We start from the raw sequence: 54,670 nt of genomic DNA on the forward strand, positions 1-54,670 counted from the left end.
CGGGGCTGGTCGATATGCGCGACGACATGGGAGTTGAAATCGCAATAGGGGCATTTGGCCTGGCAGAAAGGCCAATGCACATAAACGCCGAAACCGGGCTCATTGTCCGGCGCTATTTTAGCTACTTTGTTGTCACTTTTTGAAGCAGGCATCCACGAGCTGCCGGAATGCGTCGGCGCGATGGGACATGGCGTGTTTTTTCGCCGGGTCCATTTCGCCGAAAGTGATGTCATGCCCCTTGGGCACGAACATGGGGTCGTAACCGAAGCCCTTGTCGCCACGCGGCGGCCAGACGACCTCGCCGTCCACCCGGCCCTCGAAATACGCCACATGCCCGTCCGGCCAGGCGAGAGCCAGCCCGCAGACGAACCAGGCCGAGGTATCATGCGTGCCCGCTTCGAGGATCGACACGCGCAGCTTCTCCATGGCGAAGCCGAAATCCTTTTTCGGCCCCGCCCAGCGCGCGGAATAGATGCCCGGCGCGCCGTTCAGCACCCCCACGCAAAGGCCGGAATCATCGGCCAGCGCAGGAAGATTCGCGGCTTTCGCGGCGGCCAGCGCCTTCAGCTCGGCGTTTTCGCGGAAGGTCGTGCCGGTTTCCTCCGGCTCGGGCAGGTCCAGCTCGCCCGCCGAAACCGTTTCGATGCCGAAGGGTGCGAGCAAATCGGCGATTTCGCGGACCTTGCCCGGATTATGGCTGGCGACAACCAGCTTGCCATTTTGCTCGAATGCCCGCGTCATTTAAGCGATCGCCTTTTTCTGCGCCTCGACGAGATCGGCGATCGCGGTGCGGGCGAGGGTCAGGAGGGAGGTGAACTCCTCATCCGAGAAGGGCTCGCCTTCCGCCGTGCCCTGGATTTCGCAGATACCGCCCTTGCCCGTCATCACGAAATTCGCGTCGGTATCAGCGGTGGAATCCTCGGCATAATCCAGATCGACAACTGGGTTGCCGTTATAGATGCCACAGGAGATGGCCGCCACGTGATCCTTCAGCACAGGCGCGGAAATCATGTCGCGGGCCTTCATCCACTGGATGCACTGATGCAGGGCCACCCAGCCGCCGGTGATGGAGGCGGTGCGCGTGCCGCCATCGGCCTGGATCACGTCGCAATCGACCGTGATCTGGCGTTCGCCCAGCGAGCGCAGATCCACCACGGCGCGCAGCGAGCGCCCGATCAGGCGCTGGATTTCCAGCGTCCGGCCCGACTGCTTGCCGGCATTTGCCTCGCGGCGCATGCGCTCATGGGTGGAGCGGGGCAGCATGCCGTATTCCGCCGTCACCCAGCCTTCGCCGCGGCCCTTCAGCCAGGGCGGAATGCGCTCTTCAAGCGAGGCGGTGCACAGCACATGCGTGTCGCCGAAGCGTACCAGGCAGGAGCCCTCGGCGTGTTTGGCGATGCCGGGCTCGAAGCTCACAGCGCGCATTTCGTTCGGCGATCGGCCGGAAGGTCGCATGGGTCAGGTCCGTTTCTGTTGTCTTGTCCGCATTTTTCGTGTCGCTTACCTACAGGCTGGCGGAGCCAGCGTAAAGCGGAGCGGTCGCGGATTGACGGACAGACGAGCCGTTCCTAGATTCAGTCGGCAATTTCAATATCTTATGCTGCGTCGCGCCGTCTCTCATATCGTCCCTCGGAGTTTGCACATTCATGGTCGCCGTCAAGGATCTCAATGAACGCTCGCGCGAGATCCTTCGTCATATCGTCGAAGCGTATCTGGAGACCGGCGATCCGGTCGGCTCGCGCTTCCTGTCGCGCACCATACCCATGTCGCTGTCGGCGGCTTCGATCCGCAATGTGATGTCGGATCTGGAGACGCTGGGGCTCCTGTTCTCGCCGCATACCAGCGCCGGCCGCGTACCGACCGATATGGGCCTCAGGCTCTTTGTCGACGGGCTTCTGGAGGTCGGCGATCTCTCCGACGAGGAACGCAGTTCCATCGAGGCGCAGGTCGCGGGCACGGACCGCGATGTCGAAAACGTGCTGGACGAGGCGACGCGGCTTCTGTCCGGGCTTTCCAATGCGGCGGGGTTCGTCGTCGCGCCGACCCATGACGATGCGCTGAAGCATATCGAATTCGTGCCGATCGATGCGGAACGCGCGCTGGTCGTGATCGTCACGGAAGGCGGGGGCGTCGAAAACCGCGTGATCGAAATGCCCAAGGGGCTGACGCCCTCGGCGCTTTCGGAGGCGACGAATTATCTGAACGCCCATTTGCGGGGACGGACGCTGGAAGAATCCAAGGGCTTTCTCGCCCGCGAGGTGGAAAAGCAGCGGGCCGAACTCAATTCGCTGACCGCCAAGGTGATCGAGGCCGGACTGGCAACCTGGTCGGGCGGGCGGGCCTCCAATGACGACCCGCTGGCCAAATCGCTGATCGTGCGCGGGCGCTCGCATCTTCTGGAAGATCTGCACGCACTGGACGATCTGGAGCGCATTCGCCATCTCTTCGACGCACTGGAAAACAAGCGCGACCTTATCCAGCTTCTGGATCTCGCCGAATCCGCCGATGGCGTGCGCATCTTCATCGGCTCGGAGAACAAGCTTTTCTCCATGTCAGGTTCCTCACTGATCGTGAGCCCCTATATGGACGCCAATGAGCATGTGGTGGGCGTGCTGGGCGTGATCGGCCCGACACGGCTGAACTATGCGCGGGTCATTCCGATGGTGGACTACACCGCCAAGCTCATCGGTCGCCTCATCAAATAGCCCGTTTAGGCGTGGCGGGTTGACATATCCGCCCGCGCCGCGCACATGAGCCCATCAGGCCGCCATCCCTTTTTCGAACCGGAAAACCATGAGCGACGAAGAAAAAAAGACACAGGACGCCGACACCCCCGAAAACGCCGCGCCCGGCGATGCGAAGGCCGAACAGGCCGCCGCGGGCGATGGGGCGGAACAGGCCGCACCTGAAACCGATCTCGTCGGGGAACTGGAAGCGCAGGTCTCCGATCTCAAAGACCGCTTGCTGCGCGCGGCGGCCGAAATGGAAAACACCCGAAAGCGGACCGAGCGCGACAAGCAGGATGCGGTGAAATTCGCCGCCGCCAGCTTTGCCCGCGACATGCTGGAAGTGTCCGACAATCTGCGCCGGGCGCTCGCCGCGCTGAACGAGGACGACCGCTCGCAGGTGCCCGACAGCGTGAAGGCGATGATCGAGGGCGTGGAAATGACCGACCGTCAGCTCCTCACCACTTTCGAGCGCCATGGCGTGCGGGAAATCACACCGGGCGAGGGCGAAAAATTCGATCCCAACCTGCATGAAGCCATGTTCGAGGTGCCCGGCACCGGCCAGCCCGCGGGCACGGTGGTGCAGGTGATGTCGGCCGGTTACATGATCGGCGACCGGCTGCTGCGCGCGGCCCGTGTGGGCGTCGCCAAGGCGGAAGAGGGCGGCGGATCGGGCGGCCCCGGCGCCAATGTGGACACCTCTGCCTGACCGCAGGCTGGCATCTATCTGTTTTTTGGTCCCTACTACTTGACGTGCATAGCGTTCGACCTAATCTATAACACTGTTATTGGTCGAATGCGGGACCAAGATAGGGGAGGCGATCATGCTCATGCTCTGGGCGGCTGCGGCGTTTTTTCTGGGTATTCATCTCATCATCTCGGGCACGCCCCTGCGCGACCGGCTGGTCGGCGCCATGGGCGAGGGGCCCTATCGCGGATTCTTCTCGCTCCTCTCGCTGGCCGGCATCGTCTGGCTGTGCTGGTCCTACAATATGGCGCTGGAAGGACCGAACGAGCTTCACTGGGTGACGCCGGACGGGCTGAAGCATGCGGCGCCGCTTCTGATACTGCTCGCCTTCCTGATCGGGGTGATCGGCCTCACCACACCCAACCCGACCTCGGTCGGCGCGGAAGGGCTGATGGAAAATCCCGGCACGGTGAAGGGCATATTACGCATCACGCGGCACCCCTTTCTCTGGGCCGTCATCATCTGGGGGCTCACCCATATGGCGATGAACGGCGATGAGGCTTCCCTCATCTTCTTCGGCACCTTCACGTTGCTCGCAGCACTGGGCACACTTTCGATCGACGCCAAGCGCAAGCGGCTTTACGGCGAGAGCTGGAAGAGCTTCGTCGCAACAACGTCCAATCTTCCGTTTGGGGCGATCTTCGCCGGGCGCAACAAACTGGCCATCGGCGAACTTGGCTGGTGGCGAATCCTCGCCGCCCTGGTCGCTTTCGGCGCGCTGTTCTACGCCCATCTGTGGCTCTTCGACGTCACGCCGGTGCCGGGCTGGTATCCCTATTGAGGGGTGTCAGCTATCGCGCCTGAGGCCTGAGAGCTTACCGGGCTTATCGGCCGTCACCGTGAAGCGGGCGAGCGAGAGGGGTTGGTACTCTTTCTCACGCACGGTGGTCACGGCCATATAGGTCGCATCGGCCTTTTCCGCCGTCAGATCGAGCAGCACGAAGCCGTGATGTTCGACATTGGCGTATTTCACCTCCGGGCAATGCGAGACCATGGCCTTTTCCGCGATCCCCGGGATGCGCGGATCGTCGCCCAGATAGCGATAGCCCGATTGCGACGTGACGCTGGTCGTGGCGAATTCGACGGCGACGAGATCGCCCGCGTCGTCATGCAGGTCGCTTGCCCAGAAATTATGGCTGTCGCCGGCCAGCACGAGCAGGTTCGCTTCGGCCGCCTTCGCGCCTTCATAAAGCTTTTCGCGCGCCACCGGATAGCCATCCCAGGCGTCGAGATTGATGGGCAGGCCGAGCTTGGTGTTGTCCAGCCAGCGTTTCGTCCAGGGGCTTGAGGCGCTTGCCTTTTCCACGATGTCGGTGGGGAAGGCCCTGGTGAAGTCGGGTGCATCCATGCGCGCCATGACAATCTGATTGGCAAGGACTTGCCACTGGATGTCCCGGGCCCGGGCGTTTTTCAACTCGTTCGCGAGCCAGGCCTGCTGGGTCTCGCCCATCATGTGCCGGGCGGGATCGTTCAGCTTCTCCTTGCGAAAGCGCTCGGCATCCGGCTTGTAGGCGTAACCGTCCGGCAGTCCGCTTTCCTGCCACTCCGTCATGCGCGCATAGTCGAGGACCGGTGCGCCCGCCGCGTCATAGGGCGTTTTCACGCGTCGGATGTCCGCGCCCATCGCCGCTTCGCCTGTCACGACAACCGGATTGTCCGGATTGGAGAGGTCGAAGGCGGTTTCCTCATAGACCATGTCCTCGCTGTAGCTCAGCTCTTCGTCGCGGCCCGTGAGCCGCGTTTCGATGACATGGATCGAGGCGATTTTGCCGTATTCATAGGAGCGGTTGAGTGCATGGAAGGCCTTGCCGGGCGCGGGGTCGCGCATGGGCATCCATTCGAAATAGGCCTTCAACGCGGCATCGCGGCGCGTCTCCCATGTGCCTTCGGTGGCGGGATCATGATTGCCCGCGCCGCCGACCCAGCTGTTATTCGCCGTTTCGTGATCGTCCCAGACGGTGATGAAGGGGGCAGCGGCATGGGCGGCCTGCAGATCGGGATCGGACCGGTATTGCGCAAATCGCGTGCGGTAGTCAGCGAGCGTCAGCAGCTCATGCGGGGGCTCATGGGCCCGGCCGAGTTCCTTGCCGACATCCCCGCCATATCCGTCGACGCCATATTCGTAGATGTAATCGCCCAGATGCACGATGGCATCCAGGTTGTCTGTTGCGGCGATTTCCCGATAGACATGGTAATAGCCGAAGGAATAATGCGAGCAGGAGATCACCGCGAAGCGCGCGCGCTCCGTTTCCGCGGGAAGCGTTTTCGTGAGCCCGACAGGCGAAAGCGTGTCGCCCACCGCGAAGCGATAATAATAGACGCTGCCCGGCGTCAGGCCCGTGACATCGACCTTCACCGTATGATCGCGGGCCGCGCTCGCCTGCGTTTCGCCCTCGGCGACCGGTTTCGTGAAATCGGCGTCTTCCGCCACCATCCACCGAACGGGCAGGGGCGAGGTTTCGTTCGTGGTCACGCGCGTCCAGATGATGACGGCATCGCCTTTCGGGTCGCCGCTGGCCACGCCATGGCCGAAGGCGGCGTCGAATGTCTCTGATGCCTGTTTTTTCTCGTCGCAGCCGGCAAGACCGAGCCCGCCGACCGCGGTCAGGCCCAAAAGCGTCTGTCGTCTGGTAAAGCGATCCCAACTCATGCTCGATACCCCCAGGAACTGCCGATCAATCGCCACGACATGATCGTCAGCCTATCAAGCCATAATGTCGGTTTTTTTGCCGGTGCGAACGCGCATGAAAACCTGCCCGGAAAGACCGGAAAGGCGCATTCTCAGGGTTTCGTCACGCGGCGCAACGTGATGTTGAGACGTCCGCCGCCTTCCAGCAGCGAGGAGGAGCCGGGGATCGTCCGGTCCACGCCGTGGAAGCGCAGGCGGCTTTCGCCGCCCAGCAGCAGCACATCGCCGGAAGCCAATCTGAAACTCTTCGATTTGTCGCGGCGGGCGAATCCGCCCACCCGGAAGACGCATGTGTCGCCCAGCGACAGGGAAAGGACCGGGGCGTCCAGCGCCTCCTCGTCCCGGTCCTGATGGAGGCCCATCCGGGCTTTCGGCCCGCGATAGATGTTGAGAAGACAGGCCTCGGGCGGGGCGGGGTAGCCGGTCAGCTCGTCCCAGAGCGCCATCAGGCTCTCGGGTATGGCCGGCCAGAGGCGGCCCGTTTCCGGGTGGCGGGGCTCATAGCGATAGCCGGAGACGTCCGATACCCAGCCCAGACGCCCGAGATTTGTCTGGGTGATGGACCAGGGCTGGCCGGTGCGCGGCATGACCGGGCGATAGGGCGGCGCGGCGCGGACGGCTTCGCGCAATTCGGCAGCCAGGTGTTGCTGAGCCGCATCGTCCAGCGCGTGAGGAAAGAGCAGGAGCCCCGCCATGCCCGTATCCACGCCGCCGGGCCTTGCTTTCAGCGCCGTTTCCGCCGATGCAGGGGCTGTCATCATGCGTTTACCCGCTCATGCGACATGGCAGATCCCGGAACAGGCCGAAAAACCAGTGTGACCAAATTGCCGCATCACCGCTTGCGGCCCGTAGAACCCAATCCTATATACAGCGCAACCAGTTCCAACCCCTAAAGGACCCTTTGGGGGCCGGTCCGGGGCGGGTTGGCGGTTCGCCATCCCCCCTCGCAAAGCGCCCGCGCTGGTGACGTCTCTTCGGAGAAACGGACAGCATTCGGGGCTTGCCCGGCCTGCCACAGACAAGAGGACCAGAAGCACGATGGGAAAAGTAATCGGCATCGACCTTGGCACGACGAATTCGTGTGTCGCGGTCATGGAAGGCAATCAGGCCAAAGTCATCGAAAACAGCGAAGGCGCGCGGACGACACCGTCCATGGTCGCCTTTACGCAGGATGGCGAAAGGCTGGTTGGTCAGTCCGCCAAACGCCAGGCGGTGACCAACCCCACCAATACGCTCTTTGCGATCAAGCGCCTTATCGGTCGCGCCTATGACGACCCGACCACCCAGAAAGACAAGGAGATGGTGCCCTACAGCATCGTCCGCGCCGACAATGGCGACGCCTGGGTGGAAGCGCATGGCGAGAAATATTCCGCCTCGCAGATTTCCGCCTTCATCCTGCAGAAGATGAAGGAAACCGCGGAAGGCTATCTCGGCGAGAAGGTCGACCAGGCCGTCATCACCGTTCCGGCCTATTTCAACGACGCCCAGCGCCAGGCGACCAAGGACGCCGGCAAGATCGCAGGGCTTGAAGTTCTCCGCATCATCAACGAGCCGACCGCGGCCTCGCTTGCCTACGGCCTTGAGAAGAAGAGCGGCGAAACCATCGCCGTCTACGACCTTGGCGGCGGCACCTTCGATATTTCGATCCTCGAAATCGGCGACGGCGTGTTCGAGGTGAAGGCCACCAATGGCGACACCTTCCTCGGTGGCGAAGATTTCGACATGCTGCTGGTCGGTTATCTGGCCGATGAGTTCAAGAAGGAAAACGGGATCAACCTGCGCGAGGATAAACTCGCGCTTCAGCGCCTGAAAGAGGCGGCTGAAAAAGCGAAGATCGAGTTGTCCTCGTCCTCGCAGACGGAAGTGAACCTGCCCTTCATCACGGCGGACGCCTCCGGCCCGAAGCATCTCAACCTCAAGATCACGCGCTCCAAGCTGGAAGCGCTGGTGGACAAGCTCATCGAGCGCACGATCGAGCCCTGCAAGGCCGCGCTCAAGGATGCGGGCGTGAATGCCGGACAGATCGACGAAGTGGTGCTTGTCGGCGGTCAGACCCGCATGCCGAAGATCCGCGAAAAGGTGAAAGCCTTCTTCGGCAAGGAACCGAACATGTCGGTGAACCCGGACGAAGTGGTGGCGATGGGCGCCGCCATTCAGGCCGGTGTGCTGCAGGGCGACGTCAAGGACGTGCTGCTGCTCGACGTGACGCCGCTTTCGCTCGGCATCGAAACGCTGGGCGGCGTGTTCACCCGCCTTATCGACCGCAATACGACGATCCCGACCAAGAAGGCGCAGACCTTCTCCACGGCTGAAGACAATCAGTCGGCGGTGACGATCCGCGTCTTCCAAGGCGAACGCGAGATGGCGGCAGACAACAAGCTGCTCGGCCAGTTCGACCTTGTCGGCATTCCCTCCGCACCGCGCGGCGTGCCGCAGATCGAGGTCGCCTTCGACATCGACGCCAACGGCATCGTGAACGTGTCGGCCAAGGACAAGGCAACCGGCAAGGAGCAGACCATCCGCATCGAAGCGTCGGGCGGTCTGTCGGAAACCGACATCGAGCAGATGGTGAAGGACGCCGAATCCCACGCCGAGGAAGACAAGAAGCGGCGTGAGGAAGTCGAGACCCGCAACCACGCCGAAGCGCTTGTCCACTCCACCGAGAAGACGCTGGAGGAGAACAAGGACAAGATCGACGCCGAGGTGAAGTCGGAAGTGGAAGCCGCCGCCGAGGAGCTGAAGACGGCCCTCAAGGACGGGTCCGCCGACGACGTCAAGGCGAAGACGGAAGCCCTGACCCAGGTTTCGATGAAACTTGGCGAAGCGCTCTACAAGCAGCAGCAGGCTGATGCCGAGGCGAATGCCGCCGGTGGCGACGAGGCCGGCAGCTCGCAGGACGATGTCGTCGATGCCGACTTCGAGGAAGTCGAGGATGACGACAAGAAGGATGAGGGTAAGAACTCCTAAGGAGTTCCAACAAGTGGACGGGATGCGGTCTGCGCGTCCCGTCCGACTTCAACCGCTTCAGGGCCCAAGCTCAGCGCCCACCGGGTAATCCTTCATGTCCAAGCGCGACTATTACGAAATCCTCGGCGTGAACCGGAACGCCTCAGCCGACGAGCTGAAAAAGGCCTACCGGTCTCTCGCCAAGAAATATCACCCCGACCAGAATGCCGGCGATGCCGAGGCCGAGAACAAGTTCAAGGAATTGAACGAGGCCTATGACGTCTTGAAGGACGAGCAGTCCCGCGCGGCCTACGACCAGTTCGGGCATGCCGCGTTCGATGGCGGCATGGGCGGTCCCCGGGGCGGTCAGCAGGGCTTCCACGGCGATTTCGGCGCCTCCATGTCCGACATTTTCGACGATCTGTTCGGCGAATTCATGGGTGGACGGCGTGGCGGCGGCGGACGCGGGCGCGGCGGCGATGGCGGCCGGATGCGCGGTCACGACCTGCGCTACAATCTCGACATCACGCTGGAAGAAGCCTTCGACGGCAAAAAGGCGCAGATCCGTGTGCCGGGCTCCGTCACCTGCGAAGAGTGCCATGGCAGCGGCGCGGAGCCGGGGTCGAGCCCTGTTACCTGTCCGACCTGCCAGGGCGACGGGCGCGTACGCGCCAGCCAGGGCTTCTTTACGGTGGAACGCACCTGCCCGACCTGCCACGGCCGCGGCCAGACCATCGACAAGCCCTGCAAGGCCTGCAACGGCGCAGGCCGGATCGAGAAGGAACGCACGCTCTCGGTGAACATTCCGCAGGGCGTCGAAGACGGCACGCGCATCCGCCTGTCGGGCGAGGGCGAGGCCGGGCTGCGCGGCGGCCCGCCCGGCGATCTCTACATCTTCCTGTCGGTGCGCCCGCACACGCTGTTCCAGCGCGACGGGGCGGATCTGTTCTGCCGGGTGCCCATTTCCATCGCCACGGCGGCGCTGGGCGGCGAGATCGAAGTGCCGACGCTGGGCGGCAAGAAGGTGAAGGTCAAAGTGCCCGAGGGCGCCCAGACCGGCCGCCAGTTCCGCCTGCGCGGCAAGGGCATGCCCATCGTCAATACGCGCGATTTCGGCGACCTCTATATCCAGGCCACCGTCGAAACGCCGGTGAAACTCACCAAGAAGCAGAAAGAGCTTCTGAAGGAGTTCGAGGAAGCGTCCAGCGACGCCAACAATCCCGAAAGCACCGGCTTCTTCGCCAAGGTGAAGGATTTCTGGGACAGCTTCCAGAACTGACCGATCCGGTTCAGGATAAGAGGCCCCGCTTCGGCGGGGCCTTTTTCGTTCCGCCGCCTGCAGGGTAAGAACATGTCCGTCGAAACGCCTGCGATTGTACCCGAACTTGATGTGACCGATCTGGAGGCCTCGCTGAAGGTCTACACTGAAGTGTTCACCTTCAAGATCCTCTACTCTCGCCCCGAAGAACGCTTCGCCTATCTCGCCCTTGGCAAGGCCCATCTCATGCTTGAAGAGCTGACCGGGCCGGGTCGCAGCTTCCAAACCGCTGCGATGGAATTTCCGTTCGGACGGGGAATGAATCTCCAGATCGAGGTACCGGACGTTCGGGCGCTCTATGCGATGGTTCAGGCGTCCGATCTCGCCATCCATATTCCCCTAGAAGAACGCTGGTACCGGCAGGGAGACTACGAGGCCGGGAACCTTCAATTCGTCGTTGCGGATCCCGACGGCTACTTGCTGCGATTTTTCGATAATCTCGGCAAAAGACCCCGATGACATTGCACCGGAGCCAGCCATGACCGTCCTTGCCAGCGATTTCGACCGGATGAAAGCCGCCCGCCTCGCAGGCCTGCTTTATCTCGCGATCATCATACTCGGCATCTGGAGCGAGATGGTCGTCCGGGCCGCGCTCGTCGCGCCGGGCGATGCCGCAGCGACGGCGGCCGGGATCGCTGCGCATGAAGGACTTTTCCGTCTCAGCATTGCGGCGGACAGCGTCATGGCGCTCTGCGATGCGGCGCTGGCCGTACTCCTTTTTCTGCTGCTGCGTCCGGTGAACGCCACGGTGGCGCTCATGGCCATGGCGTTCCGCCTCATCCAGACGGCGATCCTCGGGGTCAATCTTCTCAACCTGCAAGCGACCCTTCTGGCCATCGGGGATGGCGAGAACGGCACCGAAACGGCCCGCCGCTCGCTCGAGCTGCACAGCCTCGGCTACGATCTCGGCCTCGTCTTTTTCGGCGTGAACTGCCTTCTCACCGGCTGGCTGCTTCTGCGCTCAGGCTGGCTGCACGGGGTTTTCGGCTATGGGCTGATGGCCGCCGGCGGGGTTTATCTCGCAGGCAGCTATCTGCGCATCCTCGCTCCGGCGCTGTCGAGCGGGTTCGCCCCGGCTTATGCAGTGCCGCTTGCGGCGGAACTCGGCTTTTGCCTGTGGCTTCTCGTCAAGGGGCTACCAACGAGACGCGCCGCCTGAGGCTGCCCGCAACTTGGCCCGACCCCTTCCGCCTGCTATATCCCCGGCAACTGAAAGGCATGAGGCATGACCCAGGACCTGAAGATAGCCGTGACCGGCGCCGCCGGACGCATGGGACGCACGATCCTTAAGGTCGTGCATGAGATGCCGGGCGTCGCCATCGGGGCCGGTATCGAGGCGGAAGGCTCGCCGCATCTGGGCGCCGATCTCGGCGAGCTGGCCGGTCTTGCCTATAAGCTGGACCTCACTGCCACCAGCGATGCCGCGGCCGCGATCGCCGATTGCGACGCCATCATCGATTTCACGCGCCCCGCGGCGAGTGTCGCCTTCGCGCAGGAAGCGGCGAAGACGGGCAAGGTACATGTGATCGCCACCACGGGCTTTACCGACGAGGACGAGGCGACAATCGCCGAGGCCGCCAAGGGCGCCGTCATCGTGAAGGCCGGCAATATGAGCCTCGGCGTCAACCTGCTCGCCGCGCTGGTGCGCCAGGCGGCGCGGTCGCTCGACCCCACATGGGATATCGAAATCGTCGAAATGCATCATCGCCACAAGGTGGATGCGCCGTCGGGCACGGCGCTGATGCTTGGCGAGGCGGCCGCGGACGGGCGCAACATCGCGCTCAAGGACAATTTCGAGAGCGGGCGCGACGGCATCACCGGCGAACGCAAGGAAGGCGCGATCGGTTTTGCCGCGCTCCGGGGCGGCTCGGTGGTCGGCGAACATCAGGCGATCTTTGCCGGCGCGCATGAGCGCCTCGTGCTCGGGCACATCGCGGAAGATCGCGGTATCTTCGCGCGCGGCGCCGTCAAGGCCGCGCAATGGGCACAAGGCCGCAAGCCCGGCCTTTACGACATGGCCGACGTACTCGGCATCGACTAACCAAGCGCTTCCCGAAAAGCGGGAACCGATTTTCGGACAAGAAGCGCGAAAATCAAAAACTCTGGCGCGCTTCAACGTTTTCGTTAAACGCACCAATTTCATCAGACCACAGAGCAAAGGAGCGACCCTTGGCCAACCTGCTTGTTCTCGTCCGCCACGGACAGAGTGACTGGAATAAGAAAAACCTTTTCACGGGCTGGCGCGATCCGGAGCTGACCGAGCAGGGCAAGGAAGAGGCCCGGGAAGCCGGCGAAGCGCTGAAAAAGGGCGGCTATCATTTCGACGTCGCCTACACTTCCGCGCTGACGCGCGCGCAGGAGACGAACCGCATCCTGCTGGAAGAACTCGGCCAGACCGACATCGAGATCGTGAAGGACCAAGCGCTGAACGAGCGCGACTATGGCGATCTTTCCGGCCTCAACAAGGACGACGCCCGCGAGAAATGGGGCGAGGAACAGGTCCATATCTGGCGCCGTTCCTTCGACGTGCCCCCGCCCGGCGGCGAAAGCCTGAAGATGACGGCGGAGCGCGTGCTGCCTTATTACGAGGCGAACATTCTGCCGCGCGTGCTGAAGGGCGAGAAGGTGCTGGTAGCCGCGCATGGCAATTCGCTTCGCGCGCTGGTCATGCAGCTCGACGGGCTCTCGGAAGACGAGATCACCAAGCTCAACATCGCGACCGGCGTGCCGATCGTCTATGAGCTGGACGACAACGGCAAAGTGCTCACGAAAAAGATGCTGATCGAGCGCGAGGCGCACTGAGCCTTCACTGCGTCAGCGGCGCGTGCTCCGACACATGTTCGGGCGCGCCCCGCCATTCATGCAGGGCCCGGGACAGCGCGTTGGCGAAGTCCCGGCGCTCGGGCACCGAAAGAAACGAGGCGACTTCCAGATCGCGGCCGTGGCTGCGCAGGCGGAGTTCGGTCGTCTCGTCGGGATTTTCCTTCAGATCGAGCCGCACCCAGTAAGGCTCGAAGCTATAGCCCTTCGCCCTCCCGTACTGGTCCACATGGCGCACGATCAGTTCGCTGTCACTGAGCTGGACGGTCTCATGCGCGCGGGCGGCGCGGTAGTTGGCGCGGAACGCCCACCAGACCAGCGCCACGTCGAGCCCGCAAAAGGGCGCAACGAGCCAGGCGCCTTTCAGCGCGAAAAGAAGACCGGCCAGAAAGTTTACCCCGACCACGATCCCCATGACGACGAGGAAGCCCTGCCGCCCCAGCGAACGATGGGGCGTGATGAGGGCGTTGAAATGCAGCCTCCCGTCCGCCGGCAAAGGCTGGGCGCCGCGATGTTCCGGCAATGGTGTCATGGTTGTATAGAATAGGGTCTGAGCCGCCGCCCGACAATGCGCGGCAGCGCCGCAGCCGGAGAGCCTGTCCCATGCCCCTGATGAAGAAGCCCGCCATCGAAGAGTTTTTCAGCCGTCTGCAAAAGGCGCTGCCGGAGCCGGAGACGGAGCTTCAATACCATAATCCCTATACGCTGCTGGTCGCCGTGGTGCTGTCGGCCCAGGCAACCGACAAGGGCGTCAACAAGGCGACCGAGAAACTTTTCCAGCTCGCCGACACGCCGCAGAAAATGCTGAAGCTCGGGCTCGGCAAGGTGACCGACCACATCAAGACCATCGGGCTTTACCGCAACAAGGCCAAGAACGTCATCGCACTGTCGGAACAGCTTATCGCGCAGCATGACGGAGAAGTGCCGCGCTCGCGCGAGGCGCTGGAGGCGCTGCCGGGCGTGGGGCGCAAGACGGCCAATGTGGTGCTCAATGTCGCTTTCGGCGAGCCGACCATTGCGGTCGATACGCATATCTTCCGCGTATCCAACCGCACGGGCCTTGCGCCGGGCAAGAATGTGCTGGAAGTCGAACAAAAGCTCGAAAAGCGCGTGCCGGAGGCCTTCCGCCTTCACGCCCATCACTGGCTCATCCTGCACGGACGCTACGTGTGCAAGGCGCGCAAGCCCGACTGCCCGGCCTGTCCGGTGAGCGATCTTTGCCTGTTCAAGGGAAAGACGGTCGCGGCGTGACACGGTGCGCGACCGCAATGCTGCATGGATTCCGGGTCAAGCCCGGAATGACGCCGGAGATTTAGGCAAGGTTCCCAATATGCCCGTCACCCCCGACTTGATCCGGGGTCCATCCGGTCTGCCGTCATCTTACTAAGACATCGGCGACGTGCGCTTCGAGGCCACTTCGTCGATACAGTTTTGCTTGTCGGCGGACCCGCCCTCGCGGCGGCGGGCATCGATATAGGTCGAGCCCATCCGGCCCTGATCGTCGGGATAGAAATAGACGAAGAGCGAGCAGCCGCTTCCGCCATATTGCCAGATTTCCGAGCCCGGCTCGGTGCGCCGGAAGTCCGGCTTGCCGAGGCGCCGTTCCAGCGTGTCCGGCTCGACGCCGACGAGACGGTCCGGCGTCAGCTTCTGTTGCGGGGGCAGGCTTGCCATTGCATCGCCGCCGCGCGCGTCGGGATATTGACGGGGCGTCTGGCAGCCGGCGAGCAGGAGCGCCGCGCCCAGAACGAGACAGAGGCGCAAGTCAGGCCGCACGGGCATTTATCCTTTTATAGGTATGGACCATGAAGACGGTGCCGAAGACCGGCGCAAAGAGGTTGAGGATCGGCACGGTGGCGAAGGCGGCAATGGCGATGCCTGCCACGAAGACACTCATGAAGTACCTGCGGCGCAGGGCCTTCGTGTCCTTCGCGTCGCGATGGCGCAGTGCCACCAGCTCGAAATATTCGCGGCCCACCAGATAGCCGTTCATGCCCCAGAAGACGATCACATTGGCGATGGGGATGAAATAGAAGGGCAGCGCCACGAGATTGAAAGCGATGAGCACCAGCGTGAAGCGCAGCGCGGTCACGATGGAGGCGAAGAAAGGCTGATCCTTGCCCGGCGCGTCACCCGGATAGTCCTTCTCCTCCACTTCCGCGGCGATGCTTTCCAGAAAGAGGCCGGCCACCAGCGTCGTCACCGGCAGGACGAGCGGGATCAGGATCACCACCGCAATGAATCGGCTCAGAATGTCGATGATCGTGTCGAGCCAGTCGGTGCCCGTGAGCGGCATCGCATTGAGCCCCCATTGCGCGCCCGCACCGAAGGCGGCGAGAAGCAGGACGGTCAGGCCCAGCGAAATCCACATGACGCGACGGAAGGAGGGAGAGAAGGTTTCTCTCAGGGCGCGCACCGCATCGGAGATCATTCGCTCAACATCCTTTGCACCAGGGCCCGGGGGCGGGAAGCGGCGAGCTTAACGGCTCGCTGTCTCCCGCGCAAACCCGCAGAAACCCGCGCTTTTGGACATGTCGCGCCACATCCCTATACTGCCGCGCGAACCCACCCAAGTATCAACCAAGCTGAGGATCATGACCGACCTGAAATTTGACGTGGCCGGCATCGGCAATGCGATCGTGGATGTGATCGCGCATGCGGATGACGATTTCCTGACCGCGAACGGCATCGAAAAGGGCGCGATGACGCTGATCGACGCCGAGCGCGCGGAAACGCTCTATTCGAAGATGGGACAGGGCACGGAAGTGTCCGGCGGCTCCTGCGCCAACACGATTGCGGGTCTCGCATCGCTGGGCGGCAAGGCTGCCTTTTTCGGCAAGGTACGAAAGGACCAGCTGGGCGATGTCTTCACCCATGACATCCGTTCGCTCGGCGTGCACTTCACCTCCGAGCCTGCGACCGACGGCGACCCGACGGCGCGCTGCCTCATTCTGGTGACGCCCGACGCCCAGCGCAGCATGAACACCTATCTCGGCGCGGCGCAGAACCTCTCCGTTGCCGATATCGACCCGGACGTCATCACGGCTTCCGCCATCACCTATATGGAAGGCTATCTGTGGGATCCGCCCAAGGCGAAGGAAGCTTTTCTGGAAGCGGCGAAGATCGCGCATGGCGCCGACCGCCTCGTCTCGCTCACGCTGTCGGACAGTTTCTGCGTCGACCGCTATCGGGACGAGTTCCGCAATCTCGCCAAGGAAGAGGTCGATCTTCTCTTTGCCAATGAAGCGGAAATCCTCTCCCTCTACGAGACGGATGTCTTCGACGACGCGCTGCAGAAGGTGCTGAAGGACTGCAAGTTCGCCGCAATCACGCGCTCCGAAGCCGGTTCCGTGGTTGTCGCCAATGGCGAAGTGCATGTCGCCGATGCCGAAAAGGTCTCCAAGGTCGTCGATACGACGGGCGCGGGCGACCAGTATGCGGGCGGCTTCCTTTACGGCCTGTCGCGCGGCAAGAGCCCGGTCGAATGCGCGCGCCTCGGCCATATGGCGGCGGCGGAGGTGATCTCCCATGTCGGCCCGCGGCCCGAGGTGAAGCTTTCCGAGCTTGCGAAGGAACGCGGCCTCGCGGCGTAAGCCAGACGGCACAACGAAACGACGAACCCCCGGTCGAAAGGCCGGGGGTTTTTCATTGGCCGATTAAGTTGGTCGATTGAGCCGTTCAGAGCTTGCGCAGATAGACGTCGCGGATGCGGTGGTCGTCGCCCTTGCGCAGGATGAGATCGGCGCGCTGGCGGGTGGGGAGCACGTTCCTGTGCAAATTCGCCAGGTTGATCGACGTCCAGATACGGTCCGCCGTGGCGATCGCTTCTTCGTCCGACAGCTGGGAATAGCGGTGGAAATAGGCGTTGGGATCCTTGAAGGAGGTTTCCCGCAGGCTCATGAAACGCTCGATATACCAGCGCCGGATCGCCTCTTCATCCGCATCGAGATAGATGGAGAAGTCGAAAAAGTCCGAGACGAAGGGCACCGGGTCTTCGCCTTCATCGGGTTTCCAGGGCTGCAACACGTTCAGCCCTTCGACGATGAGGATGTCGGGATTGCGAATGACGATCTCGTCGCCGGGCACGATGTCGTAGGTGTGATGCGAATAGACGGGCGCGGCGGCTTCCGCGCTGCCCGATTTCACATTGGACAGGAAGCGCAGCAGCTTCTTGATGTCGAAGCTTTCCGGAAAGCCCTTGCGCTCCATCAGATTGCGCTCGAGCAATACGGCGTTGGGATAGAGAAAACCGTCCGTGGTGATCAGGTCCACCTTGGGATGGTTCGGCCAGCGCCCGAGCAGTGCCTGAAGAATACGCGAGGTCGTGGACTTGCCCACCGCGACGGAGCCCGCCACGCCGATGATATAGGGAACTTTCGCCTGCTTGGTGCCCAGAAAGTCGGAGGTGACGCGGTAGAGTTCCTGCATCTCCGCGACATAGAGGTTCAGCAGGCGCGACAGCGGGAGATAGATTTCCTCGACCTCGGCCAGCGAGATGCGCTCGCCGAAACCCTTCAGGCGTTCCAGGTCCTCCGCCGAAAGCGGTAGCGGGGTATCCTCACGCAGCTTGCCCCAACGTTGGGCGGTGAAATGGCGATAGGGTGAAAGAGTGGACGCCTTTTCAAATCCATCAGGGCTCGCACTGTCGGGCATCGGCTGGTTCCGGATCGATGTTGCTTCGAGAGACGCTTTGACGGGTCAGCCCCGTTTGCGGCTCGCCTTTTCCTCCAGACCCGACTGGCCTTCGCGCCGGGCAATCTCCCCATAGACCTCCGCCGGGTCGATGTCGAGCGCGGCCATGAGCACAAGCCAGTGGTAGAGCATGTCGGCCGCCTCGGTGACGACCTCGTCACGCTTTCCGGCGGCCGCCGCGATCACCGTTTCGACAGCTTCCTCGCCGAGTTTCTGCGCACATTTCTCGGTCCCGCGATCCAGCAGCTTCGCCGTGTAAGACGTGTCGGGCGAAGCTCCCTTTCGTGAAACGATCGTGCGGAAGAGGTCATCGAGTTGGGAGGCGTCGACGCCCATCGGTCTGTCCTCAGGCTAAAGGAAATCGCCGGCGCCTTGTCCGTGCCGGCTCCAAAGGCGCTCACCTAGCAGATTTATCCACAAGAGGCCAGTAATCGGAAGGAGAGCGAAGGCGGGACGGGAAGGGCGGGCCCCCTTCCTCTGCGTCAGCGGCGGGTGGAGAGAGCGGTCCCGGCAAGGTCTCCCAGTTTTGCCCCTTCCTGGTCGGCCTCGGTGAGATCGGCGCCGCGAAGGTCGGCGCCGCGCAAATCCGTATGGCGGAGATTTGCGCGCTTCATCACGGTTTCGCGAAGGTCGGCGGCGGCAAGGAAAGCACGTTCGAAATTCGTGTCGGCCAGGATCGCCTCATGGAAATCGGCGCCAGCCAGAATGGCGCCGGCGAAATCTGTGCGCGACATGTCCATCCGGGAGAAGTCGGCCCGCTCGCCCTTCGCCTCGTCGCTCTGGATCCAGAGCATATGGGCCGAAAGCATTTTGGCGAGACGGTCCGGGCCCGGCGCGCGGCGCGGCTTTTCGGCCAGCATCATGTCGCCATTATTCGCGGTTGCCTCATCCATGACGGCACGGCGGAAATCGGCCTCGGAAAGGTTTGCCCCGGCAAGCGAGACGCCGGTCAACTCCGCGCCGTTGAAACTCGCGCCGCGGAGGTCGGCGCCCTGAAGGCTCGCCCCGGAAATATCCGCGCCTTCGAAATCCGCGCCTTGAAGTTTGCATTCCGACATATTCGTGCCGAGAAGCTTGGCGCCGCGAAAAGAGGAGTTCTCCCGGCCCGACGGCGCTTCGGTGCCAATCTTGATGACCGAGCCGCGCCGCAGATCCGCGCCGGCAAGTTCCGCTCCGGAAAGCTCCGCATTCTCGAAATGCGCGCCACGCAGATCGGCGCGGGCGAAATTCGTCCGGGTCAGATTGGCGTCGTCGAACCCGGCGCCGAAAAGATTCGTACCCTTGAAGGCTGCGTCTTCGAGATTGGCGCCGGAGAAATCGCAACCGATGAAATGGCCCTGCGAGAAATTCAGGCCGCGGAAATCGAGGCCGGAGAGATCGCATTCCTTCATCACCACGCACCAGCCATTGGGCACGCCACGCAGATAGCGAATATGGAAATCGGCAATCCGGCGAAGCGCGTCCTGCGATATGCGGCGACCCACAATCGCCTGGCCTTCTCGAGGGGCGACCGCGCGGGGCTTGTTTTCCTTGCGGCTGGGCGCCGGAGACGAACTCATTTCTTCGCGATCCCGATACTCTGTGCAAACTCGGCAAGCGTTTCACCGAACCTTAGCGGTGAGTATTTCCGAAATGATTAACCCCTCCGGAAAATTTCGCTGGATCGCAATCGCGGCGGGAAGCGTGAGGTCAGCCGCGCCAGAAGGCGGGCCGGGCGGTGAAATCGGCCCATAGGGACCGCACGCTTTCCCATTCCCGTTCCGCCCTTGCCAGATGGAACTCCGCCACATGCGCCACAGCGGGCTGGAGCGCGGCATCGTCCTTTGCCAGCTCGCCCAGAATGGCACGGGCCGTCGCCAGATCGTTCAACGCGCCGAACGCATCCTGCAAACGGGAAAGATCCTTCAGATAGGGCTTGGCCTTTTTCCGTCCGAAGAGGGACTGGAAGAAAGAAAGCGTGTAGCGCAGTTTCTTCAGGCGCTTGCGCAATTCGTGACGCTCTTCCTCATCGAGCTCGTTCATGCGGCTCCCCAGCCTTTCGACGCTGGCCTGCCGCTTGTCGAGGGCGCGTACCGCAAAGTCGGTAACGGGATCACCGGCGGAACTTTTCGCACGCCAGCCCCGTTCGCTCAGGAACAGCGCCAGCTGCAGCACGAAACGGCTGTAGCGCTGCGAATGGATTGCCTTGCCCGCAGCGGACCAGGCGCGGGCCCGCTCTTCCTCCACCTTGCGTTTCAGGACGGCAAAGGCTTCTTCCTCACCCTCGGCAGGCGTCACCGGTTCCAGAATGTCATGGGCGAAGACATCGAAATCGCGGGCGCGGCCCACCGCATTGCCGAGCCATTTCGCTTCCGCGGACAGCATTTCCGCCGTTTCGCCGCCGATCTCCTTGCGGAAGACGGTGAATGCGGAGCGCATACGCCGCAGCGACACGCGAAGCTGGTGCAGCCCTTCCGGCAGGCGCGCATCGAAGGCAGGACCTTCATTGGCCAGCAGGTGCAAAAGGCAATCGCGGAGGATGAGTTCATAGGCCTCTTGCGCGGAGAGGCTCTTGTCGAGATCCGTCTGCTCCGCCTTGACCGCGGCGGTCGCCGTTCCCTGGAGGAGGGCGAAGCCGCGTTCGGCCTTGCTCATGCGCGCTATCCGCATGGGTACGATATCGGCAAAGCCGAGCGCGATACGATAAAGCTCCTCCGGGCAGCCTTCCTTCAACTCCAGTTCGACTTCGCAGATATCCGCCTTGCTGCCATTGGCTTTCACCGAGCCGGCATCGAAAGCGAGTTCCACGAGGTCGCCGCCTTCGGAGCGGAGATTGATCGTCTCCCGGTCGATATCGCTCTCGATACGGGGAAGCAGCTTCTCGTCATCGATCAGCTTACGGAGCTTTTCGCGAACGGGCGGAGGAAGCAGCTCCAGATCGGGTTCATCGACGCGGCAGGGAAGGAGAGACTCGAACTCCTGCGTATCGTGGAAGACGCTCGTCGCCGTCTGGTCGTTGCCGGCTTTCAGGGTCTGAATGCATTTGTCGCCGGTGAAACGCAGGCGGAGCGCAAAGCCGTTCGCGCCAAGCCGCAGATCGTCCGTGTCGAAATAAACGGAGCGCATCCGTTTGCGGCCGACCGCCATGCCGTTTTCGCGCAGATAGGGCGCCCCGCGCAGGCGCTCCATCGCCTCGGGCGTGCATTGCAGTTTGAGTTCGATTTCCCTGTCGATCATGATCGCGGCGCAGCCGGTGTGGTCATCGTTCTGTCGCTCAAGGGGCACTTGTATATTAGCGTAGGCCAAAATTACAATTCATCGCAGCGGCGGTGCGACAATAACGTCAAATTCGAACCGGAACGCCCGCATTCGCCATGTGCTGCTTGGCTTCGCCGATCGTGTGTTCCCCGAAATGGAAAATCGAGGCGGCGAGCACCGCGCTTGCATGACCGTCGCGGACACCTTCGACCAGATGATCGAGCGTGCCCACGCCGCCCGACGCGATGACCGGTATCGCGACCGCATCGGCCACGGCGCGGGTAAGCGCAATGTCGAAGCCGTTGCGCGCGCCGTCGCGGTCCATGGAGGTCAGAAGGATTTCGCCGGCGCCGAGTTCGGCCATGCGCGCGGCATATTCCACCGCGTCGATGCCGGTGGGCTTGCGGCCGCCATGGGTGAAGATTTCCCATTTGCCGGGGGACACCTGTTTGGCGTCAATGGCAACCACGATACACTGATTGCCGAATTTCTCGGACGCCTGACGCACGAATTCCGGGTTGGTCACGGCAGCCGTATTGATCGATACCTTGTCGGCGCCGGAAAGAAGGAGCGCGCGGACATCTTCCACGGTGCGCACGCCGCCGCCCACCGTCAGGGGCATGAAGCAATGTTCCGCCGTGCGGCGCACCACGTCGAAAATGATGGCGCGCTCTTCATGGCTCGCCGTGATGTCGAGAAAGCAAAGCTCGTCCGCGCCCGCCGCGTCATAGGCCCGGGCGGCCTCCACCGGATCGCCCGCATCGCGCAGGTCGACGAAGTTCACGCCTTTGACGACGCGACCGTCTTTCACGTCGAGACAGGGAATGACGCGGGATTTGAGCATCAGGCTTGCCCTTTCAGCAGCGCCAGCACTTCCTTCGGGTCGAGGCGGCCATCGTAAAGCGCGCGGCCGGAAATGGCGCCCTCGATGCCGGGGCAGTTCGCGGCCTGCAACGCCTTGACGTCGTCGATGGAGGAAAGCCCGCCCGACGCAATCACCGGAATGGAAATCGCATTGGCGAGATCGACGGTCGCGTCGATATTGAGCCCGCCCAGCACGCCGTCGCGGTCGATATCGGTATAGATGATGGCCGCGACGCCTGCATTCTCGAAGCGCTTTGCCATCTCCAGCACGGTGAGTTCGGAGACGTCGGCCCAGCCTTCGGTGGCGACCCTGCCGCCCTTGGCGTCCAGCCCGACCGCGATGCGGCCCGGAAATCTCTGGCAGGCCTCGGTCACGAGGTCGGGATCCTTCACCGCCGCCGTGCCGATGATGACGCGGGCGATCCCCTTGCCGAGCCAGGTTTCGATGGTCTTGAGATCGCGAATGCCCCCGCCCAGCTGAACGGGAATGGAGATGGCGGCAAGAATTCCGTCCACCGCATCGGCATTGACCGGGCGGCCTTCGAAGGCACCGTTCAGGTCGACCAGATGAAGATATTCAAAGCCCGCCGCCTCGAAGGCGCGAGCCTGGGCGGCCGGATCGTCATTGAAGACGGTTGCCTCTTCCATCAGGCCGCGCACCAGGCGCACGCATTGGCCGTCTTTCAGGTCGATGGCCGGAAACAGGATCATGAGAGTCAGACTTTCCAGGTCAGAAAATTGCCGATGAGCGCGAGGCCAAGGGCCTGGCTCTTTTCGGGGTGGAACTGCGTGCCCACCATATTGTCACGGCCAACCGCGGCGACGACCGGGCCGCCATAATCGGTTTCGGCCAGCACATCTTCCTCGTCCTCAGCCTTGAAGGCATAGGAGTGGACGAAATAGGCATGATTGCCGGGCAGGTCCGCCAGAAGCGGGTGGGCTCGCTTGAGGGCGAGCTCGTTCCAGCCCATATGCGGGATCTTGAGCGAGCGGTCGGCGGGGTCGATGGGCTTAACATCGCCCTTCAGCCAGCCCAGCCCCTTGTGGACGCCATATTCGAGGCCGCGCTCGGCCATGAGCTGCATGCCGACGCAAATGCCGAGAAAGGGTTTTCCTTTCCCGCGCACTTCCTCGTCCAGCGCCTCCACCATGCCGGGGATGGCATCGAGCCCGGCGCGGCAATCGCCAAAGGCGCCGACACCGGGCAGCACGATCCTCTCGGCCCGGCGCAGGGCCTCCGGATCGCCGGAGACGAGGATATCGGCGGCCAGGCCGCGTTCGCGGGCCGCGCGCTCAAAGGCTTTGGCCGCTGAATGGAGGTTGCCGGATTCGTAATCGACGATGGTGACGAGCATCGGAGGCTTTCTGAAGCGTTTTCAGCGCGAGTGGTATGGCTCAAGCTTGCGGCTTTGGGAAGAGGCCAAGGACGCGCTCATCGTCGCGGCGCGGCCAGACGCCCTGTTTGGCGCCCGCCTCCCGATGGCCGCTATCCTTTTCCGCACCGCCGGCGCCGTCTTTGCCCTTCTTGGGGCCGTTGAGACTCTTCGGACGCTTGGGCCAGACGCCGCCCGAGGGCGATACCCAGTTTCCGGTCGCTTCGGAAAGATCGACCGGGCCTTTCCAGCGGGAAAAGAAAATACGTTCCGCATCGGCCCTGTCGGACGCGGCGACGATATCGACCTCCACATAGGCCTTGCGGTCCAGCACCCAGCGCCGCAGATCATTGCCCTCGAAGCCAAGCCAGAACTGCATGGCGAAGGCGACAATGACGGGCACCGCTTCGTCGACATGGCTGGCCTCGGCCAGGGCGCCGAGCAGCACCGCCGCGGCAATCCAGAGAATGAGCGGGATCCAGAGGCGGCGGTAGAGCAGCCAGAGCCAGCCGAAGATCAGCCCGCCCCAAGTAAAGCCCTCGCGCACGAAAACGAAGCCCTCGCCATCGGCGGGCGCGTCCTTGCGAAAATGGACCGTATAGATGCGCATGGAACCGTCTTCCGGAAGCGGGCGGACCGCCCGTCCTTCATCCGCTCCTGTTTAAGGCAGATCGCGCGGCATGGCCACCGCTCAGCTGCCGAGGACGCCCTTGGTGGAGGGAATGACATCGGCCGTGCGCGGGTCGATCTCCATCGCATCGCGAAGCGCCCGGGCAAGTCCCTTGAAGCAGCTTTCCACGATGTGGTGGTTGTTCTCGCCATACATGTTCTCGACATGCAGCGTGATGCCCGCATTCTGCGCGAAGGCCTGGAACCACTCCTTGAAGAGTTCGGTATCCATATCGCCCAGCTTCGGCTTGGTGAAATCCACCTTCCAGATGAGATAGGGGCGCTGCGACACGTCGATCGAGACGCGGGTGCAGGTCTCGTCCATCGGGATAATGGCCGTCGCATAGCGGCGGATGCCCTTGAAGTCGCCCAGCGCCTTTTTCACCGCCTCGCCGATGACGATGCCGGTGTCCTCGGTGGTGTGGTGGAAATCGATATGGAGGTCGCCCTCGGCGCGGAGTTTCAGATCCATCAGCGAGTGGCGGGAAAGCTGTTCCAGCATGTGATCGAGGAAACCGATACCGGTCGAGACATCATACTGCCCCGTGCCGTCGAGATTCACCTCGGCGGCGATGCTGGTTTCCTTGGTCTTGCGCTCCACCTTCGCGGTGCGCGCAGCGCGTTCCATATCCATTTGCCTTTTCCTCAAGGCGGCGGGGACCTGTCCCCTCCGGTCTCTTGCTCTCTCGGGGCGGCTTTTATCAGCGCGGTGCGGGAAGCGCTAGCCTCGCCGCCGCCGCGATACCTGCCTGGAGATAGATTCAATTTGAAATACAAATGCTTATTCGACGTTAACCTAACGGCTTAATGAATCCTCATGTGACACATTAAGAGGTTTTACCGGAATCTCCGAAGTATTTAGCAAGTTATTGATTCAATTAGGCCGCCAAAATAGCCGGTAGCAACCTGCGATCACGCCCACGCAAGATGTTGTGATCGCAGCCGGGGATGCGCGGGGTGGCGCACGGTTGCCTCGCTTGCCATATAGGGTGCCCGCATTGCCTGAAAAAGGAACCCGACCATGGCCTGGCAAAGCCGCATGACCGACGACCTCGCCCGCTTCATTGGAACGCAGGATCATTTCTATTTCGGCACGGCGAGTGCGAAAGGCGCGCCCTATATCCAGCATCGCGGGGGCCCGAAGGGCTTTTTGCGGGTGATCGGGGAAAACCGCCTCGGCTTCGCCGACTTTGCCGGCAATGCCCAATATGTCTCGCTGCGCCATATGGAGGAAAACCCCCAGGCCTTCATCTTCCTGATCGACTATCCCAGCCGCACCCGCATCAAGATCAGGGGCCATGCGCGGCCGATTACCGACCCCGAAGAGATCAGACCGCTGGCGGTGCCGGGCTATCGCGCCCGGGTGGAGCGGGGCATTCATTTCGACATCAAGGAATGGGACCTCAACTGCAAGGCGCATATCCAGCCGCGCTGGGACAGCGAAATGCTGACCCCCGCCTTCGACCGGCTGGAAACCCGCATTCACGAGCTCGAAGCAAAGGTGCGAGAGCTGGGCGGCGATCCGGGCGACTTCGAGATGCCGCGCTAGCGGGCCCTGACAGAGCCCTAATAGAGATTGTCCTTGGCGTCCTGCTCCAGCGCGTCATCGATGGGCTTGGCGTCCATCTCGAGCTTCATCTGGTCGCGGATCATCTCGCCGAAGCTCGGCATCTCGCTTCTGGGAACCTGATTGTCAACTTCCCAAAGCCCTGAGCGCTTCAGCGCCTTGGTGCAGTGCAGATAGACCTCTTCCACCGCGATCGTCATGACGGAGCGGGGCGGTTTGCCCTGATGTTCGAAGCGCTTCATCAGATCGGGGTCAGTGGTGGTTACGGCCTTGCCGTTCACCCGCAGCATTTCGGTGAAACCTGGGATGAAGAAAAGCAGGCCCACGGCAGGCTGATGGACGACATTGGTCAGCGTATCGAGCCGGTTGTTGCCCGGCCGGTCCGGGAGGGCGAGCGTCTTTTCATCCAGCACATGGACGAAGCCCGGCTCTCCACCGCGCGGCGAGACATCCGCCGTCCCGTCCGGCCGCGAGGACCCAATGCAGACAAAGGGCGAGAGCTCGATGAAACGGCGCGAATGCGGGTCGATGACGGCGAGTTGCTTGAAGACCGCGCCGTCCGACGGCTCGCGATAGACGGTCCGGAGGTCCGGTTCGCTGGCCAGAACACGCTTTGTCTCGCTCATGATGTGCTTCCTTTATCCGCCTTGCGTTTCTCAAGCCTAGGCCCAGCCCCTTGCTTGTTGCAAGCGATTCTCATCTATAAGGCCAAAGCGAGGCATTCCGGCCCGCTGTCTTGACCGCGCTCGCGGGAAAGGCCACATGGAGGCGATCCTACCGCCTCTATCCGGAGCCCCGTCTTATGAGTGACCCGAACCGCCGCTTCCCCGTCGACTGGCATGGCACCACCATTCTGGCCATCCGCAAGGGCGGGAAAGTCGTTCTCGCCGGCGACGGCCAGGTTTCCATGGGCGACACGGTGATGAAGGGCACGGCGCGCAAGGTGCGCCCGCTCGGCAAGGGCGATGTGATCGCCGGTTTCGCGGGCGCGACGGCCGATGCGATGACGCTGTTCGAACGGCTTGAGGCCAAGCTCGAGCAATATCCCAACCAGCTGCTGCGGGCGGCGGTGGAACTTGCCAAGGACTGGCGGACCGACCGCTTTCTGCGCCGCCTCGAAGCGCTGATGATCGTGGCCGACAAGGAAGTCACGCTGGTGCTGACCGGCAATGGCGACGTGCTGGAGCCCGATGGCGGCGTGGTCGGCATCGGGTCGGGCGGCAATTATGCGCTTGCCGCCGGCAAGGCGCTGATGGACAGCGATCTCGGCGCGGAAGAAATCGCCCGAAAAGCGATGGGAATTGCCGCGGAAATCTGCGTCTACACCAATGACAATGTCGTTGTCGAAGCACTGGATGGCTGACCGATGGACCCGCGGCTCCCCAGACACCGGCAGACCGGCCCCGATAGCGGTTTTGCGGACCGCTGCGCCGCGAAGCGGCACAGTCTTTCACATGCCGGGTCGGCGGCTCTCCGCTCCAATAGGCGCAGAATGCCATTATTCAGATTTGCGGGTTGGAAGACGGGTCGCGGAAACGACGGGAAGGGTCGGCGAAACAGCCGTCCGGCCGCAAACAGCCGGTCCTATTTTCCCAATAAAAACAATACGATAAACAAGGTTTCCGGTCGCCTTCACGCTGGCGCAAGAGCTTGTCCGCATACCGATGACCGGGATCGTTCCGGGGCCGGAAAAATTGGTATCCGGAGCAAGAAAGTCATGCTTTTTGACAGTCTAATTGTCACTTGAGCCCCGTTTTCCACGGACGATATCCACAGTTATCCACGGAGTTATCCTCACCCCATGACCAGTTTCTCGCCGCGTGAAATCGTTTCGGAACTCGACCGTTACATCATCGGTCAGCAGGACGCGAAGCGCGCCGTGGCCATCGCCTTGCGCAATCGCTGGCGTCGCCAGCAATTGCCGGAAGCGATGCGCGAAGAGGTGCTGCCCAAGAACATCCTGATGATCGGGCCGACCGGCGTGGGCAAGACCGAGATTTCCCGCCGCCTCGCCAAGCTCGCCGAGGCGCCCTTCATCAAGATCGAGGCGACCAAGTTCACCGAGGTCGGCTATGTGGGCCGGGATGTGGAGCAGATCGTCCGCGATCTTGTGGAAATCGCCATCGGCATCGTGCGCGACAGGAAGCGCCGCGACGTGCAGGCCAAGGCCCATATCGCCGCCGAAGAGCGGGTGCTCTCCGCGCTGGTGGGCGAAAATGCGAGCGAAAGCACACGGGAAAATTTCCGCGCCAAGCTGCGCAGCGGCGAACTGGACGACAAGGAGATCGAGGTCGAGGTGTCGGATTCCGCCTCCGGCATGCCCTTCATGGATATGCCGGGCATGCCCGGCAGCCAGGTCAGCATGATCAATCTCTCCGACATTATGGGCAAGGCGTTCGGCGGCCGGACCAAGACCCGCCGCATGAGCGTCAAGGAAAGCCATGACGTGCTGATCGCCGAGGAATCCGACAAGCTGCTCGATCAGGAACAGCTCACGCAGGACGCTATCGAGCTCGTCGAACAGCATGGCATCGTCTTTCTGGACGAGGTGGACAAGATCTGCGCGAAATCCGAGCGTTCCGGCGATGTGAGCCGGGAAGGGGTGCAGCGCGACCTGCTGCCGCTTATCGAAGGCACCACGGTTTCCACCAAGCATGGCGCGGTCAAGACCGACCACATCCTCTTCATCGCCTCCGGCGCCTTCCACATCTCCAAGCCCTCCGACCTCTTGCCGGAGCTTCAGGGCCGTCTGCCCATCCGGGTGGAGCTGCAGGCGCTGACCCGGGAAGACTTCAAGCGCATCCTCACCGAGCCGGAAGCCAGCCTCATCAAGCAATATGTGGCGCTGATGCAGACGGAAGACGTGACGCTCGACTTCACCGAGGACGGGATCGACGCGCTCGCCGATATCGCGGTGTCCGTCAATTCAACGGTCGAGAATATCGGCGCGCGGCGGCTTCACACGGTGATGGAGCGGGTGCTGGAGGAAATCAGCTATGCCGCCAGCGACCTTTACGGCCAAACGGTCACCGTCGACGCGGCCTATGTGCACAAGCATATCGGCGACCTGTCGAAGAACGCGGATCTGTCCAAGTTCATTCTTTGAGGGGCGCCGGACAGGTTGGACTTGTCATGTCCGGACTTGATCCGGGCATCCAGCTTGAGCCTGCGGCGCATATTGCGCTGGATTGCCGGGTCAGGCCCGGCAATGACAAGAAGAGCCTAATTCCTACTTCCCGCCGCGCCTGTTTCGCTTTTTGAGAATCTTCGAAATCTCCCCGATTTCGCTTGTGGAGAGTCTGGCGATCTCCTCGGCAAGCCGGTTGGCCATTTCGGTCGCGGCGGGGTCGAGGCCCGAGGTGTCGATCGTCACCCTGGGGTGGGAGAGATGCGCCAACCGCTCCAGCTCCTCCGCCTCGTCCCAGATGATGTTGAAATAGCCGATCACGGACTGCACGAAACGGAAACTCGGGCGGCCGCGCCGCCCATGCTCGAGCGCCGAAAGATAGGCAGGCGTGACGCGAAGCGCCGCGGCCATGTCCTTGAGCGTCAGCCCGCGCGCGGCCCGCAATTCCCTGAGTTTCTTGCCGAAGGGCGTCATGCCGCGCCTCAGTGATCGCGCTTTTTGCGCAGGCGGACATAGAAGGCGCCGCCGCCGCCATGGCGCGGATGGGCGGGCTGGAACCCGGCCACGATGGCGCGGAACCGGGATTCTTCCAGCCATTTCGGCAGCGCGGCACGCAGAACGCCCGGCCTTTCCGGCACGTTATAGAAGTCGTTGCCATGCAGCGTGTGGCGGGCATAGGGGCTGTCGCCCTTGCCGGTGATGACGAGAACGAGCCGGAAACCGCGCGCCCGCGCGCGGGTCAGGAAAGAGGCAAGCACCGTATAGGCCCGTTCCTGGGTGTGGCCGTGAAGGTCCAGCGTCGCCTCGACCTCAAGCTGGCCGCGTCCGAGCCGCTGGGTCATGCGCCTGTCGAGGCCAGTCAGGGGCGGGGCGGCAGGAACCGGCTGTTGCTGCGGCGGCGGGAGCGGTGCCGGTTTCGCGGCGCGGCGCGTGCGGGAGGCGGCGCCGGCTTCCGGCTTTGGATCGGCCATTGGAATGTCGGTTGTCGTTTTATCGGCGGTGGGATCCCGGCGCGGCTTGCGAAGCGGCACGGCTTCCTGTGTCACGCGCTGCCAAAGCTCCTTCTCGCCGGTGCTCAGCCGGCGGGCGTGTTTGCCGCGCCTGGTCTTGTTGTCGCCGTCAGCCATTGCCGTCAACCAGGTTTCCGCTTACCGCCATACGCCCGTCCGTCACCCACATCACCGGGCACGGACCCCGATGCGCCCGTCAGGGCGCGAGATCTTTGGGCACCAGGGCGAAAAGCTCGCCATGCGATTTCATATGTCCCGCGACCCAGCCCGCCCTGTCTCCCGATCCGAAGAAAATATCGGCACGCTGAAGCCCCAGAATAGCCGAGCCGGTATCCTGCGCCACCATCAGATGGTCAAGCGGCTTCTCCCCGCCGGGCGTGGGATAGCTCGTCGCGAGATAGAAGAGAGAGCCCAGCGGGTGGTAGCTGCGGTCCACCGCGATGGAGCGGCCCGGCGTCAGATGCACGCGGCCCGCGCCGACCGGTCCGAGATCCGCGCTCACCCCGTCCAGCCGGCGGAAGAAGATGTAGGACTCATTCATGTCCATGACCCCTTTCGCCTGGTCGGGATGGGCCTCCAGCCAGGCGCGGATGGTCTGCATGGAGACGTCCTCGCGGGCGATGGCGCCTCGGTCGATCAGCACCTTGCCGATGGAGGTGTAGGGTCGTCCGGTTTTGCCGGCAAAGGCGAGGCGAACAGTTTCGCCGTTTTCCAGCGTCACGCGGCCGGAGCCCTGGACATGCAGGAAGAAAGCGTCAACCGGGTTGTCCAGCCAGACGATGGGCTGGCGATCCGCATCGTAATCGCCCGCCTCGATTTGCGCCCGGGTAGGGAAGACGACGCCCGCCCTGCGGGCCTCGGCAAAACCCCGCGGCGGGCGAAGGATGGGCGTCTGGTACGCGCCATGCCGTGTCAGCGAGCCGCGCATGACCGGCTCGTAATAGCCGGTGAAAAGCGCATCGGCCCGGCTTTCGGACGGAAAGCGGACGGGCGTGAACCAGCGCTCGAAAAAGGCCCGGGCGGCGGCAGGATCCGTATCGAGCGCAGCACGACAGGCCGGTTGCCAGTCGCCCGCTTCCCCGTAGATACCACCGCTGCCGGTTTTCCGGTCGAGCGGATCGGCGGCGCCTAGTTTCACGATGCGCGCGCAGGACCGTTTAAAGGACAGGAGCGCGGCGCCTTGATTGTCCGCGGCCCAGCCGGGCAGATCGCTGAAGGAAATCGCATGAAGGCCGCTCGGGCCCGCCTGTGCGGGTTGGGCCGGGCGCACGCCGCTGTCGCTGCCTTGCATGGTGCCGCAGCCTCCCAGAGCCAGCGCCGCCGCAAAAAGAACCGATAGCGCCGAAAGACGCCCGCCCTGTTTCAGGCCCGCTACGCCCCCCATGATCCGGCCCTCAATCGGTGCTGCTGGTAGAGACCAGGCGCCAGTTGGGATCGCGGCTCTTCACATTGCGCTCGAAGGTCCAGACATCCGTGACCTTGCGTTCGGTCACCGGATCGCCCTCGACGACCACGCCGTCGGCATTCTTGGTGCAGGAGGTCATCTGGCTTTCGAAATGCATGGTGATCCGCGCATCCGCGCCCGACAGCTCTACCTTGCGGATTTCCGCCTTGTCGATGCCGATCAGGCTCTGGTCGAGGGTAAGGCCCTTTTTCTCGCGATCCTCGATGGCCGCGTCGAAATTGGCGAAAACATCATCGGAGAGGAGCGGCTTCAACGTCTCGCGGTCGCCCTGGGCGAAGGCGGTCACGATCATCTCATAGGCGCCGCGGGCGCCCTCGACAAAGGCATTGGGATCGAAACTGCGATCAGCGAGCGAAAGCTCGGTCAGGGCATGGGCAAGCTCGGACCCTTCCGGCGCGATGGCCTCCCAGGACGTCTCCCTGTTCCGCTGTCCGGACTGCGGGCCGTTCGCATTGCGGCGCGGCAGGGTGACGACCTTGTCATCTCCCGACTGCGCATCCGGGCGGGAATAGGGATCGTAAGGCTCCCTTTCATGTCCGGTCCGTTTGCCCAATACGCTGTAGAGCTTGAAAAGCACGCCTATTGCGACCGCGAGCAGAATTAGATTGAGAAATGTCACGCTGTTTTCCATCCGCTTTCGCCACCCGGGCTCAATTCGGCCCGCTGGCCCGTGACGGCGGGCCATTGCACCGTTACTGTTTCGTCTTATCTAACGTAAGACACCGAAAGGCAATTTGCCACCGGCACCATCGTCGCGGGTCGCATTGCCAGAACGCGGAAATCCATTGGCCCCGATTCTTTTTCTGATTTTCATCATTATGCCGCTGGCCGAGATCGCCGTCCTCGTAAAGGTGGGCGGCCTGATCGGGCTCTGGCCGACGCTTGCCGTCGTCATCCTGACCGCGATGGCGGGCACCTGGCTGTTGCGGCTGCAGGGGTTCCAGACCTGGCAGCGGGCGCAGGCCGCGCTTCAGCGCGGCGAAGCGCCGGTGGCGGAGGTGCTGGACGGCATGTTCCTGTTTGCTGCCGCGCTGCTGATGGTCACGCCCGGCCTCATCACCGATACGATGGGCTTTCTCTTTCTCATTCCGCCGGTGCGTCACGCGGTCGCGAAAGGGCTGGTGAGCTGGGCGATCAGAACCGGGCGGCTGCAGGTCTATCCCGGCGCCGATGGCGGCATGACAGGTGGTATGAGTGGCGGTATGGGCGGACGGCCCGAAAGGGGCGGCACGCAACCGGGTCCGGGCCGGAAACCGGACGGCGTCGTCATCGAGGGCGAGGCGGTTGAGATTTCCGACGACGAACCCGACGGCAAGGGCCCGTCCGACCCGGATTCGCCCTGGAAGCAGTAAGAGCGCGCCACGGCCTTATGGGCCTCCTTGCCGGTCATTCCCATACGTGCTAGCCAGCAGCGACCCGGCGGCATTCGATCCGCCGGCGCCAGCCTGTATTTTTAGGGGAATGACGAGAGATGGCCGACGACAACCAGACCGGACAGACTTCCGCAGACGCAGCGGCTGAGGCCGGTCCGCAGCTTCGCGTCATGACGCAGTATGTGAAGGATATGTCGTTCGAGAACCCGAACGCGCCGAGCCTTCTCGGCCAGCTTCAGGGCCAGCCCAATATCGATGTCCGCGTCGATGTCGGTGTGCAGCGTATGGCGGATGCCGATTACGAGGTCGCGCTGAAAATCGGCGTCGATGCCAAGGTTGACGGCAAAGCGCTCTTCCTCGTCGAACTCGACTATGCCGGCCTCTTCCGCCTGGAAAACATTCCCGAAGACCAGCTCGAACCGGTGCTCGTCATCGAATGCCCGCGCCAGATCTTTCCCTTTGCGCGCCGCATGATCGCCGATGTCACGCGCGATGGCGGCTATCCGCCGCTGCTGCTCGACCCGATCGATTTCGTGAGCCTCTATCAGCAGCGCCGCGAACAGATGCAGGCGGAAGTCGCGGGCACCAAGCCGAACTGAGGCCGCCGCCTAACCCTTCACCGACAGCCAGAGAGCGTCTTCGCCCAGCGTGGCGATGAAGGCATCATGGGCCTCCACCTCTTCGGGCGTCAGCCTGGGGGGCAGGGGCTCCGGGCGCTGCCGGCGCTGGACCTGCTCGGCCGCTTCGGTGCCGTCGAGATTGAGCGAGGCGTCGAGCACGAGGCCGGGCTGCCTGCCGCCGCGCATCTCCAGATAGACTTCGGCCAGTAACTCGCTGTCGAGCAGCGCGCCGTGAAAGGTGCGGCCCGAATTGTCGATATTGAAGCGGCGGCAAAGCGCATCAAGATTGTTCTGCGCGCCGGGGAATTTACGCCGCGCGATCTGCAGCGTGTCCACCGCGCGGGAGGCGGGAATTTCGGACCGGCCGAGAAGTTTCAGTTCCCAGTTGATGAAGCCCATATCGAAGGAGGCGTTGTGGATGACCAGCGGGTCGTCTGCGACAAACGCCAAAAACTCGTCCGCGATGTCGGCGAATACCGGCTTGTCGGACAGGAACTCCGCCGATAGTCCGTGTACGTTGAATGCTTCCTGCGGCATATCGCGTTCGGGATTGATATAGACGTGGAAATTATTTCCCGTCGCGACATGGTTCAGCAGTTCCAGACAGCCGATTTCAACCAGTCTGTCGCCATCGGCCCAGGACAGGCCGGTCGTTTCCGTGTCGAGCACGATTTCGCGCATAGGTTTCACCCCGTCTCCCGCCGCGCGCGCGTCCCTTCGCGCAGGGCAGGGTGCAAATCAATTCTGTTGGATGAGTCTAGCGCGTTCAGTCGTCTTCGGAAATGCGGAAGGAACCGTCCTCGCCGATCACTGCATAGGGGTTGAACGCAACCTCCCAGACATGCCCGTCTGGATCGGCGAAATAGCCGGTATAGCCGCCCCAGCTTGCCTCCTGCGCGCCGCGCAGAATGCGGCCGCCAATCGTTTCCGCCTTGGCGAGCAGCCGGTCCACATCCTCAATCGAACGTACATTATGCGCCAGCGTGATGCCGCTGAAGCCTTCGCCATAAGGCGCAACGCCCGCATCGGCGGCGAGATCGGTGCGCGGGAAAAGAGCCAGCGCGATCCCGTTCAACTGGAAGAAGACGACCTGTTCGTTGCTGGCCTTGGCGGGCGTGAGACCAAGCGAGACATAAAACTCCTTCGCGCGTGAAAGATCCGCAACGCCGAGTGTGACGAGGCTCAGTCTCTGTTCCATTCGTCGTCTCCCCTATCCGGCTCGGGATCAGGCCTGAGGCAGTCTCTCCCGAAGCACTTTGCCCTCCCGGCCTTTCAACGCCGCGACGATCTCTTTCACCTGCGCGGTGGCATGGTCGAGACCCTTGTCGCTCTCCACGATGAAATCCGCACGTTTGCGCTTTTCTTCGTCGGGCGTCTGCTTGGCGTGGATTGCCGCGAATTTCGCTTCATCCATATCGGGCCGCGCCAACACGCGTTGCTTCTGAAGATCGTAGGGGGCGGAGACCACCACCACAACATCGACACGGGATTCGCCGCCCGTTTCGTAGAGAAGCGGAATGTCGAGCACGACCATATCGTGTCCGTCCGCCGCGGCCTGCTTCAGGAAGTCGATTTGCACCTGGCCGACCAGTGGATGAACGATGGCTTCGAGTTTCTTCATTTCGTCCGGAAGGCCGACCACGCAGCGCGACAGGGCCTTGCGATCCACCGCCCCGTCGACGACCGCCTCGGGAAATGCTTCGCCGATGGGGGCGACCGCCTTGCCGCCCTTGCCGTAAAGCTCATGCACGGCGGCATCCGCGTCATAAACGGGTACGCCCAGCTCGCGGAACATGCGCGCGGTTTCCGATTTGCCCATGCCGATGGACCCGGTGAGACCGATCAGCAGCATTGCGTTCTCCCTTTCATTCTTCTTGCGCCGTCTTCTTACGCATATTTGTTTTTCAGGCACCCATATTGCCCAGAACATGCGCGCGCAATTCATCCGTAACCTCGGGCCGCGTCCCGAACCAGGCTTCGAAGCCCGGCACCGCCTGATGCAGCAACATGCCGAGGCCGTCCACGATGGCGAAGCCGGCCGCTTTCGCGTCGCGCAGGAGCCCCGTTTCGAGCGGCGTGTAGACGATGTCGGTGACCACGGCCTCGACGGCGAGCGGCGACAGGTCGAGCGTCAGATCGTTCTCGCCCTTCATGCCGCGCGTCGTTGTGTTGACGAGAAGACCGGCCCCCTCCAGCGCGCGCGGCAGCTCTTCCCACTCATATATATGTGCGTTGGTCAGGCCGATCTCGCGGGCAAGCGCCTCGGCACGTTCCTTCGTGCGGTTGACGATGCGCAATTCCGGCGCGCCTTCCTCTTCCAGCGAGGCGGCAATGGCACGGGCCGCGCCGCCAGCACCGATCATCACGGCGGGCGCAGCGGCGGCCTTCCAGCCAGGTGCGCCCGATTTCAGATTGGCGATGAAGCCATAGCCGTCGGTATTCCGGCCTTCCAGCCCGTCGTCGGTCGTCACGATGGTGTTGACCGCGCGCAGGCGTTTTGCCAGCGGGTCGTGCCGGGTAAGAAGTGCAAAGGCGGCTTCCTTATGCGGCACGGTGACATTGGCGCCGACATAGCCGAGCTCGTTGAGACGCGCGATGGTACCGGCCAGGTTTTCCGGCTCCACCGCCAGACGCTCATAAAGAGCGTCGGGGATACCGTATTTTTCGATCCAGAAATTATGGATGAGCGGCGAACGGGAATGGGCGACGGGCCAGCCGATGACACATGCCTTGCGCATTGGGGGGCCTCCTCAGGCGGGAACCGCGGCGAGGCGGCGCAGCTCGGCGAGAAGGGCCAGAAGGGGCAGGCCGAGAATGGTGAAATAGTCGCCCTCGATCCGCTCGAAAAGCTGAACGCCGGGTCCTTCCATCTGGTAGCAGCCGACGCTTTTCAGCACCTCGTCGCCCAGCCGGGCGAGATAATCGTCCAGAAACGCATCGGTGAAGCCACGCATGGTGAGCGTCGCTCGGTCGGAATGACCCCAGATAACCGCATTGCCCTGCGCGATCGCGATACCGCCGTGCAGGATATGCGGCTTGCCGCGGAAGAATTTCAGATTGGTGCGGGCCTCATCGATGTCCCTGGGCTTGTCGAAGCGGCGGCCCTCGCAGCTCAGAATCTGGTCGGCGCCGATCACCAGCGCGTCGGGGCGGGTTGCGGCGACGGCGAGCGCCTTTGCCTCGGCCAGTTTCAACGCGAGTTTGTCGGTCGCAAATTCCGTGTCTCCCAACTGTTCGCTTTCGGCGAATTCTTTCTTGATCGCATCCTCATCCACCTCGGAGGTCACGACCTCGAATTCGACGCCTGCCTGGGACAGCAGCATGGCGCGGACCGCGCTGCCGGATCCGAGGATGAGAGAACGGGTCATTGCGCGGCTCTTTGTCTGTCGGAATAAAGATTGAGAACGGCGGCGGCGGTTTCCTCGATGGAACGGCGCGTCACGTCGATCACCGGCCAGCCATTGCGGGCATAGAGGCGGCGAGCATAGGCCACCTCATCGGATACGGCTTCCGGCGAAACATAATCGGTGTCCGTCTTCTCGTGGAGCGAAAGAAGCCGGTTCTTGCGGATCTGGATCAGCCGGTCCGGGCTGGTGGTCAGCCCCACGACCAGCGGATGGGATGCCGTTTCGAGATCGGGCGGCAAGGGCGCACCGGGTACGATCGGAACATTGGCCGCCTTGATGCCGCGATTGGCCAGGTAGATACAGGTCGGTGTTTTCGAAGTGCGGCTGACCCCCAGCAGAATGATGTCGGCATCGTCGAGATCGCCCGCCGACTGACCGTCATCATGCGACATGGTGTAGTTCAGCGCGTCGATCCGCCCGAAATATTCGGCGTCCATGGCGTGCTGGGAGCCCGGCTTGTGGGAAATCTCCTTGCCGAGATAGCTGCCCAGCGCCTGCATCGCCGGATCGAGAACGGAGATGCAGGGCACCTGCATTTCAAAGCAACGCGCTTCCAGACGCTTTCTCAGCTCGTCATTCACCATGGTGAACATGACGATGCCCGGCGAGGTTTCGATCTCGCTCAATACGCGCTCGAGCTGTTTGGGTCCGCGCACCAGGGCATAGACATGCTCCACGGGACGCGCGTCTTCATATTGCGCGCAGGCGGCGCGCGCCACGGCGTTGAGCGTTTCGCCGGTCGCGTCCGACACGAGATGCAGATGGAAGATGCGTTTGGAGTTCATGAACCTTTCCCGACAGCTGCGCCAAACTATCGGTCCGCTCCCCGGCTTGCCAATATATTTCGCTTGCCGCGCGAGCCGGAGAGGCCACCGCACAACCTCACGTATATTGCCGTCACCCTTGTGGATAAGTGTGGAGAACGGGCGTAACTCGGCTTTTCGGAAGCGGTATGACTTAGCCATACCCGCTTTACGTTTTTCCTCCCCTGTTTCATGAGTCCAGGGAAAAGCCCGCGGATACGCTTGGGGGAATCGGGGAAAACATGACTGTCCCGGTATGACCCACTAATTATCCCCATGCTTCACAGGCTGTGTGGAAAAGCCGCCCACAGATCAAGCAGCCGGAGTCACAATGCTTTCGACATTATGTCCTCTTCTGCACACAGGCATCTTGCGTTAGGAAGGGGCCGGGAAGGGTGCCGCCATGTACCATCCCGCCTGTGGATGAAAACGGGTGGCGTTTTAATCCCCGTCATCCACAGCCATCCACTATCCCCTACTATTTCAAGAATCTTTATTAGTAAGGAGAAAGAGCCTGTGAAAAACGGGACGGCAGCACCGAAGAAACGGCTTCTCAAGGCACTGGCAGGCGAGACACAGGAAAGGCCCCCGGTCTGGTTCATGCGCCAGGCGGGACGGTATCTCCCGGAGTACAAGCAGGTTCGCGGTGTCGCCGGCAGTTTTCTCAATCTTTGCTACAACCCCGAACTTGCTGAGGAAGTGACGCTTCAGCCGATCCGCCGGTTCGGCTTCGATGCGGCGATCCTCTTTTCCGACATTCTCGTGGTGCCCGATGCGCTGGGCCAGGAAGTGGCTTTCAAGGAAGGCGAAGGGCCGGTGCTGGAGCCCATTACCGACCTCGGCCAGCTTGGCGACCTCGATCTCGGTGCGGTGAAGGATCGGCTTGCTCCCGTCTATGAGACGGTGTCGAGGCTTTCCAAAAGCCTGCCGGAGGATGTGACGCTGTTCGGTTTTGCCGGTGCGCCCTGGACGGTGGCGACCTATATGGTCGGCGGGCGCGGCTCGCCGGATCAGGGCGCGGCCAAGGCCTGGGCCTACCGGGCGCCGGACGAGTTCCAGCAATTGATCGATCTGCTGGTCGAGGCGACGGTCGTGCATCTGTCCGCGCAGGTGGAGCAGGGGGCCGAGGCTGTCCAGATTTTCGATACCTGGGCGGGCTCGCTGCCGGATCTCTCCTTCCGGCGTTTCGCGCTGGAGCCGATGAAAGCCATCACGGCCAAGTTGAAGGCAAAATATCCCGATGTTCCGGTGATCGCCTTCCCGCGCGGCGCGGGACCGATGGCGGAGACCTATTTCCGCGATACCGGCGTCGATGCGCTGAGCCTCGATACCGGCATGCAGCTTCGCTGGGCGCGCGAGCGGCTCCAGAGCCAGGGTTGCGTTCAGGGCAATCTCGATCCGCTGCTTCTGGTCGCAGGCGGGGAGGAAATGAGGCGGCAGGCGACCTATATCCTCGAAGAACTCGGGGGCGGCCCGTTCGTGTTCAATCTGGGCCATGGCATCGTGCCGCAAACCCCGCCCGATCATGTGGCCGAGCTCGTGGAGCTCGTGAAGAACTGGAAGGCTTGAGGCATGTCTGACAATGCGCGGCGCAAGGTAGCGATCGTCCTGTTCAATCTGGGCGGCCCGGACGGTCCGGACGCCGTGCAGCCTTTTCTGTTCAACCTGTTCAACGATCCGGCGATCATTCGGCTGCCGAACCCTTTGCGCTGGCTGATCGCGAAGATCATTTCCTCGCGGCGGGCGCCGGTGGCGCGCGAGATCTACGCCAATATCGGCGGCCGCTCGCCGCTGGTGCCGGAAACCCGGGCGCAGGGCGATGCGCTCGAAAAGCTGCTGACGGGGGAGGCGGGCGCGGAGATCGAGGCGAAATGCTTCATCGCCATGCGCTACTGGCATCCCTTCGCAAATGAAGCGGTGGAAGAGGTAAAAACCTGGGGCGCCGACGAGATCGTGCTGCTGCCGCTTTATCCGCAATATTCGACGACAACGACGGAAAGCTCGCTCAAGGACTGGGATCATGCCGTTGCTGCGGTGGGGCTCGACCTCCCGACGCGGGCGGTCTGCTGCTACCCCACCGCGGAGGGCTTCATCGGGGCCTATGCGGATCTCCTGAAAGCAAAGCTCGACACCTTCGAGGATAAATCATCCGTACGAATCCTTTTCTCGGCGCATGGCCTGCCGAAAAAGATCGTCGATCAGGGCGATCCCTATCAGGCCCAGGTCGAGCAGAGCTGCGAAGCGCTGGCGAAAGCGCTCGGCATCGAGGCCCTTGATTGGCGGGCGAGCTATCAGAGCCGGGTGGGGCCGATGGAATGGATCGGACCGGCGACGGATGATGAGATCGAGAAGGCGGGTGCCGAGGGCAAGAGCCTGATCGTCGTGCCCATCGCCTTCGTGTCGGAACATTCGGAGACGCTGGTCGAACTCGATATCGAATATGGCGAGTTGGCGAAGAAAGCCGGTGTGCCGCGCTATGAGCGTGTCGCGACGCTCTCGAGCCATCCGGCCTTCATCGAGGCGCTGGCGGCACTGGTGCGCGATGCCAGGACGCATGAGGGCGTGTTGTGTCCGGAAGATGCGGCCGGCCGGCCCTGCACGGAGAATGTACCGCTGAAAAGCGTCTCCTGATCGATGCGGGGCGCTTGTTCGTCCTCGGGACCGGGGATAGGGTGCGGCCCGTTGACTTTGCGACCTGATCCCGCCCAAGGATTTTTCCCGTGCAGAATTTTCTTATCGATGGCTATGACTGGCTGCGCGCCCTGCATGTGATTTCGGTGATTTTCTGGATGGCAGGCATGGCCTATCTGCCGCGTCTGTTCGTCTATCACCGCGAAAGTGAGATCGGGTCGGACAAGTCGGAGACCTTCAAGGTGATGGAGCGCCGTCTGCTGCGCGGGATCATCAATCCGGCGATGATTTCGACGTTTCTGTTCGGCATCCTGATGCTCATTGCCGTGCCGGACTGGCTGAGCCAGCCCTGGATGCACGTCAAGCTGACGCTGGTCGTCCTGATGACGGCCTTGCACGGTATGTTTGCGCGCTGGCGCAAACAGTTCGAGCGCGACGAGCGGCCCTATACGAGCCGTTTCTTCCGGATCGTCAATGAAGGTCCGCCGGTTCTGGTGGTCTTCATCGTCATTCTGGTGGTGGTGAAGCCGTTCTAGGCCTGTCCCGGGCGCGACGACCGGTCTCACCCGGCCTGAACGGTCGCAGCGTGAAACCGATTGAATATGCGGGCTTCTGCGGTTATATGTTGCGTAGAAAGCCGGGAGACCGGAATCCTTCCTTATCGTCCTTTCCAGGCCACCGGGTAGTCAGACCGGTCTGCTAGGTGGTTCCAAGAGCACGTAATCGCTGAATCCCGCCGGATTTCACGCGATATGGTGGCGGGAAAGGCACCGACGCCCGGATTAAGGGCGATTTCCCGACAATCGACCGATTTCAAACACCCGCCCATAAAGGTTTCAGTTCCGGAAGGCCTCACTTTCCAGATCACCGCCGAAAAAGCCCCGCTCGCGCGTATCGAGCGCCCGGCGTAAAGGCAGAAAACCTCATTTCCCAGCCCGGCCGTTCCTCGAAAAGAGGCAAGGCCATTCCGACACCATAGACGCTATGTCCGAGACCCCTGACGGGCCGGATGCGGAAAAAAGAGACGCCGAAAATGTCCGAGACGCAGATCAAGCTGCAAGACCTCAAAGCCAAATCCCCGACGGAACTGCTCTCGCTTGCCGAGGAGCTCGAGGTCGAGAACGCCTCGACGCTCAGGACGCAGGACATGATGTTCGCGATCCTGAAACAGTATGCCGAACGCAATGTGGATATTATCGGCGAAGGCGTGGTGGAAGTGCTGCCGGACGGTTTCGGCTTCCTGCGCTCGCCTGAAGCGAACTACCTGCCGGGTCCGGACGACATCTATGTGTCGCCATCGCAGATCCGCCGGTTCTCGCTCCGCACCGGCGATACGGTGGAAGGCGATATCCGCAGCCCCAAGGAAGGCGAGCGCTATTTTGCGCTGCTCAAGGTCAATTCGATCAATTTCGAAAGCCCGGACAAGGCGCGCCACAAGGTTCATTTCGACAATCTAACGCCGCTCTATCCCGACAGCCGCCTCGAAATGGAAGTCGAGGATCCGACGCTGAAGGATCGTTCCTCGCGCGTGATCGACATCGTGGCGCCGCTCGGCAAGGGTCAGCGTGGCCTGATCGTCGCGCCGCCGCGGACCGGTAAGACGGTTCTGCTGCAGAACATCGCGCATTCGATCACGACCAATCATCCCGAAAGCTATCTGATCGTGCTGCTGATCGACGAGCGGCCGGAAGAAGTGACCGACATGCAGCGCTCGGTGAAGGGCGAGGTCATCTCCTCCACCTTCGACGAGCCGGCGCAGCGCCATGTGCAGGTCGCGGAAATGGTGATCGAAAAGGCCAAGCGCCTGGTCGAGCATGGCCGCGACGTGGTCATCCTGCTCGACTCGATCACCCGTCTCGGCCGCGCCTACAACACGGTGGTGCCGAGCTCCGGCAAGGTGCTGACCGGCGGTGTGGACGCCAATGCGCTGCAGCGCCCCAAACGCTTCTTCGGCGCGGCGCGCAACATCGAAGAGGGTGGGTCGCTGACCATCATTGCGACGGCGCTTATCGATACCGGCAGCCGCATGGACGAAGTGATCTTCGAAGAGTTCAAGGGCACGGGTAACTCCGAAATCATCCTGGACCGCAAGATTGCCGACAAGCGCGTCTTCCCGGCGATCGACATCCTCAAATCCGGCACCCGCAAGGAAGAGCTGCTGGTCGAAAAGGCCCAGCTCCAGAAGATGTATGTGCTGCGCCGTATCCTCAATCCGATGGGGACTGTGGATGCCATCGAGTTCCTGCTCGACAAGCTCAAGCAGACCAAGAGCAATGACGAGTTCTTCGACTCGATGAATACCTGAAGCCGCAAAGCGGTGGTTGCCGTGGCTCTGCATGCCCGTTGAAGCCGGCCGGTTAACGGTTTGGAACGACTTCCCGTCCTAAGATGTCTGTGTCGGCACTGGAGGGCACGGGCAGGCATGACGGGTAAGTGGAGAACCGGGGAAACGGACGGGGGTGGCATGACATCCCCAGCCTGGATTACGCGCGTTCTCAGCCGCGAATATCTGGCTGGCGCGACCGTCGATATTCAGGGCGACAGCTCTTCGACACCTGAAATCTATGCCGGGGTACAGCTTACCGGAGCCGGGCACCAGTTTCTGGCCTGGTGGCAGGAAGCGCGCGGCACCGACCCCATTCCCGCCGCCAATGCCGTCAGTCCCAGGGCCTTGCGCCAGATCCTTCCCTATATCCGCTATATGAGCTGGACCGGGCCCGAACAGCTCATCTTCCGCATCTATGGATCGGCGCTCGCCGAGGCGACGGGGTTCGATCTCACCGGGGTCGATCTTTTCGGCCTGGGCGATTATCCGACCCGCCAACTCGACATTGCCAGGCTCAAAGCCCTCCATGAAATGCCCTGCGGCGTCATCATGCAGCGCGAGATGCGCGGCTTCGACGGCAGCACGAATATCTGCGAGCTGGTGACCCTGCCCATCGCACCGGCCGCAGACGGAAATCCGCGCCTTATCGGCACCATCGTTCCCGTCGAGGTCCAGGAAGATATCTGGACGAAGAAGCTCCGAATGGACCTGGAGCCGGAGCTGAAACGTGCGGTTTTCATTGATACGGGGCATGGCGTGCCCGATCCGCTGCTCGGCATGGAGTGCTGAGACGGAAACAAGGGGCGGCATCCGCGCCAGGCATCATACATGCTGCCATCCGGTTCATGCTCTGCGTCAGGGCCTGAGCTCTTCCCAGCCGGGATAGGATCCGTCGAAAAGGGGCGCTTTATCGCCGCCATCCGTCCATGCGCATCGGTATGCATAATATTCCTGTGCGATGATCCGGCCTGGGGCATCCGCCTCAAGCGCATTCGCCGCGAGGATGATCGTGTCGTCCGTTTCGACGAGATTGGCGCCCGTCATCGCGGTTCCGCAATGCGAGCAGAAGCTTCGTTCGAGTTGTGGAGAACTGCGGTAGCGGGTGAGGTGTTCCTCGCCCGTCCATTCCACCTCGTCGCGAAAGGCCGTGAAGAAGAAGCCTGCATGGCCGCCCGCCGCCTTGCGGCACATGGCGCAGTGACATTCGACAATGCCGCTTATGCGCTTTGTCCGAAACCGGACCGCGCCGCAAAGGCAGCTTCCCTCGATCACGGGATCAGCACCGTCGACCCGGTCGTCTTGCGGCTTTCCAGATCCTTATGCGCCTGCACGGCATCGGCGAGACCGTATTTCTGGTTCACCTCGATCTTCACAATGCCTTTCGACACCACGTCCACAAGGTCGTCCATGCGCCAGGCGATTTCTTCGGGCGAGAGCAGGTAGTGCATCATGGAAGGCCGGGTGACGAAGAGCGAGCCCTTGGCGTTCAACAGGCCGAGGTCGAAATTCTCCACCGGGCCGGACGCATTGCCGAAGGAGGCGAGCAGGCCGCGCGGGGCGAGGCAGTCGAGCGAGATTTCGAACGTATCCTTGCCGACGCCGTCATAGACGACGGGCAGCATCTTGCCGCCGGTGATTTCCTTGACGCGCTCGACGACATTTTCTTCCGAGTAGTTGATCACGTGGTCATAGCCATGGGCGCGGGCAAGTTCGGCTTTCGCTTCGGAGCCGACCGTGCCGATGACGGTGGCGCCCAGATGTTTCGCCCATTGGCCGACAATGAGGCCGACGCCGCCCGCTGCGGCATGGAACAGGATCGTGTCGCCTCGTTTCACCGGATAGGTGGAGTGGAGCAGGTAATGCGCTGTGATGCCCTTCAGCATCATGGCGGCGCCGGTTTCGTCGGCAATGTCGTCGGTGAGCTTCACCACCGTCATGGCGGGTACGTTGGCGGCTTCCGCATAGGCGCCGACGGGCCCCATGCCATAGGCGACACGGTCGCCGGTCTGAATATTCTCGACACCTTCGCCGACCGCCTCGACCGTGCCGGCCGCTTCGAGCCCGATGCCGGAGGGAAGCTTCAGCGGGTAAAGGCCCGAGCGGTGGTAGGTGTCGATATAGTTGAGGCCGATGGCGCTGTGCCGGACGGTGATTTGGCCCGCGCCGGGGGCGGGGAGGTCGATCTCTTCGAGCTTCATCACATCCGGGCCGCCCTGTTTTTCGATGCGGATGGCTTTGATTTTCATGGGATCGTTCCTGTTATTGCGGGTTCGGGAATCCAGTTGTCATGTGTCTAGCGCCGGGTGAGCGCGAGGCCGAGGCCTGCCAGCGCAAGCACGGCGCCCGACACCTTGTTGCGGATCGTCTGGGCGCGGTGCGACTTCAGCCAGGGGGCGAGCGCGCCGGCGCCGACAGCATAGGCTCCATCGGAGATGGTGCTGACGGTGATGAATGTCACGGCCAGAATAATGAGCTGCGGGGTAGCCGGTTCCGATGGGCTCACGAATTGCGGAAAGAAGGCGGCGTAAAAGGCGAGCGTCTTGGGGTTGGTGACGGAGATGAGAAATCCGCGGCGCAGCAGTAGGTCGGTCGTCGGTCGTGAGGGCGGCCCCGAATTTTCATCCATCGGCTCATAGGGCGCGCGCCAGCTCTGGATGCCGAGCCAGACGAGATAGGCCGCGCCGACAAGTTTCAGTGCTTCCGTCCAGGGACCGAGCGCGGCGAGAAGCGGGGCGAGGCCCAGCACGGTCAGCACCATGTGAAGCGAGAGCGCGCAAGTGGTGCCCGCGAGCCCGGTGAGGGATGCGCGAGGCCCGAAGCGAATACCGGTCGCGACAAGCCATGTCACGACCGGGCCGGGAATGATGCAGAGAATGAGCGTGGCGGCGATGAAGCCGAGATAAAGATCGATCGGGACCATCGCCGCCTGTTCCTGTCCGTTCAGCCGAGATGACGGCGGAAGAAGTCGAGCGTCCGGCTGTTCGCCTCGTCGGCGTTCTTCTTGTCGTAATGCGCACCGCCCACACGCGCGAAGGCGTGGTCGTTTTCCGGGTAGCGGTGGATGGTCACCAGAGCATTGTCGCGCAAGCCTTCCACCATCGCTTCCTGCGCTTCCGGCGGCACGAACTCGTCCTTGCCCGCGACATGCAGCATGAGCGGGGCCTTGATGCCCTTCGCGTCGTCCAGGCGGTTGGCGATGTTGACGCCGTAATAGCCGACCGAGGCGTCGCTCGTCGTGTGGCAGGCGGTGAGATAGGCGAGCAGGCCGCCCAGGCAGTAACCGACCGCGCCGACCTTGCCGCTGGTCATGGGGCGCAGCGTGTCGATGGTTGCCTGAACGTCTTTTGTGCCCTTGTCGGGATCGAACTTGCCCATCAGGTCGAAGGCCTTCTGCCATTCGGCGTCGGTCTTGTCGGTGATGTCGACGCCCGGCTCGATGCGCCAGAAGAGATCGGGCGAGAGGGCGACATAGCCTTCGGAGGCAAGTCCGTCGCAGATATCGCGCATCACCTGATTGACGCCGAAAATTTCCTGAAGGACGACGATGCCCGGGCCGGTGCCGGAGGCGGGTTTGGCGAGATAGCCGCTGAATGAGCCGTCATCTGTCTTGATCTCGATGGTTTCGCCGCTCACTTGCTGATCTCCTTGGAATGCTTGGGGAAGGTGGATGGGGTGTGCTGGCCGGACTCTAGCCGCGCAGGCGATCAGAATCGAGGGTGAAGGGGAGAGAACATTGTGACTTCAGGTCTATATGCATTCTCGGCTGTCACCCCGGGCTTGTCCCGGGGTCCAGGGGCGAGATGGCTGTGTCTGACGCTCCTGGATCCGGCATAAAGCCGGGATGACACATTCTGCTAATTGCTGACCTGTCGCCGAGCGTCGCGCAACGCTTCGATGAGTTCATCCGGTGTGGCGACGGGGAGCGAGCAGGTTTCGCCGACACAGACATAGGCCGTGGGTTTGTCGTCGACCATTCCCTTCCCAAAGGCCGGATGACTCTGCGGCAGGCTCGCATTTTCCGGCAAATGCGTGACGATGCGGTTGGGCAGGGCAAGCGCATAGATGGCGCGGCGAAGCGGTTCGACCTCTCCTGTATCGCCTGCCAGCACGATCTGGATCGGGCGGAGGCGGGTCTCGAAACTTTCTATGTAACTCCCCAGCGGAAAGATGTTGCGTTGGAGTTCGCCCGCGAAAGCCCGGATGACGCTGTCGGCTTTGGCCAGATAGCTGTCGTCGCCGGTGAGAAAGGACAGCCGGGTGAGGATGCCCGGCAACACGCCATTGGCGGAGGGGATGGCGTCGTCATAGACAGTTCGTGTACGGATAATCAAGCCGGGGGCATCATCGGCGGTGAAGAAGTAGCCGCCATTCGTGGCATCCGCATAATGGGAATCCAGTTGTCCAATGAATGATTGCGCGGCGTCGAGATAGCGGGGCTCGAATGTCGCCTCGTGAAGCGCCAAGGCGGCATCGGCCATGAAGGCGAGATCGGCGGCCATGGCGAGATGCTGCAGCTTGCCTTCGCGCCAGGCGTGGTGGAGCCGCCCGTCCCGGACCATGTTTTCCGCGACGAAGCGGAACGCGCCCGCGGCCAGTTCGACCCATTCCGCCTCGTCGAAGGCGAGGCCTGCGCGGGCCAGCGCTGCCATCATCAGACCGTTCCAGTCCGCCAAAACCTTGTCGTCGAAGCCGGGGCGGATGCGGGAGGCGCGGCGGGCGAGGAGCTTTTGCTTCAAGGGGGCGAGGACGGACTCTTCGTCTTCCGTGAAAGCGGTATCGGCATGGTGAAGGCGGTTCAGGATGTTGGTGCCTTCCCAATTGCCCCTGGCGCTGACGTCATAGACCTGTTTGAAGAGGGGAGCGTCATCGCCGAGGACCTCGTCGATTTCGGCTTCGCTCCAGACATAGAATTTGCCTTCCTCGCCCTCGCTGTCGGCATCGAGCGAGGCGGCTATGCCTCCCTCGGGGAGAAGCATTTCGCGCTTGAGCCATTCAACTGTTTCGTGCACGCGGCGGGCGTAAAGAGGCTTGCCCGTTTCCTGCCAGACGCTCGTATAAAGCTCGATGAGCTGGGCATTGTCGTAGAGCATCTTTTCGAAATGCGGGACGAGCCAGCGTTCATCCACCGCATAGCGTGCGAAGCCGCCCCCCAGATGATCGTAGATGCCGCCCTCGGCCATATGGTCGAGCACGCGTGTCGTGGCCGCTTCGAAGGAATGGCCGTCCGGGGCAGGGGTGCCGCGCAGATGCGCCCGCCAGAGGAGGGAGAAGATTCCGGTCTGGGGAAATTTCGGCGCGCCCTTGAGGCCGCCATTTTCAGGGTCCATCAGCTCGACGAATTTGCCGGCCACAAAGTCGGGGACCTGCGCGGTGGGTTCACCGGGTCTTGAATCGGCCGATTGGGCGGCAAGCGATTTTGCCAGCGCGGCGCGGTTCTGTTCGATCTTGGCGGGCTCCTCGCGAAAGAGGCGCGCGACTTCTTCCATGACCTGAATGAAGCCGGGGCGGCCATATTTGGGCTCCTTGGGAAAATAGGTGCCGCCCCAGAAGGGTTCGCCATCCGGCGTCAGGAACATGGTGAGCGGCCAGCCACCCTGTTCGCCCAGCATGTGCAGTGCGCTCATATAGATGGTGTCGATGTCGGGCCGTTCTTCGCGGTCGACCTTGATGGGCACGAAGAGGCGGTTCATCACCGCGGCGACATCCTCGTCCTCGAAACTTTCATGCGCCATGACATGGCACCAGTGGCAGGCGGCATAGCCGACCGAGAGCAGGATCGGTTTTCCCTCCTCGCGCGCCACGGCCAGCGCGTCCTCTCCCCAGGGGCGCCAGTGAACGGGATTGTCCTTGTGCTGCAGGAGATAGGGGCTCGTCTCGTCGGCGAGAAAATTGCGTGACATAGGGGCTTCCGGAATGTTCACTCGTTTAAATTGCTACCCCCGATTTAGGGGTTATGTGCGCCCGCGTCGATGGATGGAAGAGTCATGAAAGTAAAGATCGACCTCGATATGACGCCCGAAGAGGCGAGGACTCTGATGGGGTTGCCGGATCTGCAACCCATGCAGGAGAGGCTGCTCGCGCAACTCGAAAAGCAGCTCGCCAGCAATATGACCTATGTCGATCCCGAGCAGATCATGAAAGGCATCATGCCGATGGGCGCGCAGTCCATGGAGCAGTTCCAGGAATTGCTCTGGGGCATGGCCCGCAATGCGATGGGGCCGGGCGGCAAGACGGCAAAAGACAAGACGACGAAAGACAAGGACCAGAAGGGCGAGTGACTTTCCCCTTCTGACGGAGAACGGATTTCTTGGACACGATCTATGCTCTTTCGAGCGCGGCCGGACGGGCCGGCGTTGCTGTCATTCGCCTGTCCGGGCCGGAGGCCGCTCATGCGCTCGAAGCGCTGACGGGCAGGGGGCCGGGCGAGCCCCGCATGGCTGAGCTGCGCCGCTTGCGCGATCCGGCGAGCGGCGTAGCAATCGACCGCGCGCTGGTTCTCTATTTCCGAGCGCCCGCAAGTTTTACCGGCGAGGATGTCGTTGAGCTGCACCTGCATGGTGGGCGCGCCGTGGTTGCGGCGGCGGTCGACGCGCTGTCGGGGCTCGGGGGCTTGCGTGCGGCAGAGCCCGGGGAGTTTACCCGGCGGGCATTCGAGCACGGCAAACTCGATCTCACCGAAGTCGAAGGCCTCGCCGATCTCATCGATGCCGAGACCGAGGCCCAGCGGCGGCAGGCGCTCTACCAGATGGAAGGCGCGCTGGGCCGTCTCTATGAAGATTGGCGGGGACGGCTCATGCGCCTCCTGGCCTATGCGGAAGCCGAGATCGATTTTCCCGACGAGGAAGTGCCGGGCGACCTGCTGAGAACGCTGGGGCCGGAGCTGGAGACGCTGCGCTCCGATATTGCGATTCATTTGAAGGACGGGCATCGGGGCGAGCGGCTCCGTGAGGGCGTGGAGGTCGCCATTGTCGGTCCGCCGAATGCGGGGAAATCGAGTCTCCTCAATCGGCTCGCCCGGCGCGAGGCAGCGATCGTTTCCGCCGAGGCGGGGACAACCCGGGATGTGGTCGAAGTCCGTCTCGATCTTGGTGGGGTCCCCGTGACGCTTGCCGATACCGCCGGGCTCAGGGAGGCATCCGGGGATATCGAAGCCGAGGGGGTCCGTCGTGCCTTGGCCCGGGCCGAGGCCGCCGATCTTCGGATCGTGGTCGAGGCCTGCGATGGAGCGGGGGGCTTGACCGGGGATTTCGCCAATGCCCGGGAGGGGGATATCCGGCTCGTCAACAAGATCGATCTCGGTGCCCCGGAGGAGGCCGATGCGCTTTTCGTCTCCGCGACGACGGGCGAGGGGCTCGATCTGCTGGAGCAAGCTCTGTCTAGCCGGGTTTCAAGCGCTGTCTCGCTCAAAGCTCACCCTATCATCACCAGATCTCGACACAGAGAAGGTCTTCAGGCGTGTCTTGCGGGCCTAGATCGGGTGGAGGACGGTCTTCGAGGCGGTCGGGAGACCGAACTGGTTGCCGAGGATCTCCGGCTCGCGGCCCGCGCTCTCGGGCGGATTACGGGCCGTGTCGATGTCGAGGATCTGCTGGATATCGTTTTCCGGGATTTCTGCATCGGGAAGTGACGGGACTAGATGTTTCACGTGAAACAGAGTCCGCGATTTCTAATAGCTGCGCCTCATCCATTGACCTGCGGACAATCTTGAGTCTATTTCTCGGGCAATGATCGGCGGCTGTTCCGCCCATAATTTCTGTCTGAAAGCCCATGTCCCAGCATTTCGACGTCATCGTGATTGGCGGCGGCCATGCCGGTTGCGAGGCGGCCTCGGCCGCGGCGCGCGCCGGCGCCCGGACCGCGCTTGTCACCCATAAGGTTTCGACGATTGGCGAGATGTCCTGCAACCCTGCCATTGGCGGGTTGGGGAAGGGGCATCTGGTCCGGGAGATCGATGCGCTGGACGGGCTGATGGGGCGTGTCGCGGATGCGGCGGGCATCCAGTTCCGGCTGCTGAACCGACGAAAGGGTCCGGCGGTGCGGGGTCCACGTGCCCAGGCCGACCGGAAGCTCTATCGGAATGCGATGCAGGCCGAGATCCTGAACCATCCGAACCTCGAGGTGATCGAAGGCGGAGTCGATGATCTTATCGTGACCCATGACCGCGTTTCGGGCGTGAAAACCGAGGACGGACGGACATTCGGTGCCGGACGGGTGGTCCTGACCACAGGGACCTTTCTCCGGGGCATGATCCATCTGGGCGAGAAGCGCATTCCGGCTGGACGGGTGGGGGAGGCGCCGGCGCTGGGCCTCTCGGAACGGCTTTACGGGCTGGGATTCCGGCTGGGCCGCCTCAAGACCGGGACCCCGCCGCGCCTGGATGGCGGCACGATTGACTGGAACGCGGTCGAGATGCAGCCGGGAGATGAGCCGCCGGTCGCCTTCTCCTTCCTGACAGACAAGATCACGACGCGGCAGATCGAATGCGGGATCACGCGAACGACCGAAGCCGGACACAGGATCATCGAGGAGAACCTCCACCAGTCTCCGGTCTATTCCGGGCAGATCGAAGGAGTGGGGCCGCGCTATTGTCCTTCGATCGAGGACAAGGTGGTGCGTTTCCGCGAACGCGACAGCCACCAGATCTTCCTGGAGCCGGAAGGACTCGATGACGACACGGTTTACCCCAATGGTATTTCCACCGCGCTGCCGGAGGATGTTCAGCTCGCCTTTCTGAAGACCATTCCGGGGCTAGAGAATGCCGTGATGCGGCGGGCGGGCTATGCCATCGAATATGACTATATTGATCCGCGCGAGCTGCAGGCGACGCTGGAAACGAAAAAGCTCCCCGGGCTCTATCTGGCGGGTCAGATCAACGGGACGACAGGCTATGAAGAGGCGGCCGCGCAGGGCGTGATCGCCGGGCTCAATGCGGCACTGGCCGAGGAGGGCGAAGATCCCCTCATTCTCGACCGGGCGCAGGCCTATATGGGCGTATTGGTGGACGACCTCATCACTCGCGGCGTATCCGAGCCCTATCGGATGTTTACCTCGCGCGCTGAGTATCGTCTGACATTGCGCGCCGACAATGCCGACCAGCGCCTGACGCCGGTCGGGATCGGCGCAGGCGTGGTCAGCGATGTCCGGGCAGCCCGGTATCAGGAAAAGGCCCTGGCGCTGGAAGAGGCGGGCTTGTTGTGTCGCTCGCTGCGCTTGTCGCCGAACGAGCTGAACAAGCGGGGCTTCAAGATCAATCAGGATGGCGTGGTGCGCGACGTGGTCGATCTGCTCGCCTATCCGGATATCGATATGACGCGGCTCTCGAGCGTGTGGCCTGAGCTTGGCTCACTCGATTCCCATATATCGGAGCAAATCGAGATCGAGGCACAATATGCGGGTTATTTGGAGCGGCAGGAGGCCGATATTCGCGCTTTCCGGAAGGACGAGGGGATGACCCTCCCGCTCGACCTCGATTACGGCGCCGTTCATGGCCTGTCGAACGAGGCGAAATCCAAACTGTCCTCTGCACGTCCAGCGACATTGGGACAGGCGGCTCGCATCGATGGGATGACGCCCGCAGCGCTGACCAGCGTAATGATTCACGTGAAACAAAACACACAGTCGCGCAGCGCTTGAGGGGTATGATCGGGTATGCCCCAAAATCTAGTGCAAGTCGTTGATGCGGAATCCTTTTCGGCTGCGACGCATGTTTCACGTGAAACAATGGAGCGGCTCGCGCAATACGAGTCCTTGTTGATCAAGTGGCAGCGCTCCATCAATCTGGTCGCCAAATCCACTCTCGACCAGCTCTGGCAACGGCATATGCTGGATTCCGCCCAGCTAGCCGATCTGGCGCCGGACAATGCGCGGTGCTGGATCGATCTAGGCAGTGGGGGCGGGTTTCCGGGACTTGTGGTGGCCATCCTGCTGCGGGATCGACCTGGCTTCAGGATGCATCTCGTCGAGAGCGACCAGCGCAAAGGCATCTTTATGCGGGAGGTCATCCGGGAGACGGGCGCGCCGGCAGAGGTCCACACCGCCAGGATCGAAAACTTCGCCCGGGAGACCGATCTGCAGCCTACCGATCTGCAGCCTGATGTGGTCTCCGCCAGGGCGCTGGCTGCGATGGACCGTATTATAGAGTGGGCGCACCCGCTGTTCGGCCCGGAGACAATTGGACTGTTTTTGAAGGGGCAGGGGCTCGAAGACGAATTGACCTCGGCGCGTAAAGGTTGGATATTTGAAGAAACCGTCATACCCAGCCTGTCGGACCCCAGCGGCTCGGTGCTGCAGCTAAGAGGCCTCCATGGTGCAGATCGATGAAGATCGGATGGAAGATGTTCCGTCTGCGGACAGCTCCACCCACAATATTTCGTCCGACAGCCCGGATGACCGCGATAAGCCGGTGGCCCGTGAAGATGCGCCGACGCTGATGAGCCATACCGGGTCTGACGGGAAGGTTGTTCCGTCCACGGATCGTCCGCGGGTGCTGGTGATCGCCAACCAGAAGGGCGGCGTGGGCAAGACCACGACCGCCATCAATCTCGGCACCGCGCTGGCCGCCGTCGGCGAAAGGGTGCTGGTGGTCGATCTCGATCCGCAAGGCAATGCAAGCACTGGGCTCGGCATTGGGCGTGGCGAGCGCAAGGTGTCTTCCTATGAGCTGCTGATCGGCTCGGCGCTGGCGGAAGATTCCATCGTGCCGACCAAGGTGCCCGGTCTCGATATCATTCCTTCGACCATGGATCTGCTGGGCGCCGAACTCGAACTGGCAACCGTACAGCGCCGCTCGCACCGGTTGCGCGATGCCTTGCTGCGTATGCCTCGCCACGGAAAGGTGCGCGAAGGCAGTGAGGCGGAGATGAAAAGCACCTCGCGTCCCTACTCTTATATATTGGTGGATTGTCCGCCCTCGCTGAATCTGCTCACCATCAACGCGATGGTTGCGGCCGATGCGGTGCTCGTTCCGCTACAGTGCGAGTTCTTCGCGCTGGAGGGTCTGAGCCAGTTGCTGCGCACGGTGGAGCGGGTGAAGACCAGCCTTAATCCCCGGCTGGAAATCCAGGGTGTTATCCTGACCATGTTCGATCAGCGCAACAAGCTGTCGGAGCAGGTACAGGCGGATGTGCGCAGCTATCTCGGCGAGAAGGTCTATCGCACGGTGATCCCGCGTAATGTGCGTATTTCCGAAGCGCCCTCCTATGGCAAGCCGGCGCTGGTTTACGACCATCGCTGCGCGGGCAGCAAGGCCTATATGAAGCTTGCCGCGGAGATGATCCAGCGCGAGCGGATTTTGCGGAAAAATGCGGCGGCTTAGTCGAATCTCCGCGTGCGGACAATAGGTCCGTGAAGATTTTTAATGTTGGATCTGAAGACTCTTAACAAAACACTACAAGTCTCTGATCTGACTTCTGAATCCGGTCATACCGGGTAGTGATGCATGTTTTCGGACCATAATCAGGCCAGTTATTCCGCCGTTTATGGTCAATCGTTCCGGCCATACCGCATATGGCATCGGGCCCCGCGCCGGGAAGACTCGCGGCGGGATTGGAGAGGGAAGACGAGATGGCTGAAGAAGCACCGAGCAGGCTTGGGCGTGGTCTGGCTGCGCTGATCGGCGACGATACCGCTTATGCGCTGGGCGATGCCGAGGCACCGAAGCCGACCGGCATTCGCGAAGTGCCGATCACCTCGCTGCGCGCGAACCCGTTTCAGCCGCGCCATCGCTTTCGCGAGGAAGAGCTCGCCGATCTGTCGAACTCGATCCGTGAGAAAGGCATATTGCAGCCCATCGTGGTGCGGACGCTGTCCGGCCAATCCGACGCCTTCGAGATCGTGGCGGGCGAACGCCGCTGGCGTGCCGCGCAGCGCGCGCAGCTTCATCAGGTGCCGGTCATCGTCAAGGAGCTGACGGATGCTGAGTCTCTCGAAATCGCCATCATTGAGAATGTCCAGCGCGCCGACCTCAACGCGGTGGAAGAAGCGGCCGGCTACGAACGGCTTATGGCGGAATTCGAGTATACGCAGGACACGCTGTCCAAGCTCATCGGTAAAAGCCGCAGCCATGTCGCCAATACGCTTCGGCTTCTTTCGCTGCCGAAACCCGTTTTGAACCTGGTGGAAGAGGGCAAGCTGACCGCTGGTCATGCGCGTACGCTGATCGGTCATTCCGACGCGCCTAAACTTGCGCAGGAAATCGTGAGCAAGGGGTTGAGTGTGCGAGGCGCCGAAGCGCTGACCCGAAAGCCCGACAGCGCCCGGA

60 protein-coding genes (2 of these 60 running past the window's edge) are annotated in these 54,670 nt (G+C 62.5%); 27 read left to right on the forward strand and 33 right to left on the reverse strand.

Features of this window, described 5'->3' with window-relative positions:
• The 3 genes in view from hemW to rph are tightly spaced (each overlapping or abutting the next) and all read right to left on the reverse strand, a layout consistent with a single transcriptional unit that may run on beyond the window.
• Window positions 1–152, reverse strand: the 5' portion of a protein-coding gene (gene hemW / locus ACSSVQ_RS10475) for a radical SAM family heme chaperone HemW (RefSeq protein ID WP_454182886.1). The gene continues 1,048 nt to the left of window position 1, outside the view; 152 of the gene's 1,200 nt are visible here — the first part of the coding sequence; the start codon lies at window positions 150–152; its stop codon lies beyond the left edge, outside the window.
• Window positions 133–741, reverse strand: a complete 609-nt coding sequence (gene rdgB, locus ACSSVQ_RS10480) for an RdgB/HAM1 family non-canonical purine NTP pyrophosphatase (RefSeq protein ID WP_454182888.1) — start codon at window positions 739–741, stop codon at window positions 133–135. Before rdgB ends, hemW begins: the two co-directional genes overlap by 20 nt.
• Window positions 742–1,455, reverse strand: a complete 714-nt coding sequence (gene rph, locus ACSSVQ_RS10485; RefSeq protein ID WP_454182890.1) for a ribonuclease PH — start codon at window positions 1,453–1,455, stop codon at window positions 742–744.
• A gap of 191 nt (window positions 1,456–1,646) precedes the next feature.
• On the opposite strand from rph, the gene hrcA reads away from it, so the two are divergent.
• From hrcA to ACSSVQ_RS10500, 3 genes are all read left to right on the forward strand, one after another.
• Window positions 1,647–2,705 carry a heat-inducible transcriptional repressor HrcA gene (gene hrcA / locus ACSSVQ_RS10490; protein WP_454182892.1) on the forward strand — a complete coding sequence of 353 codons (1,059 nt, stop codon included), beginning with the start codon at window positions 1,647–1,649 and terminating at the stop codon, window positions 2,703–2,705.
• 88 nt (window positions 2,706–2,793) lie between these two features.
• Window positions 2,794–3,435, forward strand: coding sequence for a nucleotide exchange factor GrpE (gene grpE, locus ACSSVQ_RS10495; protein WP_454182894.1), 642 nt, complete (start codon window positions 2,794–2,796; stop codon window positions 3,433–3,435).
• Window positions 3,436–3,550: 115 nt separating this feature from the next.
• Window positions 3,551–4,255 (forward strand): NnrU family protein, encoded by a 705-nt coding sequence (locus ACSSVQ_RS10500; protein ID WP_454182896.1) that lies wholly within the window; start codon window positions 3,551–3,553, stop codon window positions 4,253–4,255.
• 6 nt (window positions 4,256–4,261) lie between these two features.
• Here ACSSVQ_RS10500 and ACSSVQ_RS10505 read toward each other — a convergent pair whose 3' ends face one another.
• Window positions 4,262–6,124 (reverse strand): alkaline phosphatase D family protein, encoded by a 1,863-nt coding sequence (locus ACSSVQ_RS10505; protein ID WP_454182898.1) that lies wholly within the window; start codon window positions 6,122–6,124, stop codon window positions 4,262–4,264.
• Window positions 6,125–6,255: 131 nt separating this feature from the next.
• Window positions 6,256–6,921, reverse strand: coding sequence for an alpha-ketoglutarate-dependent dioxygenase AlkB (locus ACSSVQ_RS10510; RefSeq protein WP_454184683.1), 666 nt, complete (start codon window positions 6,919–6,921; stop codon window positions 6,256–6,258).
• Between the two features lie 280 nt (window positions 6,922–7,201).
• On the opposite strand from ACSSVQ_RS10510, the gene dnaK reads away from it, so the two are divergent.
• The 6 genes from dnaK to ACSSVQ_RS10540 all read left to right on the forward strand — a co-directional run bounded on the left by dnaK (window position 7,202) and on the right by ACSSVQ_RS10540 (window position 13,229).
• Window positions 7,202–9,130, forward strand: a complete 1,929-nt coding sequence (gene dnaK, locus ACSSVQ_RS10515; RefSeq protein ID WP_454182900.1) for a molecular chaperone DnaK — start codon at window positions 7,202–7,204, stop codon at window positions 9,128–9,130.
• A gap of 94 nt (window positions 9,131–9,224) precedes the next feature.
• Entirely contained in the window at window positions 9,225–10,388 is a 1,164-nt protein-coding gene (dnaJ, locus tag ACSSVQ_RS10520) for a molecular chaperone DnaJ (protein ID WP_293327944.1), read from the forward strand.
• Between the two features lie 72 nt (window positions 10,389–10,460).
• The gene (locus tag ACSSVQ_RS10525) at window positions 10,461–10,886 is read left to right on the forward strand and encodes a bleomycin resistance protein (RefSeq protein WP_454182902.1); all 426 of its coding nucleotides are present in this window, start codon (window positions 10,461–10,463) and stop codon (window positions 10,884–10,886) included.
• A gap of 19 nt (window positions 10,887–10,905) precedes the next feature.
• Entirely contained in the window at window positions 10,906–11,586 is a 681-nt protein-coding gene (locus ACSSVQ_RS10530) for a DUF4386 domain-containing protein (protein WP_454182904.1), read from the forward strand.
• A 66-nt stretch (window positions 11,587–11,652) separates the two neighbouring features.
• On the forward strand, window positions 11,653–12,468 hold the full coding sequence (dapB, locus tag ACSSVQ_RS10535; protein WP_454182906.1) for a 4-hydroxy-tetrahydrodipicolinate reductase: 816 nt from the start codon (window positions 11,653–11,655) through the stop codon (window positions 12,466–12,468).
• A gap of 128 nt (window positions 12,469–12,596) precedes the next feature.
• The gene (locus ACSSVQ_RS10540; RefSeq protein WP_454182908.1) at window positions 12,597–13,229 is read left to right on the forward strand and encodes a 2,3-bisphosphoglycerate-dependent phosphoglycerate mutase; all 633 of its coding nucleotides are present in this window, start codon (window positions 12,597–12,599) and stop codon (window positions 13,227–13,229) included.
• A gap of 4 nt (window positions 13,230–13,233) precedes the next feature.
• On the opposite strand, the gene ACSSVQ_RS10545 is transcribed toward ACSSVQ_RS10540, so the two are convergent.
• On the reverse strand, window positions 13,234–13,779 hold the full coding sequence (locus tag ACSSVQ_RS10545) for a DUF2244 domain-containing protein (protein WP_454182909.1): 546 nt from the start codon (window positions 13,777–13,779) through the stop codon (window positions 13,234–13,236).
• Between the two features lie 71 nt (window positions 13,780–13,850).
• Between ACSSVQ_RS10545 and nth the strand changes: the two genes are divergently transcribed.
• Entirely contained in the window at window positions 13,851–14,498 is a 648-nt protein-coding gene (gene nth / locus ACSSVQ_RS10550; protein WP_454182911.1) for an endonuclease III, read from the forward strand.
• Window positions 14,499–14,630: 132 nt separating this feature from the next.
• Here the strand turns inward: nth and ACSSVQ_RS10555 are convergent, their stop codons facing one another.
• On the reverse strand, window positions 14,631–15,023 hold the full coding sequence (locus tag ACSSVQ_RS10555) for a hypothetical protein (protein ID WP_454182913.1): 393 nt from the start codon (window positions 15,021–15,023) through the stop codon (window positions 14,631–14,633).
• A complete protein-coding gene (locus ACSSVQ_RS10560; protein ID WP_454182915.1) occupies window positions 15,013–15,678 on the reverse strand; it encodes a sulfate transporter family protein in 666 nt (221 codons plus the stop codon). The genes ACSSVQ_RS10555 and ACSSVQ_RS10560 overlap by 11 nt, the downstream gene beginning before the upstream one ends.
• Window positions 15,679–15,841: 163 nt before the next feature.
• On the opposite strand from ACSSVQ_RS10560, the gene ACSSVQ_RS10565 reads away from it, so the two are divergent.
• Window positions 15,842–16,840, forward strand: a complete 999-nt coding sequence (locus ACSSVQ_RS10565; RefSeq protein WP_454182917.1) for an adenosine kinase — start codon at window positions 15,842–15,844, stop codon at window positions 16,838–16,840.
• An 85-nt stretch (window positions 16,841–16,925) separates the two neighbouring features.
• On the opposite strand, the gene coaA is transcribed toward ACSSVQ_RS10565, so the two are convergent.
• The 9 genes from coaA to hisB all read right to left on the reverse strand — a co-directional run bounded on the left by coaA (window position 16,926) and on the right by hisB (window position 24,716).
• On the reverse strand, window positions 16,926–17,900 hold the full coding sequence (gene coaA / locus ACSSVQ_RS10570; protein ID WP_293327914.1) for a type I pantothenate kinase: 975 nt from the start codon (window positions 17,898–17,900) through the stop codon (window positions 16,926–16,928).
• A gap of 45 nt (window positions 17,901–17,945) precedes the next feature.
• Entirely contained in the window at window positions 17,946–18,275 is a 330-nt protein-coding gene (locus ACSSVQ_RS10575; protein ID WP_293327911.1) for a phosphoribosyl-ATP diphosphatase, read from the reverse strand.
• Between the two features lie 146 nt (window positions 18,276–18,421).
• Window positions 18,422–19,498 carry a pentapeptide repeat-containing protein gene (locus tag ACSSVQ_RS10580; RefSeq protein ID WP_454182920.1) on the reverse strand — a complete coding sequence of 359 codons (1,077 nt, stop codon included), beginning with the start codon at window positions 19,496–19,498 and terminating at the stop codon, window positions 18,422–18,424.
• Between the two features lie 130 nt (window positions 19,499–19,628).
• A complete protein-coding gene (locus tag ACSSVQ_RS10585) occupies window positions 19,629–21,203 on the reverse strand; it encodes a CYTH and CHAD domain-containing protein (protein WP_454182922.1) in 1,575 nt (524 codons plus the stop codon).
• A 58-nt stretch (window positions 21,204–21,261) separates the two neighbouring features.
• A complete protein-coding gene (gene hisF, locus ACSSVQ_RS10590; protein WP_454184684.1) occupies window positions 21,262–22,023 on the reverse strand; it encodes an imidazole glycerol phosphate synthase subunit HisF in 762 nt (253 codons plus the stop codon).
• Complete coding sequence (hisA, locus tag ACSSVQ_RS10595) at window positions 22,020–22,751, reverse strand: 1-(5-phosphoribosyl)-5-[(5-phosphoribosylamino)methylideneamino]imidazole-4-carboxamide isomerase (RefSeq protein WP_454182924.1); 732 nt, start codon at window positions 22,749–22,751, stop codon at window positions 22,020–22,022. Before hisA ends, hisF begins: the two co-directional genes overlap by 4 nt.
• Window positions 22,752–22,756: 5 nt before the next feature.
• Window positions 22,757–23,395: an imidazole glycerol phosphate synthase subunit HisH gene (hisH, locus tag ACSSVQ_RS10600; protein WP_454182926.1), complete on the reverse strand. Its 639-nt coding sequence runs from the start codon at window positions 23,393–23,395 to the stop codon at window positions 22,757–22,759.
• 40 nt (window positions 23,396–23,435) lie between these two features.
• The gene (locus tag ACSSVQ_RS10605) at window positions 23,436–24,023 is read right to left on the reverse strand and encodes a DUF2628 domain-containing protein (RefSeq protein WP_454182928.1); all 588 of its coding nucleotides are present in this window, start codon (window positions 24,021–24,023) and stop codon (window positions 23,436–23,438) included.
• An 81-nt stretch (window positions 24,024–24,104) separates the two neighbouring features.
• Window positions 24,105–24,716, reverse strand: a complete 612-nt coding sequence (gene hisB / locus ACSSVQ_RS10610; RefSeq protein WP_454182930.1) for an imidazoleglycerol-phosphate dehydratase HisB — start codon at window positions 24,714–24,716, stop codon at window positions 24,105–24,107.
• A gap of 387 nt (window positions 24,717–25,103) precedes the next feature.
• On the opposite strand from hisB, the gene ACSSVQ_RS10615 reads away from it, so the two are divergent.
• Window positions 25,104–25,631, forward strand: coding sequence for a pyridoxamine 5'-phosphate oxidase family protein (locus ACSSVQ_RS10615; protein ID WP_454182932.1), 528 nt, complete (start codon window positions 25,104–25,106; stop codon window positions 25,629–25,631).
• Between the two features lie 17 nt (window positions 25,632–25,648).
• Here the strand turns inward: ACSSVQ_RS10615 and ACSSVQ_RS10620 are convergent, their stop codons facing one another.
• Complete coding sequence (locus ACSSVQ_RS10620; RefSeq protein WP_454182934.1) at window positions 25,649–26,275, reverse strand: pyridoxamine 5'-phosphate oxidase family protein; 627 nt, start codon at window positions 26,273–26,275, stop codon at window positions 25,649–25,651.
• 176 nt (window positions 26,276–26,451) lie between these two features.
• Here ACSSVQ_RS10620 and hslV point away from each other — a divergent pair, with 176 nt between their 5' ends.
• Window positions 26,452–27,012: an ATP-dependent protease subunit HslV gene (hslV, locus tag ACSSVQ_RS10625; protein WP_293327886.1), complete on the forward strand. Its 561-nt coding sequence runs from the start codon at window positions 26,452–26,454 to the stop codon at window positions 27,010–27,012.
• Window positions 27,013–27,450: 438 nt separating this feature from the next.
• Window positions 27,451–28,755 (forward strand): ATP-dependent protease ATPase subunit HslU, encoded by a 1,305-nt coding sequence (gene hslU / locus ACSSVQ_RS10630; RefSeq protein ID WP_454182936.1) that lies wholly within the window; start codon window positions 27,451–27,453, stop codon window positions 28,753–28,755.
• 123 nt (window positions 28,756–28,878) lie between these two features.
• Here the strand turns inward: hslU and ACSSVQ_RS10635 are convergent, their stop codons facing one another.
• The 4 genes from ACSSVQ_RS10635 to ACSSVQ_RS10650 all read right to left on the reverse strand — a co-directional run bounded on the left by ACSSVQ_RS10635 (window position 28,879) and on the right by ACSSVQ_RS10650 (window position 31,870).
• Window positions 28,879–29,250: a helix-turn-helix domain-containing protein gene (locus tag ACSSVQ_RS10635; protein ID WP_293328019.1), complete on the reverse strand. Its 372-nt coding sequence runs from the start codon at window positions 29,248–29,250 to the stop codon at window positions 28,879–28,881.
• A gap of 8 nt (window positions 29,251–29,258) precedes the next feature.
• Window positions 29,259–29,903: a Smr/MutS family protein gene (locus tag ACSSVQ_RS10640; protein ID WP_454184685.1), complete on the reverse strand. Its 645-nt coding sequence runs from the start codon at window positions 29,901–29,903 to the stop codon at window positions 29,259–29,261.
• A gap of 79 nt (window positions 29,904–29,982) precedes the next feature.
• Window positions 29,983–31,170 carry a murein transglycosylase A gene (gene mltA / locus ACSSVQ_RS10645; RefSeq protein WP_454182938.1) on the reverse strand — a complete coding sequence of 396 codons (1,188 nt, stop codon included), beginning with the start codon at window positions 31,168–31,170 and terminating at the stop codon, window positions 29,983–29,985.
• Window positions 31,171–31,180: 10 nt separating this feature from the next.
• On the reverse strand, window positions 31,181–31,870 hold the full coding sequence (locus ACSSVQ_RS10650) for a Tim44/TimA family putative adaptor protein (protein ID WP_293327877.1): 690 nt from the start codon (window positions 31,868–31,870) through the stop codon (window positions 31,181–31,183).
• A 166-nt stretch (window positions 31,871–32,036) separates the two neighbouring features.
• On the opposite strand from ACSSVQ_RS10650, the gene ACSSVQ_RS10655 reads away from it, so the two are divergent.
• Both ACSSVQ_RS10655 and secB read left to right on the forward strand, forming a co-directional pair.
• The gene (locus tag ACSSVQ_RS10655) at window positions 32,037–32,603 is read left to right on the forward strand and encodes an FxsA family protein (RefSeq protein WP_454182940.1); all 567 of its coding nucleotides are present in this window, start codon (window positions 32,037–32,039) and stop codon (window positions 32,601–32,603) included.
• 119 nt (window positions 32,604–32,722) lie between these two features.
• Window positions 32,723–33,223, forward strand: coding sequence for a protein-export chaperone SecB (gene secB / locus ACSSVQ_RS10660; protein ID WP_293327871.1), 501 nt, complete (start codon window positions 32,723–32,725; stop codon window positions 33,221–33,223).
• A 9-nt stretch (window positions 33,224–33,232) separates the two neighbouring features.
• Here secB and dnaQ read toward each other — a convergent pair whose 3' ends face one another.
• The 6 genes from dnaQ to ACSSVQ_RS10690 form a co-directional block, all read right to left on the reverse strand.
• Window positions 33,233–33,925: a DNA polymerase III subunit epsilon gene (gene dnaQ, locus ACSSVQ_RS10665; RefSeq protein ID WP_454182942.1), complete on the reverse strand. Its 693-nt coding sequence runs from the start codon at window positions 33,923–33,925 to the stop codon at window positions 33,233–33,235.
• Between the two features lie 85 nt (window positions 33,926–34,010).
• A complete protein-coding gene (locus tag ACSSVQ_RS10670) occupies window positions 34,011–34,442 on the reverse strand; it encodes a VOC family protein (protein ID WP_454182943.1) in 432 nt (143 codons plus the stop codon).
• Between the two features lie 27 nt (window positions 34,443–34,469).
• Window positions 34,470–35,096 carry a dephospho-CoA kinase gene (gene coaE, locus ACSSVQ_RS10675; protein ID WP_454182944.1) on the reverse strand — a complete coding sequence of 209 codons (627 nt, stop codon included), beginning with the start codon at window positions 35,094–35,096 and terminating at the stop codon, window positions 34,470–34,472.
• A gap of 52 nt (window positions 35,097–35,148) precedes the next feature.
• Complete coding sequence (locus ACSSVQ_RS10680) at window positions 35,149–35,982, reverse strand: shikimate dehydrogenase (RefSeq protein ID WP_454182946.1); 834 nt, start codon at window positions 35,980–35,982, stop codon at window positions 35,149–35,151.
• A gap of 12 nt (window positions 35,983–35,994) precedes the next feature.
• Window positions 35,995–36,612, reverse strand: a complete 618-nt coding sequence (locus ACSSVQ_RS10685) for a Maf family nucleotide pyrophosphatase (RefSeq protein ID WP_454182948.1) — start codon at window positions 36,610–36,612, stop codon at window positions 35,995–35,997.
• Window positions 36,609–37,436, reverse strand: coding sequence for a pyruvate, water dikinase regulatory protein (locus ACSSVQ_RS10690; protein WP_293327856.1), 828 nt, complete (start codon window positions 37,434–37,436; stop codon window positions 36,609–36,611). The genes ACSSVQ_RS10685 and ACSSVQ_RS10690 overlap by 4 nt, the downstream gene beginning before the upstream one ends.
• 534 nt (window positions 37,437–37,970) lie before the next feature.
• Between ACSSVQ_RS10690 and hemE the strand changes: the two genes are divergently transcribed.
• The 5 genes from hemE to ACSSVQ_RS10715 all read left to right on the forward strand — a co-directional run bounded on the left by hemE (window position 37,971) and on the right by ACSSVQ_RS10715 (window position 43,200).
• Window positions 37,971–39,023, forward strand: coding sequence for a uroporphyrinogen decarboxylase (gene hemE / locus ACSSVQ_RS10695; protein ID WP_454182950.1), 1,053 nt, complete (start codon window positions 37,971–37,973; stop codon window positions 39,021–39,023).
• A gap of 3 nt (window positions 39,024–39,026) precedes the next feature.
• Window positions 39,027–40,085 carry a ferrochelatase gene (hemH, locus tag ACSSVQ_RS10700; protein WP_454182952.1) on the forward strand — a complete coding sequence of 353 codons (1,059 nt, stop codon included), beginning with the start codon at window positions 39,027–39,029 and terminating at the stop codon, window positions 40,083–40,085.
• An 89-nt stretch (window positions 40,086–40,174) separates the two neighbouring features.
• Window positions 40,175–40,621 carry a protoporphyrinogen oxidase HemJ gene (hemJ, locus tag ACSSVQ_RS10705; protein ID WP_454182954.1) on the forward strand — a complete coding sequence of 149 codons (447 nt, stop codon included), beginning with the start codon at window positions 40,175–40,177 and terminating at the stop codon, window positions 40,619–40,621.
• A 497-nt stretch (window positions 40,622–41,118) separates the two neighbouring features.
• Window positions 41,119–42,390, forward strand: coding sequence for a transcription termination factor Rho (rho, locus tag ACSSVQ_RS10710; protein ID WP_167094744.1), 1,272 nt, complete (start codon window positions 41,119–41,121; stop codon window positions 42,388–42,390).
• 159 nt (window positions 42,391–42,549) lie between these two features.
• The gene (locus ACSSVQ_RS10715; RefSeq protein WP_454182955.1) at window positions 42,550–43,200 is read left to right on the forward strand and encodes a PAS domain-containing protein; all 651 of its coding nucleotides are present in this window, start codon (window positions 42,550–42,552) and stop codon (window positions 43,198–43,200) included.
• Window positions 43,201–43,266: 66 nt separating this feature from the next.
• Here ACSSVQ_RS10715 and ACSSVQ_RS10720 read toward each other — a convergent pair whose 3' ends face one another.
• The 5 genes from ACSSVQ_RS10720 to ACSSVQ_RS10740 form a co-directional block, all read right to left on the reverse strand.
• Window positions 43,267–43,683, reverse strand: a complete 417-nt coding sequence (locus ACSSVQ_RS10720; RefSeq protein ID WP_454182956.1) for a GFA family protein — start codon at window positions 43,681–43,683, stop codon at window positions 43,267–43,269.
• Complete coding sequence (locus ACSSVQ_RS10725; RefSeq protein ID WP_454182958.1) at window positions 43,680–44,657, reverse strand: quinone oxidoreductase family protein; 978 nt, start codon at window positions 44,655–44,657, stop codon at window positions 43,680–43,682. Before ACSSVQ_RS10725 ends, ACSSVQ_RS10720 begins: the two co-directional genes overlap by 4 nt.
• 47 nt (window positions 44,658–44,704) lie before the next feature.
• A complete protein-coding gene (locus tag ACSSVQ_RS10730; RefSeq protein ID WP_293329328.1) occupies window positions 44,705–45,331 on the reverse strand; it encodes a LysE family translocator in 627 nt (208 codons plus the stop codon).
• A 20-nt stretch (window positions 45,332–45,351) separates the two neighbouring features.
• The gene (locus ACSSVQ_RS10735; RefSeq protein ID WP_293329329.1) at window positions 45,352–46,044 is read right to left on the reverse strand and encodes a dienelactone hydrolase family protein; all 693 of its coding nucleotides are present in this window, start codon (window positions 46,042–46,044) and stop codon (window positions 45,352–45,354) included.
• A 221-nt stretch (window positions 46,045–46,265) separates the two neighbouring features.
• Window positions 46,266–48,311: a thioredoxin domain-containing protein gene (locus ACSSVQ_RS10740; RefSeq protein ID WP_454182961.1), complete on the reverse strand. Its 2,046-nt coding sequence runs from the start codon at window positions 48,309–48,311 to the stop codon at window positions 46,266–46,268.
• An 84-nt stretch (window positions 48,312–48,395) separates the two neighbouring features.
• Here ACSSVQ_RS10740 and ACSSVQ_RS10745 point away from each other — a divergent pair, with 84 nt between their 5' ends.
• The 6 genes from ACSSVQ_RS10745 to ACSSVQ_RS10770 all read left to right on the forward strand — a co-directional run.
• Entirely contained in the window at window positions 48,396–48,689 is a 294-nt protein-coding gene (locus ACSSVQ_RS10745; protein ID WP_454182963.1) for a DUF6489 family protein, read from the forward strand.
• 29 nt (window positions 48,690–48,718) lie between these two features.
• Window positions 48,719–50,038: a tRNA uridine-5-carboxymethylaminomethyl(34) synthesis GTPase MnmE gene (mnmE, locus tag ACSSVQ_RS10750; RefSeq protein WP_454182965.1), complete on the forward strand. Its 1,320-nt coding sequence runs from the start codon at window positions 48,719–48,721 to the stop codon at window positions 50,036–50,038.
• Between the two features lie 140 nt (window positions 50,039–50,178).
• Window positions 50,179–52,044, forward strand: a complete 1,866-nt coding sequence (gene mnmG, locus ACSSVQ_RS10755) for a tRNA uridine-5-carboxymethylaminomethyl(34) synthesis enzyme MnmG (protein WP_454182967.1) — start codon at window positions 50,179–50,181, stop codon at window positions 52,042–52,044.
• Window positions 52,045–52,131: 87 nt separating this feature from the next.
• Window positions 52,132–52,731, forward strand: coding sequence for a 16S rRNA (guanine(527)-N(7))-methyltransferase RsmG (gene rsmG, locus ACSSVQ_RS10760; protein ID WP_454182969.1), 600 nt, complete (start codon window positions 52,132–52,134; stop codon window positions 52,729–52,731).
• A 109-nt stretch (window positions 52,732–52,840) separates the two neighbouring features.
• Window positions 52,841–53,725, forward strand: a complete 885-nt coding sequence (locus ACSSVQ_RS10765) for a ParA family protein (RefSeq protein WP_454184686.1) — start codon at window positions 52,841–52,843, stop codon at window positions 53,723–53,725.
• 248 nt (window positions 53,726–53,973) lie between these two features.
• Window positions 53,974–54,670 carry the 5' portion of a ParB/RepB/Spo0J family partition protein gene (locus ACSSVQ_RS10770; RefSeq protein WP_454182971.1) on the forward strand. The gene runs 212 nt beyond the window's last position, so the window shows 697 of its 909 coding nt (coding positions 1–697); the start codon lies at window positions 53,974–53,976; the stop codon falls past the right edge of the window.

Source organism: Parvibaculum sp. MBR-TMA-1.3b-4.2 (assembly GCF_053628815.1).

Excerpts from the sequence above, each read along its gene's own strand:
- ACSSVQ_RS10500 (WP_454182896.1), top strand. The coding sequence starts at position 3,551 with ATGCTCATGCTCTGGGCGGCTGCGGCGTTTTTTCTGGGTATTCATCTC.
- ACSSVQ_RS10525 (WP_454182902.1), top strand. The coding sequence starts at position 10,461 with ATGTCCGTCGAAACGCCTGCGATTGTACCCGAACTTGATGTGACCGAT.
- hisB (WP_454182930.1), bottom strand. The coding sequence starts at position 24,716 with ATGGATATGGAACGCGCTGCGCGCACCGCGAAGGTGGAGCGCAAGACC.
- hemH (WP_454182952.1), top strand. The coding sequence starts at position 39,027 with ATGTCTGACAATGCGCGGCGCAAGGTAGCGATCGTCCTGTTCAATCTG.
- hisH (WP_454182926.1), bottom strand. The coding sequence starts at position 23,395 with ATGCTCGTCACCATCGTCGATTACGAATCCGGCAACCTCCATTCAGCG.
- ACSSVQ_RS10640 (WP_454184685.1), bottom strand. The coding sequence starts at position 29,903 with ATGGCTGACGGCGACAACAAGACCAGGCGCGGCAAACACGCCCGCCGG.
- ACSSVQ_RS10605 (WP_454182928.1), bottom strand. The coding sequence starts at position 24,023 with ATGCGCATCTATACGGTCCATTTTCGCAAGGACGCGCCCGCCGATGGC.
- hslU (WP_454182936.1), top strand. The coding sequence starts at position 27,451 with ATGACCAGTTTCTCGCCGCGTGAAATCGTTTCGGAACTCGACCGTTAC.
- dnaK (WP_454182900.1), top strand. The coding sequence starts at position 7,202 with ATGGGAAAAGTAATCGGCATCGACCTTGGCACGACGAATTCGTGTGTC.
- ACSSVQ_RS10670 (WP_454182943.1), bottom strand. The coding sequence starts at position 34,442 with ATGGAACAGAGACTGAGCCTCGTCACACTCGGCGTTGCGGATCTTTCA.
- ACSSVQ_RS10745 (WP_454182963.1), top strand. The coding sequence starts at position 48,396 with ATGAAAGTAAAGATCGACCTCGATATGACGCCCGAAGAGGCGAGGACT.
- rsmG (WP_454182969.1), top strand. The coding sequence starts at position 52,132 with ATGGAGCGGCTCGCGCAATACGAGTCCTTGTTGATCAAGTGGCAGCGC.
- rho (WP_167094744.1), top strand. The coding sequence starts at position 41,119 with ATGTCCGAGACGCAGATCAAGCTGCAAGACCTCAAAGCCAAATCCCCG.
- ACSSVQ_RS10620 (WP_454182934.1), bottom strand. The coding sequence starts at position 26,275 with ATGAGCGAGACAAAGCGTGTTCTGGCCAGCGAACCGGACCTCCGGACC.
- mltA (WP_454182938.1), bottom strand. The coding sequence starts at position 31,170 with ATGGGGGGCGTAGCGGGCCTGAAACAGGGCGGGCGTCTTTCGGCGCTA.
- ACSSVQ_RS10635 (WP_293328019.1), bottom strand. The coding sequence starts at position 29,250 with ATGACGCCCTTCGGCAAGAAACTCAGGGAATTGCGGGCCGCGCGCGGG.
- dnaQ (WP_454182942.1), bottom strand. The coding sequence starts at position 33,925 with ATGCGCGAAATCGTGCTCGACACGGAAACGACCGGCCTGTCCTGGGCC.
- ACSSVQ_RS10765 (WP_454184686.1), top strand. The coding sequence starts at position 52,841 with ATGAGCCATACCGGGTCTGACGGGAAGGTTGTTCCGTCCACGGATCGT.
- ACSSVQ_RS10725 (WP_454182958.1), bottom strand. The coding sequence starts at position 44,657 with ATGAAAATCAAAGCCATCCGCATCGAAAAACAGGGCGGCCCGGATGTG.
- grpE (WP_454182894.1), top strand. The coding sequence starts at position 2,794 with ATGAGCGACGAAGAAAAAAAGACACAGGACGCCGACACCCCCGAAAAC.
- dapB (WP_454182906.1), top strand. The coding sequence starts at position 11,653 with ATGACCCAGGACCTGAAGATAGCCGTGACCGGCGCCGCCGGACGCATG.
- ACSSVQ_RS10565 (WP_454182917.1), top strand. The coding sequence starts at position 15,842 with ATGACCGACCTGAAATTTGACGTGGCCGGCATCGGCAATGCGATCGTG.
- hrcA (WP_454182892.1), top strand. The coding sequence starts at position 1,647 with ATGGTCGCCGTCAAGGATCTCAATGAACGCTCGCGCGAGATCCTTCGT.
- dnaJ (WP_293327944.1), top strand. The coding sequence starts at position 9,225 with ATGTCCAAGCGCGACTATTACGAAATCCTCGGCGTGAACCGGAACGCC.
- ACSSVQ_RS10575 (WP_293327911.1), bottom strand. The coding sequence starts at position 18,275 with ATGGGCGTCGACGCCTCCCAACTCGATGACCTCTTCCGCACGATCGTT.
- ACSSVQ_RS10580 (WP_454182920.1), bottom strand. The coding sequence starts at position 19,498 with ATGAGTTCGTCTCCGGCGCCCAGCCGCAAGGAAAACAAGCCCCGCGCG.
- secB (WP_293327871.1), top strand. The coding sequence starts at position 32,723 with ATGGCCGACGACAACCAGACCGGACAGACTTCCGCAGACGCAGCGGCT.
- ACSSVQ_RS10615 (WP_454182932.1), top strand. The coding sequence starts at position 25,104 with ATGGCCTGGCAAAGCCGCATGACCGACGACCTCGCCCGCTTCATTGGA.
- rdgB (WP_454182888.1), bottom strand. The coding sequence starts at position 741 with ATGACGCGGGCATTCGAGCAAAATGGCAAGCTGGTTGTCGCCAGCCAT.
- ACSSVQ_RS10685 (WP_454182948.1), bottom strand. The coding sequence starts at position 36,612 with ATGACCCGTTCTCTCATCCTCGGATCCGGCAGCGCGGTCCGCGCCATG.
- ACSSVQ_RS10560 (WP_454182915.1), bottom strand. The coding sequence starts at position 15,678 with ATGATCTCCGATGCGGTGCGCGCCCTGAGAGAAACCTTCTCTCCCTCC.
- coaE (WP_454182944.1), bottom strand. The coding sequence starts at position 35,096 with ATGCTGCTGATCGGTCTCACCGGGTCCATCGGCATGGGCAAATCGGAA.
- ACSSVQ_RS10730 (WP_293329328.1), bottom strand. The coding sequence starts at position 45,331 with ATGGTCCCGATCGATCTTTATCTCGGCTTCATCGCCGCCACGCTCATT.
- ACSSVQ_RS10505 (WP_454182898.1), bottom strand. The coding sequence starts at position 6,124 with ATGAGTTGGGATCGCTTTACCAGACGACAGACGCTTTTGGGCCTGACC.
- hslV (WP_293327886.1), top strand. The coding sequence starts at position 26,452 with ATGAGTGACCCGAACCGCCGCTTCCCCGTCGACTGGCATGGCACCACC.
- ACSSVQ_RS10680 (WP_454182946.1), bottom strand. The coding sequence starts at position 35,982 with ATGCGCAAGGCATGTGTCATCGGCTGGCCCGTCGCCCATTCCCGTTCG.
- hisA (WP_454182924.1), bottom strand. The coding sequence starts at position 22,751 with ATGATCCTGTTTCCGGCCATCGACCTGAAAGACGGCCAATGCGTGCGC.
- ACSSVQ_RS10510 (WP_454184683.1), bottom strand. The coding sequence starts at position 6,921 with ATGACAGCCCCTGCATCGGCGGAAACGGCGCTGAAAGCAAGGCCCGGC.
- rph (WP_454182890.1), bottom strand. The coding sequence starts at position 1,455 with ATGCGACCTTCCGGCCGATCGCCGAACGAAATGCGCGCTGTGAGCTTC.
- ACSSVQ_RS10545 (WP_454182909.1), bottom strand. The coding sequence starts at position 13,779 with ATGACACCATTGCCGGAACATCGCGGCGCCCAGCCTTTGCCGGCGGAC.
- nth (WP_454182911.1), top strand. The coding sequence starts at position 13,851 with ATGCCCCTGATGAAGAAGCCCGCCATCGAAGAGTTTTTCAGCCGTCTG.
- ACSSVQ_RS10740 (WP_454182961.1), bottom strand. The coding sequence starts at position 48,311 with ATGTCACGCAATTTTCTCGCCGACGAGACGAGCCCCTATCTCCTGCAG.
- ACSSVQ_RS10690 (WP_293327856.1), bottom strand. The coding sequence starts at position 37,436 with ATGAACTCCAAACGCATCTTCCATCTGCATCTCGTGTCGGACGCGACC.
- coaA (WP_293327914.1), bottom strand. The coding sequence starts at position 17,900 with ATGCCCGACAGTGCGAGCCCTGATGGATTTGAAAAGGCGTCCACTCTT.
- ACSSVQ_RS10715 (WP_454182955.1), top strand. The coding sequence starts at position 42,550 with ATGACATCCCCAGCCTGGATTACGCGCGTTCTCAGCCGCGAATATCTG.
- mnmG (WP_454182967.1), top strand. The coding sequence starts at position 50,179 with ATGTCCCAGCATTTCGACGTCATCGTGATTGGCGGCGGCCATGCCGGT.
- ACSSVQ_RS10530 (WP_454182904.1), top strand. The coding sequence starts at position 10,906 with ATGACCGTCCTTGCCAGCGATTTCGACCGGATGAAAGCCGCCCGCCTC.